General features: G+C 63.3%; 49 protein-coding genes and 1 riboswitch (1 of these 50 running past the window's edge). Of the genes, 23 read left to right on the top strand and 26 right to left on the bottom strand.

Annotated features, from left to right (window positions below; translation table 11 throughout):
* Nucleotides 1–12: the end of a nitrous oxide-stimulated promoter family protein gene (locus tag G503_RS0104625; protein ID WP_028026656.1), read on the top strand. Its footprint begins 339 nt before the window's first position; 12 of the gene's 351 nt are visible here — the last part of the coding sequence; its start codon lies off the left edge, out of view; the stop codon is at nt 10–12.
* Between the two features lie 95 nt (nt 13–107).
* Here G503_RS0104625 and G503_RS0104620 read toward each other — a convergent pair whose 3' ends face one another.
* Nucleotides 108–545 (bottom strand): low molecular weight protein-tyrosine-phosphatase, encoded by a 438-nt coding sequence (locus G503_RS0104620; RefSeq protein ID WP_257483003.1) that lies wholly within the window; start codon nt 543–545, stop codon nt 108–110.
* A 311-nt stretch (nt 546–856) separates the two neighbouring features.
* On the opposite strand from G503_RS0104620, the gene G503_RS0104615 reads away from it, so the two are divergent.
* Together G503_RS0104615 and G503_RS0104610 are read left to right on the top strand one after the other, a co-directional pair.
* Entirely contained in the window at nt 857–2,011 is a 1,155-nt protein-coding gene (locus tag G503_RS0104615; RefSeq protein ID WP_028026654.1) for a tyrosine-type recombinase/integrase, read from the top strand.
* Entirely contained in the window at nt 1,995–2,573 is a 579-nt protein-coding gene (locus G503_RS0104610) for a hypothetical protein (RefSeq protein WP_028026653.1), read from the top strand. Before G503_RS0104615 ends, G503_RS0104610 begins: the two co-directional genes overlap by 17 nt.
* 518 nt (nt 2,574–3,091) lie before the next feature.
* Here G503_RS0104610 and G503_RS16315 read toward each other — a convergent pair.
* The 4 genes from G503_RS16315 to G503_RS16310 form a co-directional block, all read right to left on the bottom strand.
* Entirely contained in the window at nt 3,092–3,394 is a 303-nt protein-coding gene (locus tag G503_RS16315) for a hypothetical protein (RefSeq protein ID WP_156891927.1), read from the bottom strand.
* A 64-nt stretch (nt 3,395–3,458) separates the two neighbouring features.
* Nucleotides 3,459–3,656, bottom strand: coding sequence for a hypothetical protein (locus tag G503_RS0104600; RefSeq protein WP_156891926.1), 198 nt, complete (start codon nt 3,654–3,656; stop codon nt 3,459–3,461).
* Nucleotides 3,657–3,748: 92 nt separating this feature from the next.
* Complete coding sequence (locus G503_RS0104595; RefSeq protein ID WP_028026651.1) at nt 3,749–4,057, bottom strand: hypothetical protein; 309 nt, start codon at nt 4,055–4,057, stop codon at nt 3,749–3,751.
* Nucleotides 4,058–4,284: 227 nt separating this feature from the next.
* Entirely contained in the window at nt 4,285–4,440 is a 156-nt protein-coding gene (locus G503_RS16310) for a hypothetical protein (protein WP_156891925.1), read from the bottom strand.
* A 283-nt stretch (nt 4,441–4,723) separates the two neighbouring features.
* On the opposite strand from G503_RS16310, the gene G503_RS0104585 reads away from it, so the two are divergent.
* Both G503_RS0104585 and G503_RS0104580 read left to right on the top strand, forming a co-directional pair.
* Nucleotides 4,724–5,335, top strand: a complete 612-nt coding sequence (locus tag G503_RS0104585; protein ID WP_028026650.1) for a recombinase family protein — start codon at nt 4,724–4,726, stop codon at nt 5,333–5,335.
* Nucleotides 5,336–5,654: 319 nt separating this feature from the next.
* Entirely contained in the window at nt 5,655–6,053 is a 399-nt protein-coding gene (locus G503_RS0104580; protein ID WP_028026649.1) for a hypothetical protein, read from the top strand.
* Nucleotides 6,054–6,209: 156 nt separating this feature from the next.
* On the opposite strand, the gene G503_RS0104575 is transcribed toward G503_RS0104580, so the two are convergent.
* On the bottom strand, nt 6,210–6,893 hold the full coding sequence (locus tag G503_RS0104575; RefSeq protein WP_028026648.1) for a hypothetical protein: 684 nt from the start codon (nt 6,891–6,893) through the stop codon (nt 6,210–6,212).
* Nucleotides 6,894–7,323: 430 nt separating this feature from the next.
* Here G503_RS0104575 and ettA point away from each other — a divergent pair, with 430 nt between their 5' ends.
* The 5 genes from ettA to G503_RS0104550 all read left to right on the top strand — a co-directional run bounded on the left by ettA (nt 7,324) and on the right by G503_RS0104550 (nt 12,427).
* A complete protein-coding gene (gene ettA / locus G503_RS0104570; RefSeq protein ID WP_028026647.1) occupies nt 7,324–9,003 on the top strand; it encodes an energy-dependent translational throttle protein EttA in 1,680 nt (559 codons plus the stop codon).
* 159 nt (nt 9,004–9,162) lie between these two features.
* Complete coding sequence (locus G503_RS0104565; RefSeq protein WP_035021750.1) at nt 9,163–9,735, top strand: RNA polymerase sigma factor; 573 nt, start codon at nt 9,163–9,165, stop codon at nt 9,733–9,735.
* Entirely contained in the window at nt 9,728–10,810 is a 1,083-nt protein-coding gene (locus tag G503_RS0104560; protein WP_028026645.1) for a hypothetical protein, read from the top strand. Before G503_RS0104565 ends, G503_RS0104560 begins: the two co-directional genes overlap by 8 nt.
* A 277-nt stretch (nt 10,811–11,087) precedes the next feature.
* Nucleotides 11,088–11,657: a transcriptional regulator gene (locus G503_RS0104555; RefSeq protein ID WP_028026644.1), complete on the top strand. Its 570-nt coding sequence runs from the start codon at nt 11,088–11,090 to the stop codon at nt 11,655–11,657.
* A gap of 5 nt (nt 11,658–11,662) precedes the next feature.
* Nucleotides 11,663–12,427 carry a zeta toxin family protein gene (locus G503_RS0104550; RefSeq protein WP_028026643.1) on the top strand — a complete coding sequence of 255 codons (765 nt, stop codon included), beginning with the start codon at nt 11,663–11,665 and terminating at the stop codon, nt 12,425–12,427.
* Nucleotides 12,428–12,551: 124 nt separating this feature from the next.
* On the opposite strand, the gene G503_RS15535 is transcribed toward G503_RS0104550, so the two are convergent.
* The 4 genes from G503_RS15535 to G503_RS0104530 form a co-directional block, all read right to left on the bottom strand.
* Nucleotides 12,552–14,042: a 4Fe-4S dicluster domain-containing protein gene (locus G503_RS15535; protein WP_051190921.1), complete on the bottom strand. Its 1,491-nt coding sequence runs from the start codon at nt 14,040–14,042 to the stop codon at nt 12,552–12,554.
* Complete coding sequence (locus G503_RS15530) at nt 14,039–17,443, bottom strand: molybdopterin-dependent oxidoreductase (protein WP_084636277.1); 3,405 nt, start codon at nt 17,441–17,443, stop codon at nt 14,039–14,041. Before G503_RS15530 ends, G503_RS15535 begins: the two co-directional genes overlap by 4 nt.
* Nucleotides 17,444–17,650: 207 nt before the next feature.
* Nucleotides 17,651–20,359: a formate dehydrogenase subunit alpha gene (fdhF, locus tag G503_RS0104535; protein WP_028026642.1), complete on the bottom strand. Its 2,709-nt coding sequence runs from the start codon at nt 20,357–20,359 to the stop codon at nt 17,651–17,653.
* Nucleotides 20,352–22,187 (bottom strand): NAD(P)-binding protein, encoded by a 1,836-nt coding sequence (locus tag G503_RS0104530; RefSeq protein WP_028026641.1) that lies wholly within the window; start codon nt 22,185–22,187, stop codon nt 20,352–20,354. The genes fdhF and G503_RS0104530 overlap by 8 nt, the downstream gene beginning before the upstream one ends.
* A 360-nt stretch (nt 22,188–22,547) precedes the next feature.
* On the opposite strand from G503_RS0104530, the gene G503_RS16560 reads away from it, so the two are divergent.
* Nucleotides 22,548–23,312 (top strand): hypothetical protein, encoded by a 765-nt coding sequence (locus G503_RS16560; protein ID WP_028026640.1) that lies wholly within the window; start codon nt 22,548–22,550, stop codon nt 23,310–23,312.
* A gap of 299 nt (nt 23,313–23,611) precedes the next feature.
* Here G503_RS16560 and G503_RS0104520 read toward each other — a convergent pair whose 3' ends face one another.
* Complete coding sequence (locus tag G503_RS0104520; RefSeq protein WP_028026639.1) at nt 23,612–24,709, bottom strand: cation diffusion facilitator family transporter; 1,098 nt, start codon at nt 24,707–24,709, stop codon at nt 23,612–23,614.
* 220 nt (nt 24,710–24,929) lie between these two features.
* Between G503_RS0104520 and oxc the strand changes: the two genes are divergently transcribed.
* Both oxc and G503_RS0104510 read left to right on the top strand, forming a co-directional pair.
* Nucleotides 24,930–26,711 carry an oxalyl-CoA decarboxylase gene (oxc, locus tag G503_RS13715; protein WP_051190919.1) on the top strand — a complete coding sequence of 594 codons (1,782 nt, stop codon included), beginning with the start codon at nt 24,930–24,932 and terminating at the stop codon, nt 26,709–26,711.
* Between the two features lie 242 nt (nt 26,712–26,953).
* Nucleotides 26,954–28,006, top strand: a complete 1,053-nt coding sequence (locus G503_RS0104510) for an AEC family transporter (protein WP_035021748.1) — start codon at nt 26,954–26,956, stop codon at nt 28,004–28,006.
* A gap of 106 nt (nt 28,007–28,112) precedes the next feature.
* Here G503_RS0104510 and G503_RS13710 read toward each other — a convergent pair whose 3' ends face one another.
* Nucleotides 28,113–29,231, bottom strand: coding sequence for a virulence RhuM family protein (locus G503_RS13710; RefSeq protein ID WP_084636275.1), 1,119 nt, complete (start codon nt 29,229–29,231; stop codon nt 28,113–28,115).
* A gap of 192 nt (nt 29,232–29,423) precedes the next feature.
* Between G503_RS13710 and nifJ the strand changes: the two genes are divergently transcribed.
* The gene (nifJ, locus tag G503_RS0104500; protein WP_028026637.1) at nt 29,424–33,194 is read left to right on the top strand and encodes a pyruvate:ferredoxin (flavodoxin) oxidoreductase; all 3,771 of its coding nucleotides are present in this window, start codon (nt 29,424–29,426) and stop codon (nt 33,192–33,194) included.
* Nucleotides 33,195–33,255: 61 nt separating this feature from the next.
* Here nifJ and G503_RS13705 read toward each other — a convergent pair whose 3' ends face one another.
* On the bottom strand, nt 33,256–33,999 hold the full coding sequence (locus G503_RS13705) for a spermidine synthase (protein ID WP_156891923.1): 744 nt from the start codon (nt 33,997–33,999) through the stop codon (nt 33,256–33,258).
* Here G503_RS13705 and G503_RS16915 point away from each other — a divergent pair.
* Entirely contained in the window at nt 33,932–34,558 is a 627-nt protein-coding gene (locus tag G503_RS16915; RefSeq protein WP_328285568.1) for a helix-turn-helix domain-containing protein, read from the top strand. The two genes, G503_RS13705 and G503_RS16915, sit on opposite strands and share 68 nt — an antisense overlap.
* On the opposite strand, the gene G503_RS13700 is transcribed toward G503_RS16915, so the two are convergent.
* The 4 genes from G503_RS13700 to frc all read right to left on the bottom strand — a co-directional run bounded on the left by G503_RS13700 (nt 34,555) and on the right by frc (nt 38,416).
* Nucleotides 34,555–34,821 carry a helix-turn-helix domain-containing protein gene (locus G503_RS13700; protein WP_051190917.1) on the bottom strand — a complete coding sequence of 89 codons (267 nt, stop codon included), beginning with the start codon at nt 34,819–34,821 and terminating at the stop codon, nt 34,555–34,557. The two genes, G503_RS16915 and G503_RS13700, sit on opposite strands and share 4 nt — an antisense overlap.
* Nucleotides 34,822–34,837: 16 nt before the next feature.
* The gene (locus G503_RS0104480; RefSeq protein ID WP_028026635.1) at nt 34,838–35,371 is read right to left on the bottom strand and encodes a hypothetical protein; all 534 of its coding nucleotides are present in this window, start codon (nt 35,369–35,371) and stop codon (nt 34,838–34,840) included.
* Between the two features lie 145 nt (nt 35,372–35,516).
* On the bottom strand, nt 35,517–36,809 hold the full coding sequence (locus G503_RS0104470; protein WP_028026634.1) for a radical SAM/SPASM domain-containing protein: 1,293 nt from the start codon (nt 36,807–36,809) through the stop codon (nt 35,517–35,519).
* A 272-nt stretch (nt 36,810–37,081) separates the two neighbouring features.
* Nucleotides 37,082–38,416, bottom strand: coding sequence for a formyl-CoA transferase (gene frc, locus G503_RS0104465; protein WP_028026633.1), 1,335 nt, complete (start codon nt 38,414–38,416; stop codon nt 37,082–37,084).
* A gap of 134 nt (nt 38,417–38,550) precedes the next feature.
* Between frc and G503_RS0104460 the strand changes: the two genes are divergently transcribed.
* On the top strand, nt 38,551–39,534 hold the full coding sequence (locus G503_RS0104460; protein WP_028026632.1) for a helix-turn-helix transcriptional regulator: 984 nt from the start codon (nt 38,551–38,553) through the stop codon (nt 39,532–39,534).
* A gap of 200 nt (nt 39,535–39,734) precedes the next feature.
* On the opposite strand, the gene G503_RS0104455 is transcribed toward G503_RS0104460, so the two are convergent.
* From G503_RS0104455 to G503_RS13695, 5 genes are all read right to left on the bottom strand, one after another.
* Nucleotides 39,735–40,961, bottom strand: coding sequence for a CaiB/BaiF CoA transferase family protein (locus G503_RS0104455; protein WP_028026631.1), 1,227 nt, complete (start codon nt 40,959–40,961; stop codon nt 39,735–39,737).
* A gap of 12 nt (nt 40,962–40,973) precedes the next feature.
* A complete protein-coding gene (locus tag G503_RS0104450) occupies nt 40,974–42,290 on the bottom strand; it encodes a CaiB/BaiF CoA transferase family protein (protein ID WP_028026630.1) in 1,317 nt (438 codons plus the stop codon).
* Nucleotides 42,291–42,410: 120 nt separating this feature from the next.
* A complete protein-coding gene (locus G503_RS0104445; RefSeq protein ID WP_028026629.1) occupies nt 42,411–43,466 on the bottom strand; it encodes a zinc-dependent alcohol dehydrogenase in 1,056 nt (351 codons plus the stop codon).
* A 76-nt stretch (nt 43,467–43,542) separates the two neighbouring features.
* Nucleotides 43,543–44,337, bottom strand: a complete 795-nt coding sequence (locus G503_RS0104440; protein ID WP_028026628.1) for an SDR family NAD(P)-dependent oxidoreductase — start codon at nt 44,335–44,337, stop codon at nt 43,543–43,545.
* 350 nt (nt 44,338–44,687) lie between these two features.
* Nucleotides 44,688–45,605, bottom strand: coding sequence for a LysR family transcriptional regulator (locus G503_RS13695; RefSeq protein WP_051190916.1), 918 nt, complete (start codon nt 45,603–45,605; stop codon nt 44,688–44,690).
* A gap of 241 nt (nt 45,606–45,846) precedes the next feature.
* On the opposite strand from G503_RS13695, the gene G503_RS0104430 reads away from it, so the two are divergent.
* Nucleotides 45,847–46,437: a hypothetical protein gene (locus tag G503_RS0104430; RefSeq protein ID WP_028026627.1), complete on the top strand. Its 591-nt coding sequence runs from the start codon at nt 45,847–45,849 to the stop codon at nt 46,435–46,437.
* Between the two features lie 13 nt (nt 46,438–46,450).
* Here G503_RS0104430 and cysK read toward each other — a convergent pair whose 3' ends face one another.
* A complete protein-coding gene (gene cysK, locus G503_RS0104425) occupies nt 46,451–47,383 on the bottom strand; it encodes a cysteine synthase A (protein ID WP_028026626.1) in 933 nt (310 codons plus the stop codon).
* 253 nt (nt 47,384–47,636) lie between these two features.
* On the opposite strand from cysK, the gene G503_RS0104420 reads away from it, so the two are divergent.
* Nucleotides 47,637–48,569, top strand: a complete 933-nt coding sequence (locus G503_RS0104420) for a LysR family transcriptional regulator (RefSeq protein WP_028026625.1) — start codon at nt 47,637–47,639, stop codon at nt 48,567–48,569.
* A 41-nt stretch (nt 48,570–48,610) separates the two neighbouring features.
* Here G503_RS0104420 and G503_RS13690 read toward each other — a convergent pair whose 3' ends face one another.
* The gene (locus tag G503_RS13690; RefSeq protein ID WP_051190915.1) at nt 48,611–50,056 is read right to left on the bottom strand and encodes a helix-turn-helix transcriptional regulator; all 1,446 of its coding nucleotides are present in this window, start codon (nt 50,054–50,056) and stop codon (nt 48,611–48,613) included.
* 336 nt (nt 50,057–50,392) lie between these two features.
* On the opposite strand from G503_RS13690, the gene G503_RS0104410 reads away from it, so the two are divergent.
* Together G503_RS0104410 and G503_RS13685 are read left to right on the top strand one after the other, a co-directional pair.
* Nucleotides 50,393–52,012, top strand: coding sequence for an FAD-binding protein (locus tag G503_RS0104410; RefSeq protein WP_028026624.1), 1,620 nt, complete (start codon nt 50,393–50,395; stop codon nt 52,010–52,012).
* Between the two features lie 184 nt (nt 52,013–52,196).
* The gene (locus G503_RS13685; protein WP_051190914.1) at nt 52,197–53,852 is read left to right on the top strand and encodes a PAS domain-containing hybrid sensor histidine kinase/response regulator; all 1,656 of its coding nucleotides are present in this window, start codon (nt 52,197–52,199) and stop codon (nt 53,850–53,852) included.
* On the opposite strand, the gene mnmA is transcribed toward G503_RS13685, so the two are convergent.
* Nucleotides 53,849–55,003 (bottom strand): tRNA 2-thiouridine(34) synthase MnmA, encoded by a 1,155-nt coding sequence (gene mnmA / locus G503_RS0104400; protein WP_202095730.1) that lies wholly within the window; start codon nt 55,001–55,003, stop codon nt 53,849–53,851. The genes G503_RS13685 and mnmA overlap by 4 nt on opposite strands.
* 48 nt (nt 55,004–55,051) lie before the next feature.
* A riboswitch (TPP riboswitch) is annotated at nt 55,052–55,176 on the top strand.
* A 49-nt stretch (nt 55,177–55,225) separates the two neighbouring features.
* Here mnmA and G503_RS0104395 point away from each other — a divergent pair.
* The 3 genes from G503_RS0104395 (at nt 55,226) to G503_RS0104385 (ending at nt 57,303) form a co-directional block, all read left to right on the top strand.
* Nucleotides 55,226–56,071 carry a hydroxyethylthiazole kinase gene (locus G503_RS0104395; RefSeq protein ID WP_035021743.1) on the top strand — a complete coding sequence of 282 codons (846 nt, stop codon included), beginning with the start codon at nt 55,226–55,228 and terminating at the stop codon, nt 56,069–56,071.
* A 34-nt stretch (nt 56,072–56,105) separates the two neighbouring features.
* Entirely contained in the window at nt 56,106–56,405 is a 300-nt protein-coding gene (locus G503_RS0104390) for an MTH1187 family thiamine-binding protein (protein ID WP_028026621.1), read from the top strand.
* Between the two features lie 115 nt (nt 56,406–56,520).
* Complete coding sequence (locus G503_RS0104385; RefSeq protein WP_028026620.1) at nt 56,521–57,303, top strand: ATP-binding protein; 783 nt, start codon at nt 56,521–56,523, stop codon at nt 57,301–57,303.
* Here the strand turns inward: G503_RS0104385 and G503_RS15525 are convergent.
* Nucleotides 57,300–57,545 (bottom strand): PDDEXK family nuclease, encoded by a 246-nt coding sequence (locus tag G503_RS15525; protein WP_051190913.1) that lies wholly within the window; start codon nt 57,543–57,545, stop codon nt 57,300–57,302. The two genes, G503_RS0104385 and G503_RS15525, sit on opposite strands and share 4 nt — an antisense overlap.
* Nucleotides 57,546–57,671: the final 126 nt, after the last annotated feature.

The following is a 57,671-nucleotide window of genomic DNA, read 5'->3' as shown; positions in this document are numbered from 1 at the left end:
CTGAAGAGGTAGCACTGGAGCCATTCTCCGAAGGCAACCTCACAAGCGGTTCTCCCAAACCTCTCCTCGTGCTCTCTGCGCACTTCGGCGCAGATGCTTCAAGCGCCCTATATTCCTAGGTACCGCAAAAGCCCCGTGCAGCCGTCGCAGACATCTTCGTAGGTGGTGTCGAAGTCGCCCGTGTACCACGGGTCGGCCACGTCACGGGCGCTGCCGGCGAATTCCATCATCTTGTGCAGCTTGCCCTCAGGGTCTCCGCCGAGCATACGGCCCATGTTGCGCATGTTCGCTTCATCCATGCCGATGATCAGGTCGAACGCGTCGTAGTCGGCCCGACGCAGCTGACGCGCCCGCTTCTTTTCGAAGCCGCCGATGCCGTGGCGGCGCAACTCCCCCACCGTTCCCGGATGAACGGGGTTGCCGATCTCCTCGGTGCTCGTAGCCGCCGACTCGATTTCGAACCCATCGGCCAGCTCACGGCGAGCCACCATGTCTTTCAGCACGAACTCCGCCATCGTCGACCGGCAGATATTCCCATGGCACACAAACAGAATGCGAATCAACGCGCACCTCCCTTAGTCGCGGTTTTCTTCCAGTATCCTACAGCCTTCGTGGCACAAGCGCAGTGCTTCTGGGAAAATACCGTCAACAACAGACCCTTGCCGCATCTTGAGTGCGGCGCCCGACGGAACAGGAGCACTATGGCGGAATTCATCTACCAAATGTTTCTTTTGTAAAACTCCTGTTCAGATGATTATATATTTCTCATTTTTAGAAAACACCAGATAAAAACCTGACACATATTCTGACACTCTACGTGTTACTATTGACCTAAGACACGATTGAGAGGGTCACTATGTTCTATACAAGCGCCACGATAAGCCGGATGAAGGACAGAAAAGGCAAACCATGGCGCGGCACCCTCTTCTACAAAGACCCCGAAACCAATAAATATAAGCAGAAGCGCAAGATACTTGGAAAATTTCACTACAAGCGCGATGCCGAACTGGCACTTCAAGCATGGCGAGAGGAAGAAGAACGTAAGGCAACTTTCGCCGACACAAGCCAATCAACCTCGGCCTTTATCCGCAGTCACCTTGCGGAACAACAGGCTATCGGGAAAATTAGCGCCGTCACTTACGACAATTCAATTCGCCTATTGGAAAAGAGCATTGCGCCCTATATCGGGGCAATCGACCTTAACGACCTTACCCCGGCCATTATCCAGGAGTGGGTAAATCAACTTGCCACGAAATACAAGCCGTCATCCGTGCGCACCATCTTTGCCATTCTTTCTAAAACCTGCAAGGGAGCCTATAAAAAAGACCTCATCCCCAAAGACCCTTCCAAGGCCGTAGAGCTTCCAAAAATACGGCGGCAAGCAATAAACTATCTCTCCAATGAAGGTCAGCGCAAATTCCTTGCCTACATGAAGCCCCATAGCACTTTCTACCTCGCGTCAATGATTGCGCTGTATTCCGGAATGAGAGCCGGTGAAATCTGTGCCCTTAGATGGAAGGACGTAAACTTGGCAATGGGTATTATTTACATTAGACACGCCGCAAGCGAAATTAAAGAAAACGGCTCATCAACCATCGCTATCGGAAATCCAAAGGCAGAAAGCATTAGGAATGTCCCCCTAATGCCCCAGTTAAAGGAAATTCTGGTCGCCCAGAAGAAGGAGGTTAAACCCCAGCATGATGACTTCATCGTGGAGCAGCGCAATCCGCGTTTGCTTTGTACCAGCTTCCTAAAGTGGTCGCAGCGTCACAACGTCATTGGAGAAGGAGGAAAAGCCATAAGTATGCATGGCCTAAGGCACACCTTCGCCACACGCGCCGTTCAGAGCGGGATGGACATCAAGTCTCTCCAATCCATCCTCGGGCACGCCAGCGCCTCTATGACCTTAGATGTATATGCTTCTAGCGACGCTATGGCCACCAAGGTCAATATGGACAAACTCGCACAATACATGAAGGGAGTTGAAGAGACCGATGATATGGGATTCTGACCGCTTTCGCCCCGCCTACCCATTGCCGTCCTGGGACGAATACGACGAATGGCTTGTTGATTCGCTCCACCAGCTTCAAGAGAGGCTATTCGACGAGCGCGGCAGGCTGTTCCCAAGGTATTTCTGCTCGGCCTTTGCCATGGCTTATAAAATTCTGGTGGCCGCTTATAAGCAAGACCAGCAGGAGCATATCTCCTATGAAAATTTCAACCGCTCAGTCTATGAGGAGATACGGCGGCTATTGGAATACCCTGAAGAGCACATCATTGAGACTGAAGTTTCATTTGAGCTGTTCGATCATTATTTTCCCCAAGAGCCGAACCTTGCCCAAGTGCAGCATTACGCTGAGATAGCCCTGCTTTGCTGTGTCTATGACCCTAGCGACGATGATTTTATCGAGAGCGTCACAACCGGCGCTCTGTGGGATAGGGATTTCGTTATCGAGGAACTTATGGTCAAGATCAGAACCCTTCTCTTGGAAGACAAATCGCCAAAAGCGGAAAAGTTTCAAAATCTCGTAGCAGAATGCGCCCTGTATCGAGATTTCATACACTGCTTTTAACCCCGTCGGGGGGCGGTTTTGGCCGTTTGCCACAGCAAAAAGGCTGCTTGGGTCATCCCCCGACAGAGTTCCCCTCCAAGGTCGCTTCTGAAGCACCGTAATCGAAGTTGCCGCTTTATCCCACCTGAAAAGAACCTCATTCGCTGAATTGGAGGGTGCTCGCAGATCGTCCAATGATCATTCGTTGTAACCGTTATAATGACCTGCGGCGCTAGCGAGCCTGTAGCGGGCGGTGCTTCTGTAAGGAGGTAACGCCTATGCTGGAAAGAATCATCTTTGTAATTGCGGCCCTGGCTACAATCGGGGCGTTCGTCTTGGACGTTTTGAAGCATTTCAGAGATAGGAAGTAAGGCAGAAGTGAGCAGGTGACGCGAGCAACAAGGTAAAAAGAAGGGCTGTAGCTGGAACTACAACCCTTTCCTAAACCGCGCCGCCCGTAGACCGTTAACACACGAACGGGCTTTGCTAGCGCCGTCATTATAGCATTCGTTAGCGGATAACGCCAGCTTCCGAGATCGCTAGAGCGGTATTGTTACTTGAGCCGTCTTGCAGCCCTCGAAAAGTAATCGCAGGGCGGCTTCTCCTCTTTTGTCACTCCGAAGCGTTTCCTTTAGCAGGAATTCGCTCAATTCAACATTGTTCATTCTTCCATAAAGCCCCTTTTTCACATCCTCTTGGAACTCCCTGTGGAGCCAATCTATCTGCCTGCTATGCGCCCCGCCAGTGCGTGTAAAGTCAAGGAATCCGTCTAGCACCGTTGCGGCAAATCGTCGCGTGCGAATACCTCCACCGTTCATTAAATAGCCCATAGCGTCGCCCATAACAAATCATTTGGCCATCGCCGCATTGTGGGTGCCTCTATTTGAATCCCAACCCAACGCCCATTTATTTTGAAGCATTTTTTAATCTGTCCAAAGTTCTTTTGCGGTCAAACTCCATTCCGATCGTCCTTTTTCCCAGTATCCCCCTCTTCCCGCCACTCTCCAACATCATAGCAATGCCAAACTTAGCGGAAACACGCCCTTTCGCCTCTTCCAGAATTTCACGAGCATCGCCAATCTCTACCGCTTCAATCAAATTCATAATTATTAGCTCCCCTATCTCCTTGCTTAGATCGTCGCCGGCCACCTCCTACAAAAGGAGGACGTATCCGCTATTCCCTTAACCGAAATCGTCTACCGCACGATCTGAACCAGGGGAATAGCGAGAGCGTATGCCGAAGCATTCTCTGCCGGCTCTCTGTCCCAAAGCCCAGAACGGGCATCAACGCCACAGCTCCACCTTGTATCTTGGGGCAAGGATTTACGCATCCCCTCTATCACCCTGTCCTTCACGAGAACCCCGGTCGCAAGCTCTTCTCGCTTCAATTTCTCGTACATATCAAAGGGGAACTCAATCGTCACCTTAAAGAATTCCTCCCCTTTTCGATTCTTTCTATATGCATTTTTGCTCCTCAGCTCGTCCACTGTATTTACTCTCTTCATATCTATTCCTTTCCTAACTCGTCTTCGTCCAGACCAAATGCTTCCAAGTAATCCTCTCAGGTCATCTCGCTCCCAAGCGAAGAAGGCGTAGCGCCTTCCGCCTTCTCAAAAAGTATGCTGAAGAATTCATCTGTGCTCATCGTTTCGGTTTTTCTGTTTCTGTCCATTTGCTCATACACAGAAGCCTTGAAACGAGGGTTAAAAAGCAAGCCGCCACCGTATCTATTTCAATTCTCAATCGATTTCTTTTTTAGTGCGGTATCGACGAACTCCCAGGTTATATTGCCATCCATGCTGAACAAATCCTCGATGGCGACAATCAGTTTTTTCCGGGCATTTGGATTCATTTCGAGCAACAGTTCCTTGGCGCTCTTCTCGAACAACACCTCTCTTACCGGGTCATAAATCGTTTTTCTCTCCTTTCCCCATAAACTAAACTAACCATGCTTTCCTTTATTCCTTTCTTTTCTCGATTTTTCTTTCCATTACTTTTTGAAAATTGAAACGTTTCCCTCATTCGGATTTGCCCAAAAATTTTCCAATCTGAAAAGTCTAATAAACATTTGATTATTTGACCTATTAATGAAGACTGCGTTTTCCCTGACCGACAAGTCTAATAATATGGTCTAATAATTAAAGGCAGAACTCAGAACGATTGGAGTCAGAGTGAGCGTCTATAAAGTGGGCTATCAGCGCAAGAGCACCGATAAGAGCACTCAGAAATTTGACCGGCAAACCGACCAACTCAATGAGGCCGGTTGCCAACAGATCTATACCGACACCATTAGCGGCAAATCCAGCAGCAAGCCGCAGCAGCTTCGAATGATTGCCGATCTTGAAAAGCGCATCGAACACAATAAGGCACAGGGCATCGAGGAAACCTTGATTGTGGTTGTCGTGTCAATCGACCGCCTGGGCCGCAGCACAAAACAAGTCATCACTTTTGTTGAAAAACTTGAGTCTCTTGGAGTTGGCCTCACTTCTATCAAAGAAGGATTCCAGGCATTCACTCCCCAAGGCAAATTCTTCCTCACCATTGTAAGTGCTTTCGCGGAACTCGAAGCAGAGATGTGCTCAGAGCGTGTGAAAGACGGCCTGAAATCTGCTAAGCGTCGGGGCAAGAAGCTCGGTCGCCCCTTCAAAGACAGCGAGAAAATGGATACGGCCATACGGATGTGGCAGAGCGGAGATTTCTCCATAGCGGAAATCTGCGCCTCCGTCCCCTGCTCCAAACAAACCCTCTACAACGAAATTGGCCGTCGAGGCATCCGGAGGTAGAGGGCGAGGCCGTCACAAGGCCCTTTACCCTCACTACATGAGTCTACAAAGCTATATAAGGTCATACAAGCACGTATAAGGTCATATAAGCACGTATAAGGCCATGCAAGTCCCGTGTGTCTGCTGGGCGTTTTGTCATCAGCTTCATTCACAGAACATACACAAAATGATAACTGCCCTTTTAACTGGGAAAATGCTTTCTTCAATTTCGCTTTAGCATATTTATATGGTCGCTGTAAACAAACATGCCTTAAGACAGCGAATAAACAGCAAATTATTATGGAGACACAAGGTCAAGCGAAGACGAAAGGAAAAGAACATGACTACCAAGACCTACTCCATCGACAACAACAACCGTATCATCAAGGGCGATTTCGCAAAGATGAGTGAAGCAGATCGCGAAGTAGTGCAAGGCCTTGTCGCTCTTGGCTACAAGTTTGAGCACAAGGCAACTCGAAATGGCGCAAAGCGCAAGCGTTCCTATTACCGGAACAATCTGGTTAAGGAAGACCTTGCGATCTTCGCGTTGTTGGAGGACAAGAAAAACGGGGGTTCTTACGGCAAAGCCGCCAGCTTCGGCACCACCATCATCAAACTTGGGAAGTTCGCAGACAAGCATCCCGACAAGAAAGACGCATTGGACAAATACCGCAAGCTCATCCAGGAGGATGCAATGAAAGCCCGCCTGTATGCCCAGCAAGTTCTTTCCGCCGCATAAGATGACACCTCGTCACAAATACAGGGAAGCCCCAGATTGGGGCTTCCTTTTTCTGCTCATATTATAGTTTGACCACATGAGTGGCATTCTATCTGCGCTTCCCACCGATGTACCGAATTTCCATATCGGCATCCAGAAAGCTAGGCTCCGAGAAAGCTACTGGTTTGCGAGTTCGTTGACCATATCCAGCGGGGTGTCAACAAACCGAATATCGGCAATGTTGAAGTCGGCGTTGTAATCGTCCCAATTCAAGTGGGCAGATTGACCCTGTTCAATATCAGCGTTGTTCACATCGAACCACAGCACCGCCTTGTACACGTCGCCCGAACCCCCGAGAAGTTCTTTGTTGTCAATGCCATCGCCATAGCCCAAATCCTCCAATTGGGCGCTGTAGTCTCGCATATCGGCGTTGAGTGCCCAATTGTCCCCATACTCGTTAATCCCGTCAATATTCAGCTTTACGCCAGATATGATGGTTCCCCCGACGTTTTGCCCAATTGCAACCCTCTTATTCTCGCGCTCATCGGCTTTGATGCTCGCGATGACAAACAGGCTTTTCTTGCCGCGCTCGGCCTCACCTGCCAGCATATTTGCCTTAACCTCGTCATAGTCACCCGCGAGTTCGGAGGGTTCGTATGTTCCAGTGCCGACACAATAGACCGCTTCGATGGTTAGCGGATTGTCCTCTGGTGCACCCTCTTGATCTGCGCTGTTTTCAGCCGAGGCCTCGGAGGACGAGCTTTGGCCCGACACCCCCTTGGCAATCCCGCAGCCCGCAAGGGCAAACGCCAAGGATGCGACGAGCGCAAGCGAGCAAACCTTCAAAAACCAGTTCTTCATTTCTTCTCCTTCCAGTTGCGGACAGCACGCCCTTTCTACCGCACGTTGCACGAAATTAGTTGCGCAACAAACGGCAGGGACAATATTTCGACCATGGAAGAGGCTCTATGAGAAGGAGAGTATCCACCACAGTCACCACAACTGTTCGGAACGCTCGCAAATGCGAACCACCAGAAGAAAGGCGGATACCCTCCTTAACAGTGGTTCCTATAAAGTTGTAAGCGTTCCAACAGGAACAGTTGTGGTGAGGTCATTCTACCATTAGCCTTCTCATCTTCCCTCTTGGATTGCTTGACTTATATAATTGGGCGGTCAGCGCATTGTTCCCAGAGTTGGCGCAGAAACTTTTGAAAAATTCTGACACAAATGGCTGACATATCGATAAAACACTAGTTCTAAATTACCTCGTAAGAAAGGTGGAAACTAGAATATGGCAGAATTCATCTACCAAATGTATCAGGCCCGCAAGGCCGTGGGCGACAAGGTCATCTTGGATGACGTCACCCTGTCCTTCTACCCTGGCGCGAAGATCGGCGTCGTGGGTCCCAACGGCATGGGCAAGTCTACCCTGCTGAAGGTGATGGCGGGGCTGGAAGAGGTGTCCAACGGCGACGCACGCCTGTCCCCAGGCTACACCGTGGGCATCCTGCAGCAGGAGCCGCCGCTGGATGAGGACAAGACCGTCCTGGAGAACATCCAGATGGCCTTCGCCGATGTGCTGGCCAAGGTGGCCCGCTTCAACGAGATCGGCGAGGAGATGGCCGCACCGGACGCTGACTTCGACGCGCTCATGGAGGAGATGGGCCGCCTGCAGGACGAGATCGATGCCGCCAACGGGTGGGACCTGGATTCCCAGCTCTCCCAGGCCATGGACGCGCTGCAATGCCCCGACCCCGACGCGCCCGTAACCATCCTCTCGGGCGGCGAGCGCCGTCGCGTGGCCCTGTGCCGCTTGCTGCTGGAGGCCCCCGACCTGCTGCTTTTGGACGAGCCCACCAACCACCTGGACGCCGAGAGCGTGCTGTGGCTCGAGCAGTTCCTGAAGACCTACCCGGGTGCTGTGCTGGCCGTCACTCACGACCGCTACTTCCTCGACCACGTGGCCGAGTGGATCTGCGAGGTGGACCGCGGGCAGCTGTTCCCCTATAAGGGCAACTACTCCACCTACCTGGAGACCAAGGCCGCCCGCATCGCCGCCCAGGGCCAGGCCCAGGCAAAGCTCGCCAAGCGCATGGAGCGCGAGTTGGAGTGGGTGCGCTCGTCCCCGAAGGCGCGCCAAGCCAAGTCGAAGGCCCGTCTGGCGAACTACGACGCCATGGTGGCCGAGGCCGGCAAGGCGAAGAAGCTCGACTTCGCGGAGATTCAGATCCCCGTGGGCCCGCGCCTGGGTTCCAAGGTGCTCGTGGCGAAGAACCTGCACAAGGAGTTCGACGGCCGCGTGCTCATCGACGACCTGTCCTTCGAGCTGCCTCGCAACGGCATCGTGGGCGTGATCGGCCCCAACGGCGTGGGCAAGACCACCCTGTTCAAGACCATCGTGGGCTTAGAGCCCCTCACGAGCGGAGAGCTGGAGCTCGGCGAGACCGTGAAGATCTCCTACGTGGACCAGAACCGCGCCGGCATCGACCCGGACACGAAGCTGTGGGAAGTGGTGTCGGGCGGCACCGATTACATGATGGTCGGCGAGACCGAGATTCCCTCCCGCGCCTATGTGGCCGCCTTCGGCTTCAAGGGCGCCGACCAGCAGAAGCCCGCGGGCGTGCTGTCGGGCGGCGAGCGCAACCGCCTGAATCTGGCCCTCACCCTGAAGGAAGGCGGCAACCTGCTGCTTCTGGACGAGCCCACCAACGACCTGGATGTGGAGACGCTCTCTAGCTTGGAGGCGGCCCTGCTCGACTTCCCCGGCTGCTCGGTGGTGGTCAGCCATGATCGTATGTTCCTCGACCGCATCGCCACCCACATCCTGGCCTGGGAGGGCGACGACGAGAACCCCGGTCGCTGGCATTTCTTCGAGGGCAACTTCGAGAGTTACCAGGCCGACCGCGAGGCGCGCCTGGGCAAAGAGGCCGCTAAGCCCCACCGCCTGCACCGCAAGCTGACCCGCGATTAAGCGGCGAACGACAAACGGCACCTACCTTTGGAAGCGGCCCTGCGGGGCCGCTTTTCGTCATGGGGCACTTCGCGCGGCCCTTCGGGAATCTTGTCGAAATTTTCTCCAAAGCCGTGACATTTCCCCTTCCCCATTCGTATAGAGGGCGAGGAGGTAAGCATGCGAGCACCCTTGAAACCGCAATCTCAGTTGGACTTTGCCGAACAGGCCCTGCGCACGTGGGGCGATACGGTCTTCCGCGTCGCCCTCGGCCAGACCGGTTCGCGCGCCGACGCCGAGGACATCTGCCAGGACGTCTTCCTGCGTCTGCTGAACGCGCAAACGGCCTTCGAAAGCGACGAGCACGTGAAGGCGTGGCTGATTCGCGTCGCCATTAACGCCAGCCGCGACCTCCAGCGACGCCAGACGCGACAAGCGACCGACTCGCTGGAAGACCATCGCGCCGAAGCAGAGCAGAAGCTGGCGCAAACCGGCGACGGCCCGGCAGGCGGGGAAGATGACGGCGAACTCTGGCAGCTCGTGCGCGCCCTTCCCGCCGAGCAACGCACGGCTATCGAGCTGTTCTACGGAGAGGACTGCACCACCGACGAGGTAGCGGACCTCTGCGGTTGCTCGCCCGGGGCCGTGCGCATGCGCTTGCACCGCGCTCGCGGGACCCTGCGCGCGCTGCTGGCCCGCGAGGCCTCATCCAACGAGTCCGCCAACCCCCACGGAAAGGAGCACCATGGCTGATACACCCCAGCATTCCGAAATCAACGAGGGCAGCGCGCCCGAAGTCGATGCCGTTATCGAGCGCTATCAGGCGGCCCTCAAGACCGCGACGCTTTCCGACGAGGCACGCGAGCGTATTCTGATGAGTTTGCGCCAAGAAAGCGTGGCGCAAGAGGCGAGCACCCGAAGACGCCTGGACGAGAAGGCCGCATCGACGCACACGCACGCGGCGCGCCCAGCCTTCACCCTGCGTCGCCTGCGGCAGCCCCTCGCCGTGGCCGCGGCAACGGCAGCCGTTGTCGTACTAGCCGGAGGGGCGGGGCTCTTCTCCGCCCTAACCCCTGCTGTCGAGGAACCGCTCGCAACCGCAACCACGCCGGCAAGCGACCATCAGGACGGGGGCAACTTCTTCACGCTGAAAGCCTGGGCCGACGAGGCCCCCGCCGACAACGAGGCAATCGCTCGCGAGCCTGTGGCCGTAAACTGGCTGCATCCCCAGTATTGGGACAATAACTACGACCCCGAGGCTCCGGCTGTCAGCGGACCGACCGTTGCCACGGGCATCGCGCGCACGACCTTCCACTTCGATGCGCTCTGCGAGGGCGAGAACCTCGCAGCGGTCACCTGGGAAATAGACGGTCCCGACGCGTGGTTCTCCTTCAACGGAGAGGATGCAACCGAGGGCGAGGCCGATGCCCTGACTAAAAGCTTCACGATCGACTACCGCGATGACGCCGCCTGTGCCGCTGCTGAGGGACGCTACCTGAATGTGATCGCCCCCTTAAGCGATGACCTGCGCCAGGCCGCCGAGCGCTTGGAATCCGATCCGGCCCGTTACTGGAACGAGCTCGTGCCCGCAGGCTATGCCGAGGCGGCCCGCGCGCTCGATGGCGCCACGCTGACGCTGACCGCCACCTTCGAGGACGGATCGACGCAGGCCAAGACATACCGTGTCGGCGTGGTCGACAATCTGGAAGAGCGCTGCCAGGAAGCCGCGCGCGTCGTGACCGCGCAGTGGGAGGAAAACGCCGGGAAGGTGAGCGACCCCGCATCCGTGCCGTCGCCGTTCACCCTGACCCTCGTCAGCGCCTCCTAACCGTTTCGCTGCCCTCGTTCTATCGTTGAGGCGCCTCCGCACGGGGGCGCCTTTTTCGTGGGCATTGGCAGATTGCCCCTGGAAACCCGCCAACAGGCAAAGCGCGCCGGTGCCCTTTCGCCCACCTGTCTTCTCGGTGCGTTTTGTTTACTCAATTATATATCATATGATAGTAATTATTGCCTCCTTTTTCACTATTATGATAAATTTCTTGACCCTATATCCATCTTTTAATGATATTATGATTCCATTAAGTCACTCTTTTGAGAGGAATATCATGATCGATGACATCACCCCGGAATCTATCAAGAGCATTCGCAAACGCTACGGTCTCTCGCAGCAAGCCTTCGCCCGCCTGCTCGGCATCGGCGAGGCCAGCATGGCCCGCTACGAGGGAGGTGCAGTGCCTTCAAAGGCCAATGCCAACCTCATTCGTGCGGCCACTATCCCCGAATTCATGGCCAGCTGCCTCGAGCGCGACGGCCAGACCCTCAGCCCCAAGCAGCGCTCGGCGGTAGAGCAGATCGTCTATGCAGAAGTAACCTTTGACGAGGAAGGAGACATCATGGACATGACCGACATCTACGAGATCACCCTCCAGCAGGAAGTGCTGAACGAAACAGCATGGGATATCATGGCGCAAGTATCCCGAGCCCGACAAAAGGCCCGCGATTGCGGCGATGATGCCCTCGCCCTTGTTTACGATGACATCGAATTGCAGATCGCGAAACTCGTGCCCTTCATCCTGTCTAACGAAAGCGCGAACGTTGTCGCCCTCGGCGAAATCAGAGGACAGCTCTCCGGCTTCCAAAAACTTGTGGAAACGCAACTTGCGAAGGCGGCGTAACCACGATGTCCCTTGAGCACTTCACCGAGGAAGAGTTCTATGATGCCCACACTGTCATTCTGAGGCGCCTTTTATCGGGTAATCGCCCGCTGCTCAACGATAGCCCCCAGGCCTTTCTTCTCGGCGGTCAAAGCGGAGCGGGAAAGACCACCCTGCACAAAGTGCTTCGCGAGCACTTCGGGGGGAACGTCATCAGCATCATCGGCGATGACTACCGCAAAGATCACCCGCGCTTCTCCGAACTGCATCGCCGCTACGCAGACGAAGCCGTCAATTACACGGCACCGTGGGCCGGCCGTATGACCGAAGCCCTTATCGAGTCGTTGTCCGCCATTGGCTACAACCTCATTATCGAGGGAACCCTGCGCACAGCAGAAGTTCCCCTCGAGACAGCCGATCTTCTACGCGAGCGAGGCTACGACGTGTCCTTGGCGCTCATGGCCGTCAAGCCAGAAATTTCACTGATAAGCTGTCAGATACGTTACGAGGAAATGCGCATCCTGGGCACCACACCCCGCGCCACCGACCCGGCGCATCACAGCAAAATCGTCGATCAAATCGTCAGCAACCTGACCACCCTGGAAGACAGCGGCATCTTCGAGAGCATCTTCCTTTACAACCGCGTACAAGAACAGCTCTTCCCTCGGGAAAACGTCGAGAGCAGCGCCAGCGAAACGCTCAGAGACACATTGTTCGGGCCATGGACTCCCGACGAACAGCGGCACTACCGGCAATTGAAGCAAAAACTCACTAAGCTGAGGACGCGGTAAACCGCCCAGCACGGGCACAGCAGAGCGCACTCGCCGTGAGGTTGACTCTCTCTATCCCACGGCGAGCAGGACGGCAATCGCCGGCACCTTCCCGCCCTGCTCCGCCCGACTCATGCGAGCCCCGCTAGGCCTGGCCGTCAGCGGAATCGATCGCGTCGGCCTTATCGGCGTCGGCCTTATCGGCATCGGCGCCAGTCGCCCGTGCAGGCGCGGCCCCATCAGACGCGTCGGCCTCGGCCGGCCCATCGCCCTTGGTGTTTCCGGTCGGCTCGACCCCCTCGCCAGCATCATCGCCTTCCGGGGTGTTTTCTCCATCTGCCTCTGCCACAGCGGCCCGACTTTCGACCTTTGCGGCATGATGGGCCAGAATATCGGCTTTCAGCAGGCGCTGGAACTCTTCGAGGTCGTACAGCTCGCCCGTGTCCTCCTTGTCGTTGGCCGCCAGTTCAGGAACGTCATCGAGATCATCGGCGCCCTCGGCGCTCTCGAAGCCCTCGAAGCCCTCGTCGCACTCAAAATCCCCTTCACCCAGTCCGTCCTCGTCGGCAGCGAACGCCACGGGAATGAGCTGCAGGCCCTCGCCGCGGGCAGCGGCCGCAGCCGCAGCGGCCGCCGCTGGGGTGGCCGCCGTACGCGCCCGCATTGCCTCGCGCTTGCGCAGAGCCGCTTCCAGAGCGCTGCTCGCGGCAGCCTCATCGGTCACCGCCTCAGCCGTCGCCGCCCCGACCGGCGCCATGCCCTCAGCGGCCATCGCATCATCGTCGGTCTCAGCGCCAGTCACGCCGCCGTAGGCGTTCACCGGTACGCGCATGGCCTCCGAGCGCTCGCGGCGCGCCCTGTTCGCCTCCACGGCCAGGGCCACCGCCGCTCCTGCCGCACCTGCGCCCAGCACGCCCAGAGACACCGGCCCGGCCATCTTGGCCCCGGCGATCCAGGGAATACCCTCGGTGGTGGCGAAGGGCTCGTTCGCATTCCCCTCCACCCCGTATTTCAGCACCTGCACGACGAAATGGCCGCCCTGCTCGCTCTCGCCGAGCACGCTCGCGCGATCATAGCCGCGATCGCGCAGCACCGCCGCCCGATCGTGGGCCGCGGCCACCATCTCGTCGCGGTTTCCGAACATCAGAGCATCGGTGGGGCACACGGCGACGCAAGCGGGCTTTTCGCCGTTGCCCACGCGATCGGGGCAGCCGTCGCACAGACAGACGGCCCCGCGCTCATCGGCGCTGCGGGGCGCCGCCACGGGACACACCATGGCGCAGAGGCCGCAGCTCACACAGCGCTCGGCCACCGGACCCGTCAAACCGGCCACCTCGTCGAGCACGAGCGAGCCCGTAGGGCACACCTGAGCGCAAGGCGCCTCGGCACAGCGCACGCAGCCCTTCCGCGCCACTTCCCAGACCATTCCCTGGCCGGACGCCTCGCGCTCGGTCAGGGTTATCACCAACGGCGAGAGGCCGTCCAGATCGGCCGCGCGCTGATAGGCGTCGGCCACGGCCCCGTTGCCCTCCACGGTGCCCCAAGGCAGCCCCGCGCGCTCCTTGCACGCCTGGGCACAGGCCCCGCAGGCCGTGCAGCGACTTGCATCGAACAGAATCGCCTTATCGCTCATCATGCCACCTCGGCCTTCTCAACGTTCACGAGGAACCCCTTCGCCTCGAAGCCGCCACCCGCCGCCGAGGCTACCCCAGGCGCCAGAGGCGCCCAGCTGCGGCCCACCACCGGTGCCACGGCGCCCTCGGCCTCGTCGTCGGCCACCTCGATGCCGTTCAGCATCACGTAGTGGACCTCGTTACCCTCGCAGGTGAAAGGGGCCAGACGCGTCGTCACCAGCACGGGCGCTTCCACCGCGCCGCGCTCATTGGACACGCGCGCCACATCGCCCGTTTGCAGCCCGCGAATGCGCGCCAAGGCCTCGGACACCTCCACAAAGAAGCCCGGCTCGAAAGCGCGGGCTGCCCCCGATAGGGCCCGCTGGGCCGCACCATCGGTGCGCGCGGTGTTCACCACCGCTGCAATGGGGAATGCCTCGCGATCGGCCATGACCTCGCTGTAGTCCGGCGCCAGCACCGCTTCCAGGGCCGCATCGCGCACCCCGGCTCCGCCGCTCGCCTCCGCGGAGCCGTCGCCCGCGCCGCCCTCTTCGGCAGCGCCCTCGGCGGCACCCGCATCCGCTCCTCCCGCCGTCTCGACGCCATCCCCGGCCTCGGCCTTGGCCGCCACATCATCCTCGGCACCGGTCAGCTCTCCCCCCGCGCCGCCCGCGTCTGCCGCGGACTCCACCGCGCCCAAACCGCGACGACAAGCCGCCGCCAGCAGCACCGGCGAGGCGTAGGACGTGTTCAGTCGGTTGTTGAGCGGCGATTCCAGCGGCTCATAGTGCTCGGGCAAAGGACCGTCGGCCAAGCGATCGGACCACAACAGCCCCACCTGCTCCCACACGCCGGGAAACGCACAGTTGTCCGGAGCTATCCAGCGGCCGTCGCGCAGAGCCGTGAAGTCGGCCTGGTCGGTCATGACCCACGTCTGGCCGTCCCAATACAGCAGATTGCGATCTTGCACCCAGGGCTGGCCGGCCAGATTCGTGCTCGCGCGATTGCCGCGCACGCGCACGTTACGCGGCCAGGTGAAGCCCCAGTTCGGGAACAGCCCCAAACCGCTCTCGTCGGTGGCATCGCGGCGTCCCACCGGCTGCTCGCTCGGCGACGCGGGCGCGTTGTTGTTGTTCCAGCACCCGGCAAAGGGACCCGCCGCGCAGGCGGCCGAGCCGTCGGCCCGCAGGCCCGCGGCGCCCTCCAACAGCAGCACCTTCCCCGCGTTCCAATCAGCGCCCTCAACCTGGTAGCCGTTCAGGGCCCAGGCCACGCGCACTAGATCGATACCGCTCTCGCCCTCGTAGTCCCACTTCGTGTTCAGCAACGGATCGGGGGCCACGCCGCCCTTGGTGTCGTACAAGTTGTACACGCGCCGCCACAGCTCGCCGATAAGCGCCGCTTCGCTGCGGCTTTCACCGAAGGGCTCGCAGATGGCCGGCGCGTACTGCATCAGGCGCGACGACGCCACGCGCATGCCCGCCTTCTCCATCCCGCTCGCCACGGGCAGCTGGTACACCGTGGTTCCCGGCGCAGCACCTTCATCCAGTTCGCGCCAGAACGCCGCCGTGCGCGAGGGAGCGCTGTCGGCCACCACGAGCCAGTCCAGTCCGGCCAGGTTCTCGGGCCCGAAGGCTCCCGGGGCGGCAGCCAGCAGATCGGCGCCCCACACGAAACAGCCCTTGGCCGTGCCTGCTGCCACGGTGTCGAACAGCGACGTGCCCGCCGGCATCGCAGGACGCTTCGGCAGCCAGTCGAAACCGTAGGCATTTTCGGGCGTCGCCGCCGTGCCCCACCACTCCTTCAGGGCCGGCACCACCGTCTTCGGGGTCTGGGCCGCCGTACCCGCCGGAGCCGTCACCGATTCCAGCCATGTCTGCAAAGTGGGCGTCTGCTCGCTCGGCCAGGCCACGGCCCCCGGGAAGGCCTCGGCCGCCAGGCCCAGCTGGTCGGCCGCAGCCTCGCCGGCCACCCCGCCCAGATAGTGGATGCCGCCGCCCACCACGCCGATGTTGCCCAGCAGCAGCTGAGCCACGCAAGCCGCGCGCACCGCCTGGGCGCCGGTGCCGTGCTGCACGAGACCGGGGCCCGTCAGCACCTTCGCCGCCACCTCGGGCGTGCCCGTGGCCGCCACAACCTCGTAGACCGCTTCAAGCAGATCGCGGTCCACACCGCACACCGCGCTCACCGTATCCAGGTCATAGCGGCTGTAGAAGACCTGCATCTGCATCCACACGCTGCCCTCGTACTGCAGCGTGATGTCGCGCACCGGCCGGGGCACCGAGGGGATAGTCCACACCGGCACGCCCTCGCCGCGCACCCAGGCGAACTCGCCATCGAAACGCATGTTCCACGTGTCGAAACCGTCGGTGCGATAGCCCCAGGCCCCTGCATCGTAGGTACCGGCCACGGGGCTCCAGCCAGGGAACAGACCCGCCGAGCCATCGAAGGCCGCCCCGTCGTTCACCAGGTACGACGCATTCGTGAAGTTCAGCACGTATTCCGGCTGCCAGAGGTTGTGCTCCATGATGTACTTCACCAGGCCGCCGAAAAACGCCGTATCGGTACCGGGACGCAGGGCCACGTGGGTATCGGCCATCTCGGCCGTGCGGCTGCGCAGCGGGTCCACCACAATCCAGTGCGCGCCGGCCTCGCGGGCCCGCTCGATCCAGCGCAGCGTGACCGGTTGGGACGCAGCATGGTCGGACCCCACTGTGAGGATCACCTTCGCCCGCGGCGCATCGCTCATCAGCCCGTCGGGCGCATCCACGCCGAAAGACGCCCGACAGGCCGCGGCAAAGACGCGCCGGCCGAACACCGCCTCGTTGTCCAGGTGCACCACGCCCCAACTGCGCAGAGCCTTCGCCAGCAGGTACTGCTCCTCGGCCACCAGGCGCGCGCCGCCGAAGCTGGCGATGGCCTCGGTGCGCATCACGGGCACCTCGCCCACGCGCTCCACGAAGGTCTCGTCGCGAGTCTTCTTCACAGCCGCGGCGATCTCGCCCATGGCCATGTCCCAGGAGATGTCCTCCCATCGGTCGCTGCCGGGACGGCGCACCCGCGGTGTCGCCAGGCGGAAGGGATTGGGCACCGCCTGACCGCTGCCCTCGTCGCGCACCGAACGCAAACCCAGCATCTGAAGGCCACGCGGGCACAGCTTTCCCTCGGTCAGGGGGTTGGCCGCCTCGCCGCCCACGCGCACCGGCACGTCGAAGTCGCAGTACACCACCGCCGTGCAGCCTGCCCCGCAGCCTTCGCACACCACCGTGCGCGGCTCGTTTTCACCCTCGATGGGTGCCTCGGTCGTCCCCTCGGCGTAAGCCTCTTCATCAGCCCAGGCCGCGCCCGCGCCGCTCAGCGCCGCCGCCGTGGACAGCGCCGCCACACCCGCACCTGCGAGAAACTTCCTTCGCGTCAGTTCCATATACGCTCGATCTCCTCTGTGTGCTGAATCCCCGGGAACCCCTCTTTACACCCTGTCATTCTCGGGTTGCATTTTCACACACCTGGCGCGAAAACGGCCCCCGGAACCCGTGGTCCGGGGGCCGCGAGCGGCCAATCTCATAAATTGTCCACGTTCGAGGCCGTCAAACCGCCATTGATGAGGTCGTTTGTCAGCTTCGCGCGCCCGCTAGGCCCGTCTGACGGCCACGGCGCACACCTTGTACTCGGGCACCTTGCACACGTCGTCCAGAGCCGCGTTGGTGAGCCAGTTGGCGTTGCCGTCCTGGAAGTGGAAGGGCATCCACGTCTCGCCCGGCGAGGTCTTCGGCGACACGCGGGCCGTGGTGACCACCGATCCGCGGCGGCTTTCCACCCGAACCCGGTCGCCGTCGGCCACGCCCAGGGCCGCCGCATCGGCGTCGTTCAGCTCGATGAACGACGTATCGCCGATGGCGTTGAGTCCCTCGGTGCGGGCCGTCATGGCGCAGGCGTTGTAGTGGTGCAGCACGCGCCCGGTCATGAGCACGAGGGGAAACTCGTCGCAGGGCAGCTCGTCGGAGGCGCGGTACTCCGCATCGGAGAACTTCGCCTTCCCGCGGCTGAAGGTGCCCACGTGCATGATGGGCGTACCCGGAGAATCCGCCGTGGGGCAGGGCCATTGCAGCCCGCGCCCGGCCACTTCAGCGCTATCGAGGCGCTCGTGGCTGATGCCGCCGTAGCTGGGGGTGAGGCGCGCCACCTCGTCCATGATGGCCGCCGGGCTCAAATGCGGCTGCGGGTAGCCCATGCGGTTCATGATCTCGGTGAATATCCAGGTATCGGGGCGCGTTCCCTCGATTTCCACGGCCGGGCGGATGCGCTGCACGCGGCGCTCGGTGTTGGTGAAGGTGCCCTCCTTCTCGGCGTAGCTGCGCCCGGGCAGCACCACGTCGGCCAGCGCGGCCGTCTCGGTGAGGAACAAGTCGTCCACCACGAGGAAGTCCAGGGCCCTCAAGGCGCCCATCACGTGGTTCGTGTCGGCATCGGTGCGCACCGGGTCCTCGCCGAAGATGAACAGGCCCCGGATGCGGCCGTCCTTCATGGCGCCGAAGCACTCGGTGGCCATGAGCCCCGGCTTCTCCGGCAGCGCCACGCCCCAGGCTTCCTCGAACTTGGCCCGCACCTCGGGGTTGGCCACCTTCTGGTAGCCCGGGAAGTCGGCCGGGGTGGCCCCCATGTCGCAGGCGCCCTGCACGTTGTTCTGGCCGCGGATGGGGTTCACGCCGCAGCCGGGACGGCCCAGCTTGCCGGCCACCAGGGCGATGTTGGAAAGCGACATGACGCCCTCGGTACCCGTGGAGTGCTCGGTCACGCCGAGGCAGTAGATGATGGGAGCGGTATCGGCCCGACCGTACAGCTCGGCGGCCGCCACCAGGTCGTCCGGGTCGATGTGGCAGATCTCGGCCACGCGCTCGGGCGTGTAGCTCTCCACCATGGCGGCGAAGGCGGCAAAGCCCTCGGTGCGCTCCTCGATGAAGGCGTCATCGGCCAGGCCGGCGTGGATGAGCGCCCGGGCGAAGCCGTTGGCGAAGGCCACGTTGGTACCGGGACGCAGCTTCAGGTGGATGTCGGCGGCATCGGCGATGCGGATATCGCGCGGGTCCACCACGATGAGTTTGCTGCCGCGCTCCACGGCGGTGCGCACCTGCATGCCGATGACCGGGTGGGCCTCCTCGATATTGGAGCCCACCATCATGATGACATCCGGCGTATCGGTGATGTCGGCAATGGTGTTGGTCATGGCACCGGAGCCGAGCGTGATGGCCAGGCCCGCCACGGTGGGGGCGTGGCACACGCGGGCGCAGTTGTCCACGTTGTTGGTGCCGAAGGCGGCACGGGCCATCTTCTGCAGCAGGTAGATGTCCTCGTTGGCCGAGCGCGAGCAGGCGAAGGCGGCCACGGAATCGGGACCGGTCTCGCCGATGATGCGCTTGAAGTTCTCGGCCACGTAGTCGAGCGCCTCGTCCCAGCCGGCCGGCTCCAGCGCCCCAGTGGCGCGGTTGCGGATGAGGGGCGTGGTGAGGCGGTCGGGCGCCTGGACGAAGTCGAAGCTGCCCGAGCGGCCCTTCACGCAGAGGCGGCCGTGGTTGGAGGGCCCGTCGGCCGGGCGCGTGTCCACGATGCGGCCGTCTTTCACGAGCAGGTCGTACTGGCAACCCGTGGCGCAGTGGGGGCAGGTGGTGCGCACGGCGCTCACTTCCCAGGAACGATAGTCGGCGCGGCGCTTCTCCACGATGGCGCCGGTGGGGCAGGCCGCCGCGCAGCAGCCGCAGCTCTCGCAGCCCGTAGCGCGCCAGTCGGGCCCGAAGGGAGCCTCGATGGCCGCGCGCAGGCCCCGTTGGACCGTTTGCAGCGTGTGGTTGCGGGCCTGGTTGTTGCAGGCGCCCACGCAGCGCTGACAGCCGACGCACAGCCGCGGATCGAAGCGCAGAAACGGGTTCGCGTCCCGCACCGGGGCGTTCTTCTCGGGGGCGGGAAAGCTCGGCGCGTCCACCCCCAGATCGCGGCAGAGGTCCTGCAGCTCGCAGTCGCCGTTCTTCAGGCAGCTGAAGCAGAAGTTGGTGGAGTTCAGGCCGTGGTTGGAAATGACCAGGTCCAAAGCGAGGCGCCGGGCCTCGATAACCCGCGGAGTGTCGGTGCGCACGCGCATGGCCTCGATCACGGGGGTCTTGCAGGCGGCCACCAGCTCCGGTGTGCCCTCCACCTCCACCACGCACACGCGGCACGAGCCCACGTTGCTCACGTCTTTCAGGTAGCACAGGGTGGGAATGGCGACGCCGGCCTTCCGGGCCGCCTCCACGATGGTGGTGCCCGCGGGCACGCTCACAGCGCGGCCGTCGATGATCAGGTTAGGCATACTGGATGCGACCCCCTTCCGCACTGCCGCAGCCGAACACGTCGCAGCGCAGGCAGCGACCGCACTCCTGGGCGGCCTCTTCGTCGGACATGGCAACTTCTGTGGCTGCGAAATCGCGGGCGCGTTCGCGAGCCGGGCGCTCGGCCACCGCTACGCGCCCCGTGGGCACGCGGCGGTTCGGCACCGCACCGGGCGCCTCCACCCCGCAATCCAGAGTGTGGTTGTAGCCCAGGTAGGCATCGATATTGCGGGCCGCCACCTTGCCCGCGGCAATGGCGCGAATCACCGTGGCGGGGCCGGTCTGGCAATCGCCGCCGGCGAACACGTTGGTGAAGCCCTCGGCCACAAGGAAGTTGTCGGCCGTGAAGCGGCCGCGGTCGGCGGCCATGCCGAAGGCCTCGAAGGGATCGGAAACGATGTCCTGGCCGATGGCCACGAGCACCACGTCGGCGGCAATGACCGTCTCGGGCTTGTCGGCGGGAACGGGAGCGGGACGGCCGCCCTTCACCGGGCCCACCATCTGGGGCTGGGTGATGAGCGCCCGCACGGCGCCCTCCTCGTTCACGGCCAGGCCCACCGGCGCCTGCAGGGGCCGCATCTCCACGCCCTCGGCGATGGCGGCCTCCACCTCGGCGGCCAGGGCCGTCATGTCCTCCAGGCGACGGCGGTACACCACCGTCACCTCGCCGCCGCAGCGCACGGCGGTGCGGGCGCAGTCCATGGCCACGTTGCCGCCGCCGACCACCACCACCGACTTGCCCGTGAAATCGGGAATCTCGCCCTCGCCGATGGCGCCGAGCAGCTCCACGGCCGAGAACACGCCTGCGGCCCCCTCGTTCTCCAACCGCAGGGCTTTGGCCCCGTGGGCGCCGATGGCCACGTACAGGGCGTCGAAGTCGGCGGCCAGGCGCTCCAGGGCCGCGGCATCTACCGCCTCGCCGGCGTGCACGGCAATGTCGCCGGCCCGCAGGATGGCGGCGATGTCCTCATCCAAGCGCTCCCGCGGGAAGCGGTAGGAGGGAATGCCGAAGCGCATCATGCCGCCCAGCTGGGTGCGGCCCTCGTACACGTGCACCTCATGGCCCATAAGGGCAGCGAAGTAGGCGCAGGTGAGCCCCGAGGGGCCCGCGCCCACCACGGCGATGCGGCGCCCCGTGGCCGGCAGGGCCTCGGGCACGGCCACCGTATCGGCGGCGGCCCCATCCACGGCGTAGCGCTTGATGCCGCGAATGTTCAGGGGCGCGTCCACGAGCATGCGCCGGCAGCGGGTCTCGCAGGGATGCTCGCACACGAAGGCGCAGGCCGTGGGGAACGGGTTGTCCTTGCGAATCATGGCCACGGCGCCGGTGCAATCCCCCGCCCCGGCCAGGGCGATGTAGCCGGGCACGTTCACGTGGGCGGGGCAATCGGTCTCGCAGGGCACCGACTGGCCCACGCCGTCGGTGCAGCGGTGGCGCTGCACGTGGGAGGCGAACTCGTCGGCGAACTCGTCCAAGGCGGCAAGCACGGCCGCCCCGGCCTCTGAACCGATGGCGCAATCGGAGCCGTCGCGGGCCAGCTCGGCCAGGGCGCGCAAGCGCTCCATATCCCCTTCCGTGGCACGGCACGCCAGCACCGAGCCCATAAGGGCCGCGGCCTCGCGCAGCCCGTCTCGGCAGGGCACGCACTTGCCGCAGGTCTGGGCAGCGCTCGTCTCCAGCAGCGTGGCAGTCACCGCCACCGGGCACATCCCCGGGGGCGTGGCGGCCACGCGCCGCTCGAAGCGATCGAGAAACGCCCGCAGCCGCCCGTCGTGGACGGCCCGCGCCTCGATAGAGAGTCGGTTCATAGGCTTCTCCCTCTTCTTGTTCAGGTTAGACATGCGCCAGTGTATCAGCCGGCGCACAGGCCCCGTGTTTCCGAATGGTTTCCCACCGACCAGCGGCGCGACCCGCAGGGCACGCCGAAAGACACGGAAGGCACCGGGGCGATGTACCCTACGGGAACGCCCCCGCGCAGAGGCCGCCCCTGCTGAAATTGCGGAAAACCACCGCGCCATCCCCACAGCGAAACCCCCGGGAATCCACAACGCCCCGGCACTGACGCTTGTCAACAAACGGCCTACAGGACAATGATTAGCTTGCCGATCAAGGTTCTACGGCTATACTGTGTCCGTTGTCATTTTCGTCCCCAACCAAGGAGAACCGTCATGAATACCTCCCACGCCAAAGCCATCAAGGGCATGAGCATCGTCAACATCGTGCTCGCTTCCCTCGGCATCATCGGCATCCTGATCGCTTGGGCCATGCTCGGCGTCGGCGGTGCCGCCATTAACGATTCCGGCTACGATTATTTCTACACCGACGAGGGCTACATCATCGAGATGAGCGATATCAACATGATCCTCGGCCTGCTCGGCGGCTTTATCTTCTGGGGCTTTGCCTGTCTGGTTCTCGTGCTCATCGCCGGCATCATGGGCGTGCGCGGCGCGAACAAGCCCGAGAAGCTGAAGAGCGTCATGGTGTGGAACATCGTGGGTGCTGTCGCTTCGTTCTTCGGTGCGGGCATCATCTCGCTCGTGCTGTGCATCGTGGTGGCCGTGTTCGCCAACAAGGACAAGAACGCCGCCCTGGCCGGTACCGCCTATGCTGCGCCCATCTATAATGTCCCCACCTACGGCGCGCCCGTCGCTCCCCAGGCTCCGACCCAGCCGGTTGCTCCCCAGCAGCCGGCTGTCGCGCAGGCTCCCGCGACCCCCGCGGCCCCCGCGGCTGCGCCCGTTGCCGTCGCCGCCGAGACCCTCGTGTCCGACCCCGCGCCTGTGACCCCCGCCACCGAAGTGGCCGCCGAGGCCGTCACCGCCGAGGTAACCGCCGAGCCGGCCGTCGTCGTGCCCGACAACTACATCGAGGACGCCCAGGCCAGCGTCACCGTCGTGGAGGAGACTCCCGCTAACGACAAGCCCCAGGCGTAACCGCCAGCAAGGCAAATAGACACCGAGAGAGGGAGCCCGAAAGGCTCCCTCTCTTTATGCCCAACCATCCAGCCGACATCAAGCAGGTCCCCGCGCGGGCGGGGTGCGTTCGCGGCCGTCTGAGCGCCCCGCGGAGAACGCGGCCCAAGAGAAGCAGCTTCCACGCCAGCACCAACGATACCGGGACAGTACCGACTGATGCGCGTCATCCCCTCTGCTTCCCTAGCCGCGTTCGCAGCGGGAACCAGCGCGAAGTCGGCCGCGAACGCACCCCTCCCGCGCGGGGACCGGACAGCACCCTACTCCTCGTAGTCCGTATCGATCACCACATCGAAGGAGTAATCCGGGTACCGCGCCGCCAGCGCCCTCACCACCGCATCGCGCACCGCTTCCCCGTCGGCCGAGAAGTCCACCACCATGTCGAAGTACACCGTGGCGTCTGCCGTATCCACGTAAAACCCGTGCACCTGCCCGATGGCCGGCTCCTCCGCCACGATCTTCTGCAGATCGGCGCGCATATCGGCAAACTGCCCCTGGCTGTTGGCCGCGTAGATGCCCACGATGGCCCGGATACGGAACTTCTCCGCGAGCCCCTCGGTGATCTTGCGCGTCAGCTCGTGGATCTGGCGGGCGTCGGTGGCATCGTCCACCTCGATGCGCAGGCCGCCGAGCACCTCGTTGGGCCCGAAATTGTCCAGCACGATATCGTAGGTGCCCCGTACTCCGGGAAACCCGTTCACGTACGTGGCGATGGCGTTCACCAGCTTCTTGTCCTCGGGCAGTCCGATGATGGGGCCCAGGGCGTCCCGCAGCACCTCGATGCCGGCCTTGCATACCACCAGCGAGATGATAAGGCCCACGATGCCGTCGATGTTGAGCCCCCACAGGTTCTGGGCCGCGGCCACCACCAGCGTGCCCGCTGAGAGCACCGCGTCGTAATTGGAGTCCACCCCCGAGGCGATGAGCGCCTCGCACTGCGTCTTGTCGCCGAAGCGCTTGAACATGATGCCGATGGCGATCTTCGCCAGAATGGCCACCACGATGACCGCGATGGTGACGACCGAGTAACTCGGCGTGCCCGGATGGATGATCTTCACCACCGATTCCCGCAGCGAAACCACGCCGGCCACTAAAATGATGACGGCGATGACTACGCTCGTCAGGTATTCCACGCGCCCGTAGCCGAAGGGGTGGCGGCGGTCGGGGCGGCGCCCGGCCAGCTTCGTGCCCACGATGGTCACGATGGAGGACAGGGCGTCGGTGGCGTTGTTCACGCCGTCCAGAATGATGGCGATGGAATGGGACACGAATCCCACGGCCAGCTTGAATGCCACGAGCAGCAGATTGCCCGCAATGCCGTATACGCTCGCCCTAACGATCTCCCGCTCGCGATCCATGACCATCACCTTCGCTATATTATGTGCGCCCTTCCGGCTCAGCTTCGATTATAGTCCTCGCCTCTCCCATCCTGAATGCTTACCACGTTGCCTTTCCAATGCAGTTCGGCAACTTCCCGCCAACAGCGGCCCCAGCAGCCGAAACAGGCCGTAGGCGCGGACTATATTCCGTAGAGAAGCACCGCTTCTCCCTGTCCACGCTCACTTTCAGGAGGCATTCATGACTACCACTCCCACGGCCGCGCCAGCCGCGAGCACCAACCTCACCGACGGATTCCACGTGCTGGTTCAATCGCTGCTGAAGAACGACCTGAACCGCATATACGGCGTCATCGGCATTCCCGTGACCGATGTGGCCCGTATCGCCCAGGCCAAGGGCATCCGCTACATCGGCATGCGCCACGAGGCCGACGCGGGCAACGCCGCTGCGGCCGAGGGCTTCATCACCGGCAAGCCCGGCCTGTACCTCACCGTGTCGGCCCCCGGGTTCCTGAACGGCATCGTGCCCTTGAAGGAGGCCACCGAGAACGGCTGGCCCGTCATCATGATGGCCGGTTCGTCGTCCCGCGAGCTCATCGACTTGGGCGAGGGCGACTACGAGGGGCTCGACCAGCTGAACTACGCGAAGCCCTTCGCCAAGGCCGCCTACCGGGTCGATAAAGTGGAGGACATTCCGCTCGTGGTGGCCCGGGCCATCCGCGCCGCCTGCTCGGGGCGGCCCGGCGGCGTGTACATCGACCTGCCCGGCGACACCCTGGGCCAGACCATCGACGCCACCGTGGCCGAGGGCCTGCTGTACAAGGTGAACGACCCGGCCCCGGCCCAAATTCCCGCCCAAAGCGTCGTTGATGAGGCCATGGCCGTACTGGCCAGCGCCAAGAAGCCCCTCATCTACCTGGGCAAGGGCGCAGCCTACGCCCAGTGCGACGACGAGGTGCGCCAGTTCGTGGAATCCACCGGCGCGCCGTATTTGGCCATGTCCATGGCCAAGGGCCTTTTGCCCGACGACCACCCGCAGAACGCCGCCAGCGCCCGCGGCATGACCATGCGCGAGGCCGACGTGGTGGTGCTTTTGGGCGCGCGCCTGAACTGGATGCTGAACTTCGGCAAGGGCAAGCACTGGAACGAGAACGTGAAGTTCATCCAGGTGGACATCGACCCCACCGAGATCGACAACTCCCGCTACATCGCAGCCCCCGTGGTGGGCGATCTGAAATCCACCGTGGGACTGTTCAACGACTACCTGACCGCCCATCCCTTCAAGGCCGACCCCGCCTGGCTTGAGGCCATCCAGGCCGATTCCGCGAAGAACAACGCCCGCTTCGGCGGGGCCGAGACGGCCGGCACCGTGCCCATGAACCACTATAACGCCCTGGGGGCCATCAAGAAGGTGACCGACGCCAACCACGACGTGTACATCGCCAACGAGGGCGCCAACGCCCTGGACGACTGCCGCGACATCATCGACATGTACCTGCCCCGCCACCGCCTGGACTGCGGCACCTGGGGTGTGATGGGCGTGGGGCTGCCCTACGCCATCGGCGCGGCCGTGACCACCGGCAAGCCCGTCATCTCCATCCACGGCGATTCCGCCTTCGGCTTCGACGGCATGGAAGTGGAGACCATCTGCCGCTACCACCTGCCCGTGACCGTGGTGGTGCTGAACAACGGCGGCATCTACCGCGGCGACTTCAAGAACCTCGGCACCGACGGCGACCCCTCGCCGCTGACGCTTGCGGCCTGCGCCCATTACGAGAAGCTGATGGAGGCCTTCGGCGGCACCGGCTACTACGCCACCACCCCGGCCGAGGTGGAGCAGTACGTGGCCGCCGGGGTGGCGAGCCGCAAGCCCACCCTGGTGTGCTGCGAGCTGTCCATCCACGCCGGCAAGGAATCGGGCCACATCACCTACCTGAACCCGCAGCCCGTCACCGGCCCGCTCGTAGGCAACGAGCAGGAAGACCTCGCCGAGCACCGCGAGAACGGCAAACTCGTCGATTAAGGAAGGCATCAACTGCGGCCGACATGTCTCCCATTCCCCACGAGCCATGTCGAATGCGCCCTCGACAATGACCGAGTGTAGAGGGGCCGTGGGGCGCCTCGACCGAGCGAGTTCCGCAGCGACGAGAACAGGACTAAACGTCCTGTTCTCCAAAGCGAGGACTGCAGAGCGAATCGAGGTGCCCCACGGCCCCGACCGGCGCAGAGTCCCAAGCTAACATCAACCGAGAAAGAAGGCCCAAAATGGGAGACATCGGTAACATCATCATCGCCGACATCCTGCCGATCTTCGCCATCATGATCCTCGGCTACCTCGGCGGCAAATTGCACAAGTTCGATAACGACCAGATGCAGGGTCTGAACAAGGTCGTGCTGGACATCGCCCTGCCGGCCGCGCTGTTTCTCTCCATCACCAAGGCCACCCGCGAGATGCTGTTCAGCGACCTTCCCCTCACCCTCGTGAGCCTGGTCGTGGTCATCGGCATGTTCATGCTCAGCTTCTTTTTGTGCTGGAAGATGTTCAAGCACAACATCGCCGAGGCCGGCGTCTGCGCCCTTATCGCCGGATCGCCCACCATCGGCTTTCTGGGCTTCGCCGTGCTGGACCCGGTGTTCGGCACCGGCACCCAAACGGGCCTCGTGGTGGCCATCGTGGCCATTATCGTGAACGCCATCACCATCCCCATCGGCTTCTACCTGGTGAACAAGGGCTTGAACGCCGAGGCCGCGAGCAAGACGAAACTCGCCGCCACGGGCACGGCCGCCATCGCGGGCAAGGGCGCTCCTGCCGCGCCCGCGCCGGCAAAGAAGGCCCACAACTCCAACCTGGATGCTGTCATCAAGTCGCTGAAGCAGCCGGTGGTGTGGGTGCCCATCCTGGCCGTGGTCATGGTGCTCGTGGGCATCAAGTTCCCCGCCGAGCTTGACCCCTGCTTCAGCCTCATCGCCAAGGCCAACTCCGGCCTGGCCGTATTCGCCGCCGGCATCGCGCTGTCCACCGTGAAGTTCAGCCTGGGCAAGGAGACCATCTGGAACGTGTTCTACCGCAACCTGCTCACCCCGGCCATCGGCCTGGCGCTGGGCCTGGTATGCGGCATCCATGGCGAGATGCTCCAGATGTTCGTGCTGGCCATCGCCCTGCCCCCGGCGTTCTCCGGCATCATCATCTCCAGCCGCTACAACATCTACGTGCGCGAGGGCGCGTCCACCGTGGCCGTGTCCACCCTGGCCTTCGCCGCTACGATGCCCCTGTGGATCGTCGTAACCCCCATGATCGAGCACCTGTTCGGCGCATAGGAGACATCCCGCCTCGGGGCTGTTTCCCAAGCCCGCCTGCCCTCCAACAAGAGCGCAGGCGGGCTTTCTTGCAAAAGAATGGGCTCAGTCTACAAATTCACAGTTCTCAATCTGCATCGACCCCGCCTCCACTGGACCGGCGAAGAGCTGCCGCCCTGTCTAGCTCCTCGCTGAAGGGGAGCGTGAGCTGATAGGCTATATAACGGTCGAAATCGCTCTCGAATAGGCTATCTTGGACTATGCGATATTTCTCGAACTCGCTCAAGGCAAAGGATTCTGCGACCTCCGCGGCTACCTTCCCGGGGTTGTCCAAAACCTCCTCTTCGTTGAATTTGAGGAACGCATCTAACCGAGCAGCCCAATCCTCCATGGTCATGGGGATGCGTTTCATGGCTTGGCGCTCGGCATAATCTAGATACATAGTTACAATGAGCTCCAGCGATTTTGCCTCGTCCTTATTGAGATAGTTCTTTGCGATCACCACATCAGATCGAAGAATTTTCCCCGCAGGCGCATTGCGCCAGGTTCTCAACCCCATATGTGGCTGTTCCGCATCGGCGCGATCCATGATGAGCTCTGCCGCAGTGTTTCCGTGAACGGCATAATGCATTTTGTTTTGAACAGTAGCGAAGAACCTTCGTGTGGTCGGAGCATCGAGGTTATAGTCAATCGATGTGGCATAAATATCAGTGATCTTTTGATAAAGTCGCCTCTCGCTCAAACGGATTTCCCTGATTTCTTCGAGAAGATGCTCGTAATAATCCTCGCCGAGAAAAGCGCCGTCCTTCATTCGCTCATCATCCATCACATAACCCTTGATGGTGTATTCCGCAAGAATGGCAGTGGCCCATTGCCGAAACTGGACAGCCCGCACAGAGTTGACCCGATATCCGACGGCGATGACAGCATCGAGGCGATAGAACAGCCTTTCGCGCTCCACCTCGCGATCACCTTCGGTTTGAACTGTTAAAAATTTCTTAACAGTTGTCTCTTTGCCAAGCTCGCCATCTACATACAGCTGCTTAAGATGCTGCGAGACATTCGGAACGCTACAATCGAAAAGCTCGGCAATCATCTTCTGGGTCGCCCAAATCATCTCATTCGTGAAGAGAACCTCAACCGCCGATTCTCCCGTTGACGCAGTAAAGGCAAGAAACTCCGCCGAGCTGCTTCGCAGGTCAACGCCAAGGATCTCGCCCTCTTCGACTTTTCTTTTTCGCGCCATAACCCGCTCCTCTATACTGAAGTACTCATGCGTAAGGCTATCGTACAACGTTTATGGCTCATTGCAACAAATACCCCGAGGGAATCGGAGACCTCACGGTTGCCCTACGAATGGCCCTTGGATCCACAAGGGGATCGGACTCCTTCTAAACTGAACTTTGTTTCATTAGCTGAATACGCGAGAGGAGCTCCCATGAGCACGCAGCGCAGAGCGGTCACGGGTATGGAGGCGGCGGCGAGTGCGGCCTATGCGCTGTCGGACGTGGCGGCCATCTTCCCCATCACGCCTGCCTCGCACATGGCCGAGAAGGTGGAGTCGTGGGCGGCAGCGGGCCGCGAGAACTTCTTCGGGCACCCGGTGGTGGTGAAGGAGATGCAGTCGGAAAAGGGCGTGGCCGGCACGCTGCACGGCTGTTTGGCCGGCGGGGCGCTCGCTACTACCATGACGGCGAGCCAGGGCCTCATGCTCATGATCCCCAACATGTACAAGATATCCGGCGAGATGCTGCCCGGCGTGTTCCACATCACCACGCGCTCGCTGGCGGCCCATGCGCTGTCTATCTTCGGCGACCACCAGGATCTCATGGCCGTGCGCGCCACGGGCGTGGCCATGCTGGGCTCGGCCTCGGTGCAGGAATGCCAGGATCTCTCCTGGGTGGCGCACCTGTCGGCCATCGAGGGGAGCCTGCCCTTCGTGCACTTCTTCGACGGCTTCCGCACCTCCGATGAGGTGCGGACCATCGACGTGATCGACCCCGAAACCATGCGGCCGCTCGTAAACTGGCAGGCCGTGAGCGCCTTCCGCCACCGCGCCATGGACCCGGAGCATCCCGCCATCCGCGGCACCGCTCAGAACCCCGACATCTACTTCCAGAACCGCGAGGCCCCCAACGCCGCCTACGACGCGCTGCCGGCCATCGTGCAGGGGACCATGGACGCGCTGGCAGGCGTGTGCGGACGGCAGTATCACCTGTTCGACTACGTGGGCGCCGCCGATGCCGAGCGCGTCATCGTCACCATGGCCTCCAGCTGCGAGACCGTGGAGGCCACCGTGCGTGCCCTCGTGGACGCCGGCGAGAAGGTGGGCCTCGTGAAGGTGCGCCTGTACCGCCCCTTCTCAGCCGAGCACCTGCTAGCGGCCCTGCCGGCCACCGCGCGCGTCGTGTGCGCGCTGGACCGCACGAAGGAGCCGGGCAGCCTGGGCGAGCCGCTCTTCCTGGACGTGCAGGCCGCCGTGGCCGCCGTGCGCCCGAACGTGCGCGTCATCGGGGGTCGCTACGGACTCTCCTCCAAGGAGTTCACGCCGGCTCAAGCCAAAGCGGTCTTCGACACCATGGCCGCACCCGAGCCGAAGACGCGCTTCACCGTGGGCATCAACGACGACGTGACCCACCTGTCGCTGCCCGTGCCCGCCTGGGAGCCCGCGCCCTCCCAGCCGCTCACCCAGGCCGTCTTCTACGGCTTCGGCTCCGATGGCACCGTGAGCGCCAACAAGGTGGCGGCCCGCATCGTGAGCGATGCCGCGGGCAAGTTCGTGCAGGAGTACTCCTGGTTCGACTCGAAGAGATCGGGCGGCCTCACCATCTCCTACATGCGCTTCGGCGACGCGCCCGTGCACGAACCCTGGCTTATCACGAGCGCCGATTACCTGGCCTGCCACAAGGACATCTACGTGAAGCGCGGCTACGATATGTTCGATCGCCTGCGCGACGGGGGCACCTTCGTGCTGAACGCGCCCTGGACCTCCGTGCATGAGCTGGACGCGGCGCTCCCCGCGAAGCTGCGGCGCGCCATCGCCGCCAAGCACGCCGACTTCTACGTCATCGACGCCGCCAAGCTGGCCGCCGACGAGGGGCTGGGCCCGCGCATCAACATGATCATGCAGACGGTGTTCTTCCGCCTGACCCGCGTGATGGACTTCGATGAGGCGGTGCAGCTGCTGAAGGAGAACGTGGCTGCGGTGTACGCCTCGAAGGGGGCCGACGTGGTGTCCCGCGACCAGCAGGCCATCGATAAAGCCGCGGATGCCCTCGTGAGAATCGGCTATCCGAAAAGCTGGGAGCACGCCCGCGACGATGGTGCCGCGCCGAGCGACTACGCCGCCGGCACTGCCCCGGCCGTGCGCCTGGGGTCGGTGCCCGGGGAGGACGCCTTCATCAAGAACGTCTTCCGCCCCTTGGACGAGCTGCGCGGCGACGAGCTGCCCGTGAGCGCCCTGGCCCCCGACGGCATCGTGCCGCCCGGGTCGGCTGCCTGCGAGAAGCGATGCGTGGCCTACGAGATTCCCGCCTGGGACGCCACCAAATGCGTGGAGTGCTACGAGTGCTCGCTCGTATGCCCCCACGCCGCCATCCGCCCCTACGTGGCCACGGCCGACGAGCTCGCCGGCGCGCCGACCGCCTTCGCCATCAAGCCCGCGCGGCTTCCGCAACTGGCCGGCATGGCCTTCCGCATTCAGGTGTACCCGGAAGACTGCGTGGGCTGCGGCAGCTGCGCCGACAACTGCCCGGCCCCGGGCAAGGCGCTCACCATGCAGCCGCTGGCCAGCCAACTTGCCACCCAAAAGGAGAACCTCGCCTTCGCCCAGACCAACATCGCGCTGAAAGACGATCTCGTGCCCACCGACTCCATTCCCGGCACCCAGCTGCAGAAACCGCTGCTGGAGTTCTCCGGCTGCTGCGGGGGCTGCGGCGAGACGCCTTACGTGAAGCTGCTCACCCAACTGTTCGGCGACCGTCTCATCATCGCGAATGCCACGGGCTGCTCGTCCATCTGGGGCGCCTACATGCCCTCGATGCCCTACACGGTGAACCCGCGCGGGCACGGCCCGGCCTGGGGCAACTCGCTGTTCGAGGACAACGGGGAATTCGGCTACGGCATCGCTAAGGCCGTCAAGGTGCGTCGCCGTCACCTCACCGACCTCGTGAAGCGGGCCGTGGGAGAGAAGATTCCGCTTGCGACGACGTTCGTCGATCCCGTCGGCGAGGACGCGCAGCAAAGCATTGCTGGAGGTGCAGCCGCACAGGCGGTCCCGAGCACGTCGGACGAGGGCGCCGACGCGGCGTCAGGTGGCACGCTGGCAGATGGCACGTCGGCAGATGGCACGCCGGCCTTCTCCCCCGCCACGACGGCGCTTCTGCGCGACTGGCTCGCCGCAGCCGATGACGCCGACGCCGCCTACGACCTCGGTCAGGCGGCCCAGCGGGTCCTGAAAGCCGAGCGCGCGGCCCTTGCCGAGAGCAACCCTGCCCGCGCGCTGGCCGACGAGATCCTCGACTACGGCGAGATGTTCGGCGCCAAGAGCGTCTGGGCCGTGGGCGGCGACGGCTGGGCCTACGACATCGGCTTCGGCGGCCTCGACGAGGTACTGGCCTCGGGCGAGAACATCAACGTGCTCGTGCTGGACACCGAGGGCTACTCCAACACCGGCGGCGAGATGTCGAAGGCCACGGAGCTCTCCAGCGTGTCCGGCTTCACCCTGGACGGCAAGCCCACGCCTCGCAAGGATCTGGGGCGCATGATGATGCAGTACGGGTACGTGTACGTGGCCCAGGTGTGCCTCGGTGCCAACATGGGGCAGACCATCGCCGCCCTGCGCGAGGCCGAAGCCTACGACGGCCCCTCCATCGTGATCGCCCTGTGCCCGTGCATCAGCTGGGGTATCAAGGGCGGCATGAGCACGAATCTGCGCGTGGCCCGGGAAGGCGTGGAAGCCGGCTACTGGCCGCTGTTCCGCTTCAACCCTCAGCAGGCTGCCGCAGGACACGACCCCCTGACCGTGGACTACCGGGCCCCCGACGGCCACCTGGACGACTTCCTCACCAGGCAGGACCGCTTCGCGTCGCTGCTCGCTCGCGACCCGCGCCGGGCGCGCATGCTCCACAGCGAGCTGGCCAAAGACCTTGCCCGCGAGTACACCGAACTAGAGCGCACCGTGAAGGTGTACGAACCCGAAACCCAATAAGCAATCGGGGCCATCCAGCGCGGCCCCACCCCCGAAGAAGGCGCATGCGAAAAACGACGCCTCACGCCTCCCCGTAGGGAATGACCCCCGTGAACGGATAGGCGCCGTCGGAGGCAATCACCAGGTAATTGTCGGCACCGCCGAACTGCTCGTCGGAAGCATCGATGACGACCACCGAAGCGAACTGATCGCCCAGACGCTGCACCTGGGTAAAGAGCCGGTACATGGCATCGCTCGTGAACTCCACCACGCAGTTGGCCATGAGCAGGCCGCCCGGCCGCAGCCGCGCCTTGGCCGCGGCGATACCCGCATCGCTGGCGAAGAACGCCACCGCATCGCGGCCCACGAAGGCGTCGTTGATGATCACGTCATAGCCGTCGAAACCGCGACCCCCGTCCTGAAGGAAGGTCGCGCCGTCTTCCACGAAGATGCGCAGATCGTCGCCGCGCCCTTCGGCAGCCAGACGCTGCTCCAGCCGATCCAAGAAGAAGTGATCGCGCGCCAAAGCCACCATAGCCGGGTCGATTTCCACCACATCCAGCTTCACGCCCGGATGATCCGACAACAGCTGCTTCGGATAGGCGAAGCCAGCCCCGCCGATCATGAGCACACGCTCAACGGACAGGGCCGGCTCTGCCTCGAACAGGTGGTCGAAGGCCCGCAGATAGGCGAAGGGACAGCGGTCCCAGCGCTCGTCGGTATAGGTGGCCGACTGCAGCACGCCGCCCACGCTGAGCATGCGCACTGGCGATCCCTCGCTGTCAGCCAAAGCATACAGCGTCGCCTCGCCAAAGCCTGTCGCCACCGTCTGCCGCCGTGACGCTCGCAGCCTATCCCACCATTCCGAAAGCACCGTGCTCCCTCATCCGTCTCGTCGCATCGCCAACGCGCGGCCTCATACGCCGCGGCTCTCAGGCATCGCGACAAGCCGCCCAGCCATCTCCTCGGCTAATTTTTGCCGGCCTCTGTCAAGGCGGGCGCTTTTAACTCAATTCGCTCGTTTCATTTTACAAAATGAGGGCATTTTTGTGTTAGAGAGCGATCTTTTAACATTTTGTGTGCGAACCGTCCATCGTTATCTTGCATCTTATGTCAAATTAGGCATATATCCAATGAGACATGACACTACTCTAGTGTCCATGGGTACGGAACGTACAGATTCGCGCTTGGCAGCCTTGGGGCAAACCATTCGCCAGCACCGAGAGGCACAGCACCTCTCGCAGGATCGGCTTGCCAAAATGATCAACACGAATCAAGCGTACATATGCCGCGTTGAAAATGCGCAGGTAAACCCTGGCATTACTACCATTTTCGAAATTGCGGACGCGCTGGATGTTCCCGTGTCCGATTTGATGGAGTTCTAGTCCTCGCTGGGCTTCTTTTCCGTCGCGCTGCGGGTGCGGCGACGATGCACCGGGGTATCGTCGCGCGTGAACTCAAACAGGTCGCCCGGCTGACAATCCAATTCATCACACAGCTTCATCAGGGTGGAGAAGCGAATCGCCTTCACCCGGCCCGTGCGGATACGGGAAATGTTCACGGGAGATATATCAATCCGCTCGGATAGTTCGTTGACAGACATTTTCCTGTCGGCCATCACGCGGTCGAGCCTGGAAATTATTTGCATCGGGTCATCCTCATCATCATACCGTGTCATCACTCAACTGTTGCAGCAGCGCCGCATAGCGAAACAGCGCTGAAAGCGAGTACATGATAGCAGAGAACGCCAGCATGCCGACATTAAGGTTGATGGAGTCAGTAGGATATGCATCATTAATCCCAATACTGTAGCCAACTTCGGGAATGAGGTTATAGGAAACCACCGCGGTAAAAACCGCTTCCAACAAGAAGAGCAACAAAGCCAGCAACGCAATGAGCCGAAGACGATCTGCCTGTTTCTCGGAAAACGGCGCTCTCCCTTGCGAAGCCTCAGCAAAAATGCGAACCATCGTCACCAATAACGTCGAAACAATAAGACCGTGGAAGACCACGTAAGCCAAAGGAGCAGCCCATGCCTGCCCCGCTTCATTAGAAGCTGCCACGATACCTACGACCGAAGCAATCCATGTAAATGCATAGATGACGGTCGCCGCTATGAACAAATACCGGATTGCCTTGCAAACAGCCTGCGCCTTTTGAAAGCTCTTCCTCAAATCGGATGTTTCTACTCCACCCATGTTTCTCACCCTATTCCGGTGGCCTTCGAAAGAAGGCCACCTCTCGTTCGCATCTTAGATTCCTACACGCACGCAACCAACACCATCGGGGCCCAAGCGAAAGCAAAGGTCCAGCGGCATTGCGTCTCCGAAGAACAACATGGCTTCACCTCCTTTCGGACGGTTGAGAGTCTAATAGGGCTTGAAACAGGAGTTGGTAGTAGGTCTTCATCAGCGCGCAGTAGGGATCGCGGACCCGCGCGTCTCCCGTAGCGAAGAAGGCGCGAGCGCGACATCCGCCGCCACAGAGATAGCGAATCTCGCAGGAGGCGCACGCATCCAGCTCGTCCACGCAGTCCGCGGGTGGCCGGCGTCGCGTCAGGCAGGAGCCGTCCTCCAAAAGCGAGCCGATCTTGAACGCCGGATCATGGAGCATGTGACAGGGATACACATCGCCTTCCGCCGACACACTCACCAGATCGCACCCGGCACCGCAGCCCACCGTCGTGGTCACGCCCGTGTTCACAGGGGTATCGGCCACCGCCACGGGTCGCTCACGCCCCAAATCAAGCAGCGTGCGCGCCAACTGCCGCTGCGCCTGCTCATCGGGCAGCAAGCCCGCCAGAGCCGGATCGCTGGCAGGAGCCGACAACAGGCTGAAGTTCAGCGTAGTTCCCCACTTGTCAGCCAGATCGCAGTAGGCTCGGGCATCGCCAGCGTTCTTGCCATGTAATGTCGGGATAATGTGCGCAGGGATGCCCGCCGCCTGAATACGATGCACCGCATCGACCAGCGTGTCGAACCGTCCAGTACCGCGCACCAGCGCCTCCGCGTCTCGCGCGATGCCATCGAAGGATACCGCCACCCGATCGACCCAGGGGGCCAGCGCCGCCAAGGCCTCGTCGGTCACCACAGTGCCATTGGTCAGCAGATCCACAAACCCGATCCCTGCCTCCTTCGCCGCTCGCGCCACCTCCGCCAGATCGTCGCGCAGAAACGGCTCGCCTCCGGAAATCACCAAGCGCTGTACCCCGGCGGCCGCCAAGCGTCCCACGATATCTCGCAGCGCGTCCAAGGAAAGATCGGGCCGCCCATTGCGCTCCTCTACCACCGAATAGCATCCCGCGCACCGCAAATTGCAATGGTGCGTCACATGCAAATAAGCCGCCCGCACGCCACCGCCCATAGGCTCCCCAGCAGCCCCATCGTCGTCGCCCTCCGTAGAGGCGGCCTTCGGCCCACCCGGCCCGTCCCCTTCCCCAAATGCCCCTCGCCGCAGATGCACCAGCAAATCGGCACTTACTGCGACGATCTCCTCGTCGGGAACATCCTCGGAGAACATGCGGGCGCACAACCGCGCGCCCTCCTCGGTCAGCCCGATGGCGTAGCCGTTCTCCGTGTTACCGATCATGGGAACCCCGAAGGGGCGATGCTGCACCACGTGGCCGCCGAACCTCATAGGCTCTCCTTTAACGAAGGAAATGAGTCATCATTCATTGTGCGGCATCGATATATGAAGTTTATGCATGATAAATCATAATTGGAAATCTTCTTAATGAGATTTGTTAACTATATCCTCGTCCCGCGCTCAATCCCGCTCTCCCCATCTCGCACCTCGCCGCCTCTCCTCTTGCCCGATCGCCCACCCTTCCGCATCCTCGCCTTCCCCTCCCCATAAAAAGCGGCGGTCGGAACCTGTCCGACCGCCGCTCAAACGTACGCGCAACGAAGCTACTTCTTGATCACCTGCACCGCCGGATTATGCGGCGTCACCGGCGCTTCCAGCACGCCGGCCTGGGTGTACTGTTGCACCTGATCGGCCGTATAGCCCAAGCTCTCCAGAATCTCGGCGTTGTGCTCGCCCAGATCGGGGGCGCGCCGGTAGTCCGGCTTGAAGTTCGACATCGTGAACGGCAGGCCGATGGTCTTGAACTTCCCGCGGGCGCCGCCCTGGTCGATCTCGGGGATGGTACCGTCGGTGGTCAGGTCGGGGTCGTGCTCGATCTCGTACCAGTCGAGCACCGGCCCCACCGGCACGCCGGCCGCGCCCAGCTTGTCCGTCAACTCGAACTTGTCGTACTGCTTGGTGAATTCCTCGATGATCGGGTACAGCTCCTGCTTGTGCAGCTGGCGGTTCTGCCACGGCGTGAACCGGGCGTCAGTTGCCAGCTCCGGCTTGCCGATGGCCTCGGCCAGAATCTTGAAGGCCTTGTCGGAGTTCTGCACGACGATGTACACGAAGGCGTTGGGATCGCTCTCCCAGCCCTTGGCCTTGTAGCACCAACCGATGACCTGGCCGCCCTCGGTATTCTCGGCGCGCGGGATAGCGCGGCCCCAATCGAAGTTCGGGTACACCTCATAGTGCGGCAGGGCCCCCAGGTTGTCCAGCATCAGCTGATCGCGCAGCTTGATGCGGCACAGGTTCAGCACGGCGTTCTGCATGGACTGGTACACGTAGCAGCCCTCGCCCGTGCGCTCGCGCTGCAGCAGCGCCGACAGGATGCCGATGAGGAAGTGCATACCAGTGTTGGAATCGCCCAGGGCCGCAGCGGACTGGGTGGGCACGTTGAAGTCGCCCTCGTTCCAGCCGGTAGTGGAGGCAGCGCCACCGGCCGACTGGGCCACGGGCTCGAAGGCCTTCACGTGGGCGAAGCGCGAGCCCTGGTTGAAGCCCTTGAGCGAGGCCATGATGCAGCGCGGGTTGATGGCGTGCACCTGCTCCCAGCCAAAGCCCATCTTCTCCACATCGCCCGGGCCGATGTTCTCCACGAACAGGTCGGCCTCCTTCAGCAGCTTGGTCAGAATCTCCTTGCCCTCGGGCGTCTTCACGTTCAGGGTGAGGGACTTCTTGTTGGCGTTCAGCTGAAGATAGTACAGGCTCCAGGAATCGGCGATGTCCAGCAGCTCGGTACGGGTCGGGTCGCCGCCCGGGCGCTCGATCTTGATGACCTCGGCGCCCATCCAGGCCAGAAACTGGGTGCAGGAGGGACCCGACTGAACCTCGGTCCAGTCAATCACCTTGATGCCCGCCAAGGGGGCCGTGGAATTCGCGTTTGTTGCAGTCACGGGAACACCTCACTTCTCGAAGGATTTAGAATGTGCTACGTCACTCATTCTATGAAGCCGGCCTTGGCGACCCGTTTGCCGAGCGCCTTTGTCACACAGCGGTTTGCAGACTGTGGACGGAAGGGAAGCTGCCCATGAGCGCCGAGAGCAAGAAACTGAAGCTGCTGTATTTGATGCAGCTGTTCTACGAGCAAACCGACGAGAGCCACGGCCTGACCACCCCCGAGCTCATCGAGGCTTTGGCCGAGCGCGGGGTGGATGCCGAGCGCAAGTCCATCTACCGCGACATCGAGGCCCTGCGTACCTTCGGCATGGATATCGTGAAGCTGCCCACGCGGCCCACGAGCTACGCCCTGGCCAGCCGCACCTTTACCGGCGCCGAGCTTATGCTGCTCACCAACGCCGTGCAGTCGTCGCGCTTTCTCACCCAGCGCATGGCGAACCGGCTGGTGGGCGGCATCCGCACCCTGGGCTCGCGCCACCAGGTGCGATCGCTCACCCAGTCTGTGTCGGTGGAGGGCCGGATCAAGATGCAGAACGAATCGGTGTTCCACCACGTGGACACCATTCACGAGGCCATCGACCAGCGTCGCAAGATCGCCTTCCGCTACATGAAGTACGACGCGCGCAAGCAACTTCGGGCCCAGGGCGCCGGCCGCATCTACTGCGAGACGCCGGTGCATCTCATCTACTCGGAGGGCTGCTACTACCTCATCGCCTACAACGACAAGCACGCCAGCCTGACCACCTACCGCGTCGACCGCATGCAGGGCCTGCGCATCACCGACGAGCCGGTCGTGCGCAACGAGGTCACAGCCACTTTCGACGCGGCGGCCTACAGCGCCCGCACCTTCTCCATGTACGGCGGCGACACCTGCGCGGTGGTCTTGCACGTGCAAGAATCGGTGATGAGCGCCATGATCGACCGCTTCGGGAAGGACGTGGACGTCACCGCCCTCGACGACGGCACCGCGCGGCTCTACGCTACGGTGGCCCCCAGCCCCGTCTTCTTCGGCTGGCTCGCCCAGTTCGGCCCCGCCGTGCGCATCGAGTCTCCCTCGACCCTCGCCGCCGCCTACGCCGACTACCTCCGCACCATCCTGGAAGACTACGCGTAGAGCCAGAAAGGGAGGCGGGGCGCCGGCCTCGCAAGGGCGCGCGACCCCAACGGTGGGCGGGTGCGGCCCCGGCGCTCCATATGCCTCCCTCCCGAAAACCAAACGAGAGCCCTGAAGGGCTCTCGTCCGGCCGAGTTACGGTTGGGTTAGAAACCCCGTCTCAGGGGGCTTGGCGCCAAAGGTTGCCGTGGCCGTGCCCGCTATTCGGCGGGAGCCACCGGCGCGCGGTCCTCCTCCACCCAGATGTCGTCACCCAGGCGAATAGAGCGGCTCTCCTTCAGGCGCTTGATGGTGGCATCGTCGGCGCCGACCTTCTTCAGGAACTCCTCGGTGTCGGCGCCGAGCGGCGACACCTCCTCGAAGTCGGCGATCTCCACCGGCATGCTGGAGATGTGGTGCGGCAGGCCCGTCTGCAGCACGCGGCCCACGCGGGGGAACTCCACCCAGGCCAAGGCCTCGGGGTTCTCGCGGGTGATCTGCTCCACGGCCTCGGTCTTGGAGTTCACCTTCGCGATGCAGAAGTCCTTGTCCTCCAGCCATGCCAGCCACTCGTCGGTGGTCTTGCCCTTGATGGTCTCGCGCACGATCTCGAAGGCCTCGGGGGCCTCCCACTCGCGCATAAGGCCCGTGGGCTTGATCTCGGGATGTCCGATGGCGTCGCAGAAGGGCTCCCAGAACTTCGCCTCCACCATGCCCAAAGCCAGCTTGCCGCCGTCGGCAGTCTCGTACACGTTGTAGGCCGTGGAAGGATATTCCAGATCGTTGCGCTTGCACTCGCCGTCGTTGAAGCACCAGCGGGAATCCAGCAGCGAGTTCCACCACACGAAGCAGTCGAACATGGACGTGTCGATGTAGGCGCCCTCGCCGGTCTCCTCGCGGGCATACAGGGCCGCCAGAATGGCCTGCCCCGCCACCATGCCCGAGGACAGATCGCACAGGTGCAAAGGCGAGGTGGAGCCGTGGTTCACCGACAGGTAACCGCTCTGGGCCTGCATGTTCAGATCGTGCTGGGCCTTCTTCGAACGCGGGTCGTTGGCGCCGTAGCCCGAGATAGAGCAGTAGATGATGCCCGGGTTCACCGCGCGCACATCCTCGTAGCTGATGCCCAGCTTCGCCGTCACGCCGGGACGGAAGCTCTCCACGATCACGTCGGCCTCGGCGGCCATCTTCATGAACCACTCCACCACTTCAGGGTCCTTCAGGTTCAGCGAGATGGACTTCTTGTTGCGGCCGAGCGCGGTCACGTAGTAGCTGATGCCGCCACCCATGGTGGGATAGTCGTGGCGCATGAAGTCGCCCTGGCCGGTATCTTCCACCTTGATCACGGTCGCGCCCAGATCAGCGAGCACCTGAGTGGCGTAGCCGCCGGGCAAATAGCGCGAGAAATCCAGGACGGTCAGCTTGGAAAACGGAGTCGTCTGACGCATAATTCCCCTCCCCTAGTTTCGCTTCGAATTCGGGCCGTAGCTGGGCTCGAGCACCGAGGCGGGCAACGGATCGCCATCGTATTCCAGCACGGCGCCGGCCGCGGACAAGGCGTCCACCTCGGCATCGGTGTAGCCCGCGACGTCCTTCAGGATGCGGCGGGTGTCGTAGCCGATGGGGCGGCTGCGGCGCAGCACCGGATCGCCGATGGAGGCCAGGCGGAACGGCGGCGTGGTCACGATGTACTCGTCGCCCTCGGTGAACTCGCTCGTGGGACCCTGCTTCTCGTACTTCACGCGGCGCAGCTGGTCGTTGGCGAAGGCCTCCTCGTCCTGCAGCACGTCGGCCACGGTCTGAATCTTCTCGAAGGGAATGTCGTTCTCGCGGAAGCGGCGCTCCAGCTCGGCGAAGGGGAACTTCCTGCACGCCTGGTGAATGGCGGCGTCCACCTCGGTGTACTTGCCGTTCTCCGCCAGGGCCTCCAAGGTGTTGTAGGCCGGATCGGTGTAGTACATCGGGTCCATCTCGATGGTGTCGAACACCAGCTGGCAGTACTTGTTGTAGTTGCCGAAGCACATCAGGAACCAGATGCCGTCGGCCGACACGTAGGAGTTGTTCGTGGGGCACTTGGCCTCCATGCGGTCCTTGGGATGCTTGCAGCCCTGCTGCTCGGCGATGAGCGCGCAGGTCATGCCCCAGGTGCCCGTGTGGTACAGGCTTGAGGTGACCTTGTCGCCCTGGCCGGTCTTCAGGGCACCGGCATAAGCGCCCAGGATGCCGGCGGTCAGCGCGCAGCCGGTGTTCCAGTCGCCGAAGGCGATGGGCGAGTTGCCCGGCTCGTAGTGCTCGTTGGCCTGCGGGATCGAGCTGACCACGCCAGCGCGGGCCGCGAACGAGGTGGCGTCGAAGCCCTTGGCGTCCTTCATGGGGCCGAACTCGCCGTAGCCGCGGTTCTGGGCCCACACCAGGCGGGGGAACTGCTCGTGCAGCGTCTCGTAATCCAACCCCAAACGTTTCAGGGCACCGTCGCGCAGCGAGGTGACGAAGATGTCGGCCTTCGACAGCAGCTTCAGCATCACCTCGTGGCCCTCGGCGCTCTTGCAGTCGATAGCGGTCCATTCCTTGTTGAACGAGCCGCAGTCGTAGGCCACGTCATCGAACTCGCTCTTGTAGTTCATGCCCCAGGCCATGCCCTGGGTGCGCTGCTCGTCGCCCGTGAAGGGCTCCACCTTGATCACCGTGGCGCCCATCTCGCCCAGAAGACGGCTGGCTGCAGGGCCGGCCGCGTACTGCGTGAGGTCAACGACGATGGTTCCTTCCAAACCGCTCATGAAAGCGCTCCTTTCCCACGCCCTCCCCCGTGAGAAAGGCGCACTTTACCAAGGGCCCCGGTTATAAGCCGGGGCCCCGGTGTATCTCAGTTGAAAAATGTTCCGATTGAGAGCGGAGTCTTACGGCTCCAGGATGACGCGCAGACCCTCGCCGGCGTCGATGAGCTCCATGCCCTTCTTCCAGTCGGACAGCGGCAGCACGAAGTTGGAAACGAGGCTGACGTCCAGGCCGTTGGCCAGCAGGTTCAGCGCCTGGCTCCAGTGCTTGCGCTCATAGGCGCGGGACCCGATGATGGAGATCTGACGCATGGCGATGGGGGTCATCGGGATAGACGAGGGACGCGCGGACAGGCCGGTGATGCCGATGCGACCGCCTTTGGCCACCATCTGCACCGCCTGCTCGACCACGGTGTAGTGGCCGGCGGCGTCGATGATCATGTTCGGGCCGCGACCGTCGGTCAACTCGGCCACCTTGGCGGGCACGTCCACCTCAGCGCCGTTCAGCGGGATGGCGCCCAACTGCTCGGCCACGGCCAGGCGCTTTGAATCGCTGGCCAGGCCGGAGCAGATCACCTTGTTGATGCCGTAGACCTGCTTGAGCACGGCCACGGCCAACAGACCGATGGGGCCCGGGCCCATCACCATGGCGGTCTCGCCCGGCTGGGGATGGATGCGCTCCACGGCGTTCAGGGCCACGCACAAAGGCTCGAGCAGGGCGCCCTGGACGAAGGTCACTTCGTCGGGCATGGGAATGACGTTGCTCGCGCGAATCTTCATGTACTTGGCGAAGGCGCCCGGCAGGTCGGTGCCGTAGAAGGGACGGTTGTCGCAGATGTTCACCTGGCCCTTCTCGCAGTAGGGGCAGGTGTTGTCGAACAACACCGGGTTGGCGGTCACGCGCATGCCCACCTTCAGGTTCTCGGGCGCGTTCTTGCCCACCTCGGCGATCACGCCGGAGAACTCGTGGCCGAAGATGGCCGGCCACTGGATGTTGTAGGAGTTGGCGATGGCCTCGTTCCAGCCGTAGAGCGAGTGGTCGGTGCCGCAGATGCCCACGGCCTTGATCTCCATCAGCACCTCGTCGTCGGCGATCTGGGGAATGGGAGCATCCTCCACGTACTCCCAGGCGCCGGCCTCGGGCTTGGTCATGTAAACGGCGTTCATCTTGCCTTCCATGGTATCTCCTATCGAGAGAAGTGAAATTCATACGGGCGGGGCGCCCGCAGGAGGGACGCCCCGGGGGACACAAGGGCTACTGGATGGACCAGCCGCCGTCCAAGATGAGGGTCTGGCCCGTGGTGTAGGTGGTCACCGGCGAGCAGAGGAAGTAGATGGCCTCGGCCATTTCCTCGAGCGAGCCCATCTTCACCTTGGAGGGCGTGCGACCGTAGACGTACTCCTGCTGGGCCGGGTTGTTCGCGAAGACCTGCTCCACCATGGGGGTCATCACGTAGCCCGGGGCAATGCCGTTGACCTGGATGCCGAAGGGCGCGAAGTCGATGGCCAGCGAGCGTACCATGCCCATGACCGCGGCTTTGGTGATGCAGTAGGGGGCGATGTTCTCCATAGAGGAGATGCCGCGCTGCGAGGAGATGACGACCATCTTGCCGCCGTCGGGGTTGTCCTTCATGACACGGGCCACGGCGGTACACAGGAAGAAGTTGGCCTTCAGGTTCACGGAGAAGATCTTGTCCCAGTCGGCCTCGGTCACCTCGATGGAGTTCATGCGGGGCAGGGTGATGCCGGCCGTGGACACGAGGATGTCGATGCCGCCGAACTCCTCGATGGTCTTGCTGATCATCGCCTCGACCTGCTCGGGCTTGGTACCATCGCACAGCATGCCGATAGCGTTGGCGCCGCCCTCGCGCAGCTCGGCCGCGGTGTCCAGGCAAATCTGCTCGGGGACGCCGGTGATCATCAGATTGGCGCCCGCTGCGGCGAACAGCTCGGCCGTGGCCTTGCCGATGCCGGAGCCACCACCCATGATGATGGCGGTCTTACCCGCGAGCTGCTCTTTGGGATCCTTCGAAAACCAATGCTCTGCCATAACGCAACCTCCTTGATACCCTTGAAACTACCCTTCAAGCCTTCTTATCCCCGACCGACGGCATGGCGAAAGAAACCGCAGGTCAGCTAGCGAATCGAGTTCGCCTTGGCTTCTAATCTCATTATGATGAGCGCGTCGCGTTGCGTCTAATTCGCATTAGAAAGACCATTCATAGACAGCGCAAATAAGGGGCCTCCACCTGCTTCTACGCCGACTCGACCACCCCTTTTTCCCTTGAAAGCCGCCCTCTTTCCCTTATACATAGACGCTGACAATGGAACCCCGGGCGCGCAACGCCCCAAGACCGCCCCTCGCGGCCTGAAAATAAAAAACCCACCGGCAAGGGCGGGCTACATATCATCCTCCAGCACCGGCGTGCTGCCATCCCACTCCGCAGTGCCCGTGGCGTACTCGATCAGCTGCTCGGCGGCAGAGTTGCGCGCCACGTTGCCCTTGTGCACCAGATAGATCGCGTGGTAGGGTTCGGACAGCTCTTCGATGGGAATGTTCACGAACCCGTCGCCGAACACATCGTCGAAGGTGTTCAACATGAGGGCCACGACGGACTTCTCGGCCATGACGAGCGACATGGCGCTGATCTCGTCGTTGAAGCCCTCCTTCGCTGCCACGCCCCACTTGGCGAATAGACCGTCGAGGCGCTGGTGAACATAGGATTCCGATCGGTAGGACACCACGTCGTAGTTCACCAGCTCCCTCATGGACACCGTCTCGCGCTCCGCCAGCGGATGGGACGTGTGCACCCCGATCACGAGATTCTGGGTCAACATGGGCGTGAATACCAGGTCGGGCTCGTTGGGCAACCGGCCGCAAAAGGCGATGTCCAGTTTGCCGTCGCGCAGGCCCCGTACGCATTCATAGGTGGTGCCCTGGTGGATGTCGAACACGATGCCGTCGCCGAAGGACTCGCGAAAGCCGTTCAGCAGCTGGGGCAGGAAGGTGCGCTGAATGGAAATGACCGTGCCGATGTGAATCTCGCCGATGAGCCCGCTGCTGTACAGCTTCATCAGGTTGACGGCCTTGTCCACCTCGCTGAGCGCCCGGCAGATGTGCTTGTTGAATTCGGCGCCGTAGGATGTCAGGCGCACGTTGCGCCCCACGCGCTCGAAGAGCTGCACGCCGAGCTCCCGTTCCAGGTTGCCGATCGCATTGGAAAGCGAGGGCTGGGTGATGAAAAGCTCCTTAGAGGCTTTTCCGTAATGCTCGATTTCAGCCAGCTTGCGGAAGTAGTACAGTTGAGATAGATTCATTCGCCACCCCTTCCCAACTATAAGGCTACCCCTATTATTGCATTATGGGCACTTCCGAACGGTCTTTCCAATTGAGTTTCGATGATGAGTCATAGATTGCATCTATGAAATACGGACAAAGTTGTGCGAACTGTCTATTATTCGCGCCCTCTCTTTTTCGTTGATTTGCGGCACAATAGCACGTGATCGCGAACAGAGGCGGGTCGCGCCGAGGCGGACCCCGGAAATGCAGGAGGTCCTTATGGAGGAGACGACCAAGAGTCCCACACGGACCAAGGCCACGTGGAAGCCGCGCATCGACGAGGGAGACCCCTCCTTTTTCGAGGTGCAGGATGCGACGATGGTGGCCCTGGGCGGCGCCGAGCCGGGAGGCTTCCGCGAGCCGGGCCGGGCCCCGGTGGCTGAGATGCCCTACCAGGGCCGCGACGGGCTGGCCGGGGCCCTCGGCAGCGCGCCGGTGGCGCTGCTGGAGGCCGATGAGGTGCCCGAGGGCGTGCAGATCAGCTACCGCATCGTGGGCGGCTACGACGCCAACGCCGTGGAAGTGCGCTGGGCGCTGCCCGCCGACGGGCGCGGCACCGACGGCGAGCCCCTGCAGCTGAGCTGGGTGATGTTGAAAACCTTTACGGGGCTGCAGGTGAAATACCCTCTGCCGGGCAAGCGCTGCCCGCTCGTGTTCGCCCTGGCCGACGAGGACGCCTACGTCTACTGCGACGAGCCCGTGTGCAAGGAATGTACCTTCCGCTGCAAGCAGGGCTTCGCCGTCTACGCCGCCATCGCCGGCCTCGGCATCGTGAAAGTGCCCCTATCGCCCAACGCGCGCCGGGGCTAGGCCGCGCCGATGCTCAGGAGAAGTCGAACATGGCCGTGGACAGGTAGCGCTCACCGGTGTCGGGCAGAAACACCACGATGGTCTTGCCGGCGTTCTCGGGACGCTCGGCCAGCTTCGTAGCCGCCGCCACGGCCGCGCCCGAGGAGATACCCACGAGCAGCCCGTCGCGAGCGGCCAACTCGCGGCCGGCGGCGAAGGCCTCCTCGTCGGCGATGGTCATCACCTCGTCGTAGATGGCGGTGTTCAGCGTCTCGGGCACGAACCCGGCGCCAATGCCCTGGATCCGGTGGATGCCGGCGCGACCCTCGGTGAGCACCGGCGAACCGGCCGGCTCCACGGCCACCACCTGCACGGCAGGGTTCTGGGCCTTCAGGTAAGCGCCCACGCCCGAGATGGTGCCGCCCGTGCCCACGCCGGCCACGAAGATATCCACAGTGCCGTCGGTGTCCTCCCAGATTTCCGGGCCCGTGGTGCGCTCGTGCACGGCGGGATTCGCCGGGTTGGTGAACTGGGAGGGAATGAAGGAGTTGGGAATCTCGGCGGCCAGCTCGTCGGCGCGGGCGATGGCCCCCTTCATGCCCTTGGCCCCCTCGGTCAGCACCAGCTCGGCCCCGTAGGCCTGCATGAGGTTGCGACGCTCCACCGACATGGTCTCGGGCATGGTGATGATGATGCGATTGCCGCGGGCAGCCGCCAGCGCCGCCAGGCCGATGCCGGTGTTGCCCGAGGTGGGCTCGATGAGCACCGTCTCGTCGTCGATGAGCCCGCGGTCCACGGCGTCCTCGATCATGGCCTGGGCGATGCGGTCCTTCGCCGAACCGCCGGGATTGAAGGACTCCACCTTCCCCAGCAGCGTGGCCGGCAGCTGATGGGACTGCTCGTAGTTGGTCAACTCGACGAGCGGCGTACGGCCGATCAAATCGGCAATGCTTGTGGACACGTTCATGGAAGTTCCTCCTTGATCGGATAGGGGCAGCGCGCAAACAGGCAGCGCGCCGGGTCGCCCGCGGCTCCAACAGCCGGCGAGCTGCGGTGCCCCCATCCTACCCGTCAACAAAGTCCCGTCAACCGAGGGGGCCATAGCGGTTTTCGATGGCCCCGCAAAGCCGTCCACGGGCCGCGCTATATTTTCCCCAACGCCCTGGGAGACGAGAGGGTATATAATTCCTAGAAAATTCCTAGACTTTACGGAGCATCCCATGACCTTGCAGCAGCTGCGCTATCTCATCGCCATCGCTAGCCACGGCTCCATCAGCGCCGCGGCCCACACCCTGTATGTGTCGCAATCGAGCCTGTCGGTAGCCGTGCGCGACATCGAGCGCGAGACCGGCGTCACCATCTTCGAGCGCAGCAACCGCGGCATCACGCTCACGAGCGACGGCATCGAGCTTTTGGGCTACGCGCGCCAGGTGGTGGAGCAGGCCGACCTCATGGCCCAGCGCTATTCTGGCCGCGGCGATGCGAACGCCCAGGCCCAGCGCCTCGCCATCACCTCCCAGCACTACGCCTTCGTCGTGGAGGCCTTCCTTGAACTGGCCGAGGAATACGAGGGGGACGCCTACAACTTCTCGCTGCGCGAGACCCGCACCGCCGAGGTGATCGAAGACGTGCGCGACTTCCGCAGCGATTTGGGCGTGCTGTACCTGTCGTCGTTCAACGAGAGCGTCATCGGCCACGCCTTAGAGGATGCGAACCTGTCGTTCAACCTGCTGTTCTCCGCCCAACCGCACATCTTCGTCAGCGCGAGCCACCCCTTGGCCGAGCGCACCGAGGTCACCATCGAGGATTTGGCCCCCTACCCGCGCTACGCCTTCGAGCAGGGCAACGCCAACTCGTTCTTCTACGCCGAGGAGCCCTTCGCCGAGCTGCCCCACGCCAAGCGCATCGCCGTGAGCGACCGTGGCACGTTGTCGAACCTGCTGGCGCACCACGACGGCTACACCATTTCCACCGGCGTACTCTCCAGCGAGATGCACACGGGCATTGCCAGCGTTCCTTTGGCCACCAAGGAGCTCATGCGCGTGGGCTACATCGTGCACAACGAGCGCCAGCTGTCCGATTTGGCCCAGCGCTACATCGAGAAGCTGAGCCTGTTCGTGGAGGGCTATCAGATCGGCCTAGCGGGCCTGTAGGCAGCGCCCGCAACGTATCCGAGAGCCGCCGAGCGGCCTTCTCAATCCCGCGGCTCCATATCCAGCAGGTCGAACAGCTCCTGGCGCGTGTGGATGTCGAGCTTCTGGTAGATATGGCGCACGTGGGCCTTCGCGGTGCCGTTGGCGATAACGAGCTCTCGCTCGATGATGCCCACGGTCTTATGCTGCGCCAAGAGGAGCAGTACCTCCTCTTCCCGGGCCGAGAGCTTATAGCGCCGCGCTATCTCGGCGCAACGGTCGGCCAGCTCCTGCTTGCGGGCCAAGGCCGCCGAATCGGTGCCCCCCGAGAGGAAATTCGCGCCCCAGCGGCTCGTGAGATCACGCTCCGAGAGGAGGATAGTCGTTGCCGCCACCACGGCCACCAGGGCCAGCAACGCCACGGCCATATCCCCCATCGCGCCCAGTATCTCCTGACTCTCCACCGCATCCGCCGTCATGCGCCCGAGCCACATGACCACCTGGCGCACCCCGCGCTCGATGCCGAACAGCCAGATAGCCGACACGCCGAAGCGGTAGCAGATGTTCGCCATGATGAGCATGATGATGATCGACTGGGCCGTATAGGCGCCGCTCATGCAGAAGTTCGCGGCCTGGCCCTGCACATAGCCGAACAGCGGCACGATGGTGAGGGCCACCACCACGAGCGGCAGGGCGACCCGGTATATGAGGCTGAAATCGAAGCGGCCGCCGCGCATGGCGACGCCGAGGTAGACGAGCAGCGCCACCACCACGGCCCCGGGCGCAGAATGGGGACCGAAGGGACCTTGGTACATACCGCCCTCCAGCAGGCCGTAACCGAAGGCATAGGCCGCCATGAACAGCACCGCCTTCCACGGCACCGAGAAGCGGCTCCACGATGTGGAGGGCAACTCGGCCGCAGGCAGGCTCGCAAAGGCCCGATGCGCCATCAGCAACGACGCCGCCGGCAGGAGCGCCGTCATGGCGAACAGCCACGGCAGCATAAAGCCGCGGTACACATACAGCACCAAGGCACCCGCCGCAATGGAGGCGGAGTAGTACAGGGCGACGCGCAGAGGATTCAGGCAGCTGTACAGCTCGCTCCAAATGAGAATGGCGAGGGCAATGCCGAAGCCGCCGAGCAGCGCCGAGGGCACACCCAAAGCCGAGGCCGCCTCCGCGTGCCAGCAGGAGGCGAACATCAGCACCGTGGAGGCGATCAGGGCCGCCGCGCACAGCGCGAACACGCTTCGCTTGTTGAAGAAGGGGCCGATATGGCGCGCCAGCAGCGTGCAGCCCAGGGCCGTGGCCACCATCGTCCAGTCGAACAGGTCGCGCACCGGCACGCTCGAGGCCGGAAAGCCGACGAACGAGCCCACGAAGACGATCTCGATCCAAGCGCGATACACCCCCAGCCCCAAAAAGGCCACCGGCACGCACAGCGCCGACCACGGCACGCGCCGACCGTTGTGGCGGCCGACTTCCTCTCCGTCCCGTTCGATTTCCACCGCGGCGTCCTCTCTCGCCACCGACCCGCGCTCAGCCCTCACTGCAAATCCACCCTCACTGTAGAACCTCCCTCCGCCATCGGGGAGCCCCCGACCACTCCACGATTATAGAAGATAGAATCCCGCGCTATTCCCTCATTGCGGATACTTCTGCTCATAATTGGAAAAATAGGGGGTTATACCAGGGGGTTATATACCTGATCAGAAAGGGGTTACGTTTTTTACACCCCCGAATCCCGCGACGGACGATGGGCAGGACGGCCCCGAGGCGCTAGGGTACGAGCAGCGCCCGCAATGCGATGGGGCGCAACCGGTCTATTCACTAGGAGGGAAACTATGACCACCATTTCTCGTCGCGACCTGTTCAAGTTCGGCGGCGTGGCGGCCGCCGGCGTGGCGGGTGCCAGCATGCTGGGTGCCTGCTCGCCTCAGCAGCCTACCGCGGCCACTGGCACCGGCTCCGAGAGCGCTGCCGCCGCCGACGGAACCCCGGCGTTCTTCGTGAAGCCCGAGCCCATTACCGACATCGCCGAGACGAAGGACTACGACGTCGTCGTCATCGGAGCCGGCGCCGCCGGCGTGCCCGCCGCCATCTCCGCCTTCGAGGCGGGGGCCAAGGTGGCCCTGCTGCAGAAGGAGGCCACGGCGGTCTCCCAGGGCAACACGTGCGATTCCATCATCGTCGAGGAAACGGCTCCCGGCGGCGTGGAGGCCGTGGTCTCCCTCGTCAACGCCGACTGCTGCCACCTGTCCGATCGCGAGCAGGTGCGCCTGTGGGCCTACAACTCCGGCGAGGCCCTGAAGTGGCTGTGGGGCATCGGCGAGAAGGCCGGCGCGCAGATGGTGGACTCCACCGCGAAGTGGACCGGCGCCATCAAGAACGTCAACGGCTACGACGTGTCCTACTTCGCCTTCGACTTCGGGCCGAAGCCCTACAACACCGGCGACGGCATGCGCGACATCGCCGATTGGGCCGAGCAGCAGGGCGTCGAGATCTTCTACTCCACCCCGGCCGCCCAGCTCGTGCAGAATGAATCCGGCGCCGTCACCGGCGTCATCGCCGAGGGTGCTGACGGCTACATCCAGTTCAACGCCGCCAAGGGCGTCATCGTGGCTACGGGCGACTACGAGAACGACGATGAGATGATGGCCTACTACGAGCCGGCCATGGCCAATATCTACCGCAAGGAGCAGAACAAGACCGGCGACGGCCAGAAGATGATGGTCTGGGCCGGGGCGAAGATGGAGGATGCCTGCGGCTCCAAGGTGCAGCACGACTTCGATGCAGGCCCGGGCTCCATGGCTGACATGCCCTTCCTCGCCGTGAAGAACGACGGCACGCGCTTCTGCAACGAGGCAGCCTGCGAGATGGCCGTCATGGGCAACTTCCTGCGCAGCGAGGCCGACCAGGGCTGGTACTCCCAGATCTTCGACAGCAACTATATGGCCGACACCGAGGGCTGGCCGGGCGTGGCTCTGCCGCCGGAGGCCATGGCCAGCTACATGCCCGAGGTCGAGGGCGAGAAGACCGGCGTCTACGAGAGCCTCATCAACACCTTCTCCGCCGATACCCTGGAAGAGCTCGGCGAGAAGCTGGGACTGACCGACGTGCCGACCTTCGTCGCGACCGTCGAGCGCTACAACGAGCTGGCCGAAGGCGGCGTCGACGAGGACATGGGCAAGCCCGCCCAGTTCCTGAAGGCCATCAAGCAGCCGCCGTTCTATGGCATCCATCGCCACATCGGCCTGTCCACCATCATCCACGGCGTGAATGTGAACGCCGATATGCAGGCCCTCAACGACGAGGGCGAGCCCATCGAGGGCCTCTACGCCATCGGCAACTGCGCCGGCAACTTCTTCGGAAGCCCCGACTACCCCATGACGGTGCCCGGCCTGTCCCTGGGCCGCTGCCACACCCAGGGCTACGTCGTCGGCCGCGCGGTGGCCAGCAAGTAAAACGATCCCGCACCCTCCCCTTCCAGGGGCCGCCCTCCTCCCGGGCGGCCCCTGCCCTTTTCTCCACATCGGTCGCTCGAGAGCCAGCGGACGAACATTTCGCAGATAGCGGAATTTAACCACCGTGCAACAGGGGCCGTAGTAGAATAGGGCCAACACCCGTTTCGTCGTAAAGGAACTTTCCATGGCCCCAGAGCCGGACGATAGCGCCTCCGCCCTCGCCGCGCTGGGCATCGAGGGCGTGCTCTCCCACATGCCCGGCGGCTTTTTCGTCTACCGGGCCGATGCCGACGAAGGCCTTATCTACGCTAACGAGGCCTGCTGCCGTATCTTCGGCTGCGATGACCTGTCCGCCTTCAAAAGGCTCACCGGCTTCACCTTCCCCGGCATGGTCCACCCCGACGACATCGTCCGGGTTGAGGACTCCATCGCCCGCCAGATCGCGGCCGACCAGTTCGACATGGACTACGTAGAGTACCGCATCGTGCGCTCCGACGGAGCCGTGCGCTGGATCGAGGATTACGGCCACTATGTCGAAACCAAGGCCGGCCCCCTTTTCTACGTGTTCATCAACGACGGCACCGAGAAGCACGAGCGGCATCGCAAAAAGCTCGCCTCCGTAAGCGCCGAGCTCGCCGAGGCCCACGTGCGCGAGGCAGAGCATCGTAGCATGCTGCGCGGGGCGCTGTCCCAAGCCGAAGCGGCCAATGTGGCGAAGAACGCCTTCCTCTCGAACATGAGCCACGACATCCGCACGCCGCTGAACGCCGTAGTGGGCTACGCCGAGCTCATCCGCGCGCACCTGGACGAAGCCGAGCGCGTGCGCGCCTATACCGATCGCGTGCTAGACGCTTCGCACCAGCTGCTCGATGTGGTGAACGAAACCCTGGAGATCAGCCGCATGGAGGCGGGCCATGTGCAGCTGGTAATGGCCGAGTGCTCGCTCTCCTCCGCCGTCGAGCAGGTGCGGCGCGATTTCGCCGAGACCGCGGAGCGCCGCGGCATCGCCCTGGAAGCCGACGTGTCCGGCATCGTGCACGATCGCGTTGAGGCCGACGTCGTGCGCCTCACGCATCTGCTTTCCCAACTGGTCGACAACGCCGTGAAGTACTCGCCGCCCCGTACCACCGTGCGCATCGTCGCCAGCGAGGAGCCGGGCAGCGCCGGCGGGTTCTCCACTTTCCGCCTCACCGTGGCCGACGAGGGCATCGGCATGGACGCGGCCTTCACCGACCGCATGTGCCTGCCTTTCGAACGCGAGAACAACACGACGGCCTCGGGCGTGCAGGGTACCGGCCTCGGCCTGACCATCGTGCGGAGCATCCTCGATCTCATGCAGGGCGATCTCTCCGCGGAAAGCACGCCGGGCGCAGGCTCGGTGTTCACCGTCACGCTCACGCTGCGCGTGACCCACGCCGAGGATGCGGGAGAGGCCTTCGGCCGCCGCGAGCGCACCGGCGAGGTGCGGCGCATCCTGCTCGTAGAGGACAACGAGCTGAACAGCGAGATTGCTTGCTGCCTTCTGGAGGACGCCGGCTACACGGTGGAAGTAGCGGAAAACGGGCAGGTGGCCGTCGAGCGGCTGGGCGGAGCTGCGCCGGACGCGTTCGATCTCGTGCTCATGGATATCCAGATGCCCGTGATGGACGGCTATGCGGCCGCCCGAGCCATTCGCGCGCTGCCCGACCCGCTGCGCTCCACCGTGCCCATCATCGCCGTGAGCGCGAACGCGTTTTCGGAGGATCGGAAACGCTCCCTGGAAAGCGGCATGGACGCCCATTTGGCCAAGCCCCTCGACATCCACCGGCTCGAGCGCCTCATCGCCACCGTCATCGGCTAGCAGATGGTGCCGCCGCCCACCACCACGTCGCCGTCGTAGAGCACCGCGGCCTGGCCGGGCGCGGCGGCCCGCTGGGGCTCGTCGAACACCACGCGCAGCTCATCGTCGCCCGTCTGCTCCACCGTCGCCGCCATGGGGCGCTGGCGGTAGTGTGTCTTCGCAGTCACCGCGCACGGCGCCTCGATGCGCTCGACGGCGATGAGGTTCACATCGTGGGCCGTCACCTCCCGCACCTGCACCTCGGCGGCTGTGCCCACGACGAGCTGATTGGCCGCCGCGTCTTTCGCGAACACGTAGAGCGGCTCGGGGGCAGCCACGCCGATGCCCTTGCGCTGGCCTACGGTGTAATGGATAAGCCCCTTGTGCTCGCCAAGCACCTTACCCTCCCGGCTCACGATCTCCCCCGGCTCGAAAGCTGCGCCGCACCCGCACCGCCGCCCTATGAAGGCGGCGTAGTCGCCGTCGGGCACGAAGCAAATATCCTGGCTCTCGGGCTTCTCGGCCGTTGCGAAACCGTGGGCGCGGGCGAGCTCGCGCACCTCGGGCTTGGTCAGCTCGCCCAGAGGAAAGAGCATGTGGGCGAGCGCGTCCTGGGTAAGGTGGTACAGCACGTAGCTCTGATCCTTCGCCGCATCCCGCGCCCGCAGAAGCCGCCAGCGGCGGGTTCGCGCATCCCAAGCGCGGCGAGCGTAGTGGCCCGTGGCCACAAAGCCAAGCCCCAGCTCACGGCGGCGGCGCTGGAGAGCATCGAACTTCAGGAAGCGGTTGCAATCGATGCAGGGATTGGGCGTAGTGCCCCCAAGGTAGGCGCCGCAGAACCGGTCGATGACCGCCTCGCCGAACAGCTCGCCGAAATTGAACGTGTAATGGGGCACGCCGAGACGGCGGCACACGGCCCGGGCATCTTCCACATCATCGGCCGAGCAGCACGACGAGTCGCAGTCGGGCGCTACCACATCGGCGCCGAAGAGCTTCATGGTTGCGCCCGTCACCCCATAGCCGGCCTCGCTGAGAAGCAGAGCGGCCACCGACGAGTCCACCCCGCCGCTCATCGCCATCATCACCGTGGGGCCCGCGCCCGCGGCGGCATCATCGAAAGCTCCCCCGGGAAGAGGCGCCCTACCCTGCGCCTTTGCGGGCGCATTTTCCATCCGTTCGTCCATGGCGCCATCATAGCACGGGGGCTATCGGCTATGCTGGCACCCATGCAGGGGTACGGAAGATGTCCACGGCACACCGCGGGCCTTCCGTTGAGAGGGCGGTGCCGCCCAACCCTTCGAACCTGTCAGCTAACACTGTCGTAGGGAGCATGCCCACCAGCACAAGGCGCTCCGCATACGGGCGCTTTTTTGCTTCCGGAAAGGATCGGTCCCATGACCCGGATCGCCGAAGCCGAGCAGCGCGGCCTCATGGCCGCCGCCGTGCGCGAGGTGCGTGCGGCCAACCCGCTCGCGCCCTCTATCACCAACACTGTCACCCAGAACTTCGTCGCCAACGCCCAGCTGGCCGTCGGAGGCTCGGCGGCCATGGTGTACCTGCCCGACGAGGGCGAATGCGTGGCGGCCCTCGGAGGCGCCGTCTACATCAACCTGGGCACGCTTCTGCCCGTGTACGAGGAAACCGTCCCGCGCACGGCCCGCGCCTGCGCCGAGGCGGCCAAGCCCTGGGTGCTCGACCCGGTGGGCGTCGGCATCGGCAGCCTGCGCACCGAGCTGATCCGCGCCGTGAAGGCGTGGCCTGCGGCCATCGTGCGCGGCAACGCCTCGGAGATCATCGCCGTGGCCGAGCTGTGGGGCCTCGATGCGGCCGCCGACAACGGACGCGGCCCGCGCGGCGTGGATGCCACCGACTCGGTGGAGGCCGCCCGCGCCGCCGCCGTGGCCATCGCCCGCTTCTCTGGCGGCGCCGTGGCCGTATCGGGTCCCACCGACCTCGTCACCGACGGCGCCGTCGTCGTGCGGGCCGAGGGCGGAAGCCCGCTTATGTGCTCCGTCACCGGATCGGGCTGCTCCCTCGGCGGCGTGGCGGCCGTCTACGCCTGCGTGGCCGACCCCCTCACTGCGGCACTGGCCGCCACGGCCGCCTACAACCGCGCCGGCGCCCAAGCGGCCGAGCGCTGCAGCGGCCCCGGCAGCTTCCAGGTGGCCTTCCTCGACGCGCTGGCCGCGCTTACGCCCGAAGAAGTCGCCGATGCGCCCCTCGCCTTCGAGGAAGCCTGATACCCGAACGAGACATCCCGCCGAAAGGACTTTCATGAACACCCTTGTCGCCGTTGCCATCGCGCCCTTCGGGGTGGGCGATGAGCTGGCCCCCTACGTGGCCGAAGCCGTCCGCATCATCCGCGATTCGGGGCTGCCGCACCGCACCACCTCCATGTTTACCGAGATCGAGGGGCCCTGGGACGAGGTGATGGCCGTCGTGCGCGACGCCACCATGGTCCTCGCCGACCAGGGCATCCGCACTGAGGTCATCCTGAAGGCCGATATTCGCCCTGGGCATACCGGCACCCTCACGCGCAAGGTGGAAGCCGTGGGGGAGCTGCTGGCCGAGTAGCCCCGGCACGGCGCGGCACTTCACAAGTTCGCGCCATCTGTGTGGAGGGCCTTGCGCTTTATCCTCGGGTCGCTATGATGCTTCCCCGACGAACCCGTAAAGCGAAAGGTGAACCATGCTGCGAAAGATTATCCAGATCGACGAGGAGAAGTGCATCGGCTGCCGCCTATGCGTTGATGCGTGCCACGAGGGCGCCATCGGCATGGTCGATGGCAAGGCGCGCCTTTTGCGTGACGACTACTGCGATGGCCTCGGCGACTGCCTGCCGGCCTGCCCCACCGAGGCCATCACGTTCGTGGAGCGCGAGGCGGCGCCTTACGACGAGGCGGCCGTGGAGGCCCACCTCGCGGCCCGCGCATCCGCCGAGACCTCGGCCGAGGACATCCTCGACGCCGCCGTCGTCCGCACGCCGCGTGCGGGATGCCCCGGCAGCGCCGCCCGCACCCTGGCCCCCAGCGGCTGTCCTGGCAGCGCCGCCCGTACCCTGGTTGCGCCCGATGCGACCGCAACCGCCCCGGCCGCCGATGCCCTGCCGAGCCGGCTCGCCCAGTGGCCGGCGCAGATCAAGCTCGTGCCCGTGAGCGCTCCCTACTACCAGGGACGCGGCCTGCTCATCGCCGCCGACTGCACGGCGTTCGCCTGCGCCAGCTTCCACGAGCGCTTCATGAACGGCAATGTCACCATCATCGGGTGCCCCAAGCTCGACGAGGGCAGCTACACTGACAAGCTGGCCGCCATCATCGCCGCCAACGACATCACTAAGGTCACCGTAGCCCGTATGGAAGTGCCCTGCTGCGGCGGCCTCGAGCATGCAGCAGCCGAGGCCCACGCCCGCGCGGGCAAGGACATCCCCTTCTCGGTGGTCACGTTCTCCATCACCGGCGAGGTTATCGCCTAACGGGCAGCCGCAGTGCCTTCCGCTTCCTCGGGGAAGGCCTCGTCGTAGGGCAGATCGCCCTCGCGGCGCACGAACTCATAGAGGAGCCGCTGGGTGGCCGGCAGCTCCTTCTTCTTCAGCTGGTGCTCCCACAACACGAGCACGTCCCAGCCCTGCTCCGCCAGGGCGGCCAGGTTGCGCTCGTCGCGCTCCCGGTTGCGGGCAAACTTCTCTTCCCAGTACTCGATGTTCTTCTTGGGCACCGACAGGTTGCACGCCGGGCAACGGTGCCAGAAGCACCCATGCTTTATACGATGGTAGGTGTTTCAAACGGGGAACTTCTAAAAAAAGTTCTTGCAATGTCACCAAAGGTGACATACAATAGTTAC

The sequence above is a fragment of the Adlercreutzia mucosicola DSM 19490 genome (assembly GCF_000422625.1).
Taxonomy (GTDB): domain Bacteria; phylum Actinomycetota; class Coriobacteriia; order Coriobacteriales; family Eggerthellaceae; genus Adlercreutzia; species Adlercreutzia mucosicola.
This window is presented reverse-complemented; position numbering and strand designations above follow the sequence as displayed.

Coding starts and splice junctions, on each gene's coding strand:
- G503_RS0104615 (WP_028026654.1), top strand. CDS start 857: ATGTTCTATACAAGCGCCACGATAAGCCGGATGAAGGACAGAAAAGGC.
- G503_RS0104610 (WP_028026653.1), top strand. CDS start 1,995: ATGATATGGGATTCTGACCGCTTTCGCCCCGCCTACCCATTGCCGTCC.
- G503_RS16315 (WP_156891927.1), bottom strand. CDS start 3,394: ATGGGCGACGCTATGGGCTATTTAATGAACGGTGGAGGTATTCGCACG.
- G503_RS0104600 (WP_156891926.1), bottom strand. CDS start 3,656: ATGAATTTGATTGAAGCGGTAGAGATTGGCGATGCTCGTGAAATTCTG.
- G503_RS0104595 (WP_028026651.1), bottom strand. CDS start 4,057: ATGAAGAGAGTAAATACAGTGGACGAGCTGAGGAGCAAAAATGCATAT.
- G503_RS0104580 (WP_028026649.1), top strand. CDS start 5,655: ATGACTACCAAGACCTACTCCATCGACAACAACAACCGTATCATCAAG.
- G503_RS0104575 (WP_028026648.1), bottom strand. CDS start 6,893: ATGAAGAACTGGTTTTTGAAGGTTTGCTCGCTTGCGCTCGTCGCATCC.
- ettA (WP_028026647.1), top strand. CDS start 7,324: ATGGCAGAATTCATCTACCAAATGTATCAGGCCCGCAAGGCCGTGGGC.
- G503_RS0104565 (WP_035021750.1), top strand. CDS start 9,163: ATGCGAGCACCCTTGAAACCGCAATCTCAGTTGGACTTTGCCGAACAG.
- G503_RS0104560 (WP_028026645.1), top strand. CDS start 9,728: ATGGCTGATACACCCCAGCATTCCGAAATCAACGAGGGCAGCGCGCCC.
- G503_RS0104555 (WP_028026644.1), top strand. CDS start 11,088: ATGATCGATGACATCACCCCGGAATCTATCAAGAGCATTCGCAAACGC.
- G503_RS0104550 (WP_028026643.1), top strand. CDS start 11,663: ATGTCCCTTGAGCACTTCACCGAGGAAGAGTTCTATGATGCCCACACT.
- G503_RS15535 (WP_051190921.1), bottom strand. CDS start 14,042: ATGATGAGCGATAAGGCGATTCTGTTCGATGCAAGTCGCTGCACGGCC.
- G503_RS15530 (WP_084636277.1), bottom strand. CDS start 17,443: ATGGAACTGACGCGAAGGAAGTTTCTCGCAGGTGCGGGTGTGGCGGCG.
- fdhF (WP_028026642.1), bottom strand. CDS start 20,359: ATGCCTAACCTGATCATCGACGGCCGCGCTGTGAGCGTGCCCGCGGGC.
- G503_RS0104530 (WP_028026641.1), bottom strand. CDS start 22,187: ATGAACCGACTCTCTATCGAGGCGCGGGCCGTCCACGACGGGCGGCTG.
- G503_RS16560 (WP_028026640.1), top strand. CDS start 22,548: ATGAATACCTCCCACGCCAAAGCCATCAAGGGCATGAGCATCGTCAAC.
- G503_RS0104520 (WP_028026639.1), bottom strand. CDS start 24,709: ATGGATCGCGAGCGGGAGATCGTTAGGGCGAGCGTATACGGCATTGCG.
- oxc (WP_051190919.1), top strand. CDS start 24,930: ATGACTACCACTCCCACGGCCGCGCCAGCCGCGAGCACCAACCTCACC.
- G503_RS0104510 (WP_035021748.1), top strand. CDS start 26,954: ATGGGAGACATCGGTAACATCATCATCGCCGACATCCTGCCGATCTTC.
- G503_RS13710 (WP_084636275.1), bottom strand. CDS start 29,231: ATGGCGCGAAAAAGAAAAGTCGAAGAGGGCGAGATCCTTGGCGTTGAC.
- nifJ (WP_028026637.1), top strand. CDS start 29,424: ATGAGCACGCAGCGCAGAGCGGTCACGGGTATGGAGGCGGCGGCGAGT.
- G503_RS16915 (WP_328285568.1), top strand. CDS start 33,932: ATGCGCACTGGCGATCCCTCGCTGTCAGCCAAAGCATACAGCGTCGCC.
- G503_RS13700 (WP_051190917.1), bottom strand. CDS start 34,821: ATGCAAATAATTTCCAGGCTCGACCGCGTGATGGCCGACAGGAAAATG.
- G503_RS0104480 (WP_028026635.1), bottom strand. CDS start 35,371: ATGGGTGGAGTAGAAACATCCGATTTGAGGAAGAGCTTTCAAAAGGCG.
- G503_RS0104470 (WP_028026634.1), bottom strand. CDS start 36,809: ATGAGGTTCGGCGGCCACGTGGTGCAGCATCGCCCCTTCGGGGTTCCC.
- G503_RS0104460 (WP_028026632.1), top strand. CDS start 38,551: ATGAGCGCCGAGAGCAAGAAACTGAAGCTGCTGTATTTGATGCAGCTG.
- G503_RS0104455 (WP_028026631.1), bottom strand. CDS start 40,961: ATGCGTCAGACGACTCCGTTTTCCAAGCTGACCGTCCTGGATTTCTCG.
- G503_RS0104450 (WP_028026630.1), bottom strand. CDS start 42,290: ATGAGCGGTTTGGAAGGAACCATCGTCGTTGACCTCACGCAGTACGCG.
- G503_RS0104445 (WP_028026629.1), bottom strand. CDS start 43,466: ATGGAAGGCAAGATGAACGCCGTTTACATGACCAAGCCCGAGGCCGGC.
- G503_RS0104440 (WP_028026628.1), bottom strand. CDS start 44,337: ATGGCAGAGCATTGGTTTTCGAAGGATCCCAAAGAGCAGCTCGCGGGT.
- G503_RS13695 (WP_051190916.1), bottom strand. CDS start 45,605: ATGAATCTATCTCAACTGTACTACTTCCGCAAGCTGGCTGAAATCGAG.
- G503_RS0104430 (WP_028026627.1), top strand. CDS start 45,847: ATGGAGGAGACGACCAAGAGTCCCACACGGACCAAGGCCACGTGGAAG.
- cysK (WP_028026626.1), bottom strand. CDS start 47,383: ATGAACGTGTCCACAAGCATTGCCGATTTGATCGGCCGTACGCCGCTC.
- G503_RS0104420 (WP_028026625.1), top strand. CDS start 47,637: ATGACCTTGCAGCAGCTGCGCTATCTCATCGCCATCGCTAGCCACGGC.
- G503_RS0104410 (WP_028026624.1), top strand. CDS start 50,393: ATGACCACCATTTCTCGTCGCGACCTGTTCAAGTTCGGCGGCGTGGCG.
- G503_RS13685 (WP_051190914.1), top strand. CDS start 52,197: ATGGCCCCAGAGCCGGACGATAGCGCCTCCGCCCTCGCCGCGCTGGGC.
- mnmA (WP_202095730.1), bottom strand. CDS start 55,003: ATGGAAAATGCGCCCGCAAAGGCGCAGGGTAGGGCGCCTCTTCCCGGG.
- G503_RS0104395 (WP_035021743.1), top strand. CDS start 55,226: ATGACCCGGATCGCCGAAGCCGAGCAGCGCGGCCTCATGGCCGCCGCC.
- G503_RS0104390 (WP_028026621.1), top strand. CDS start 56,106: ATGAACACCCTTGTCGCCGTTGCCATCGCGCCCTTCGGGGTGGGCGAT.
- G503_RS0104385 (WP_028026620.1), top strand. CDS start 56,521: ATGCTGCGAAAGATTATCCAGATCGACGAGGAGAAGTGCATCGGCTGC.